Below are 55948 nucleotides of genomic sequence, written 5' to 3' on the forward strand. Positions count from 1 at the left end.
GGAAACTTTTAGGATGACTTCAAGTACACGAAATGCGTACATCCTGTTGCCTCCGGGCATGCGGGGTGCGTCATCCGGGGCGGCAACCAGGGATGGGCGACCCTCGCACACAAGTGGGCACCACACGCGGCACCCAATGCGATTCTGGGTCTTTAAAACATATAAAATAAGCAGTCATCGTTCGGTTTTGACCGAATTCAACATAAAGCTTCTTATTGTAAGATGATCTTCCGATTCACAGGGCCTTGCCACCCAGTACTCTGCCGCCCCCGGCGACCTCACCTTCACCCATGCCGTTGCGCGGGGAACCAAAGACTTCAGACCCGTTTCGCTAGAACCGAGCGAAGAACGCGATTTTTACAGGAACAAGATTCGTCTTCTGTCCGATCCTTTGCATGCCCGCTTGATGTTCCCGAAAGATAAGGGGGCTGATCTCCCTACAAGGGATGAAAGGTCGGCTTCCGGCTACCGGGGCTCTCTCGGGTAGTTGTGTCTGTTCATCAAGAAAGCATATCCGCCGTCGGTGGTCTGGATGACCGAGACTGCGTCGCCTAACAGTTCAAACGTGGCGTTCAGTTCGGTATCCCACTCCGGAAGTCCATCGGCATTGAGTTTCATGACATGAGGGACACCTACCCGGTCGGGGAGGATCAGGAACCGGGATGCGGACCGGTACGTGACAGTGCCGGATACGTATCCTTCATCGATCGTTTTGATGATCGGAGTTGATGCATTGAGCGTCCTCTCCTCCAGCACATTCCCTTCCGGATCAAAGATGACCTCCTCCAGCGTTACGTTGTTGTAGATGACGGTGCACTCGCCCCCCAGCGCTTCGCTCATGAAGTGCACGTCGTTGTACAGCAGCGGCGTGCCGAGCGTCGCATTCCAGAGCAGATCGCCTGTGGCGTTCAACCGGAGTATCCACACGTCAGAGCCGGTCCTGTCCGGAAGATAGATCGGACCGCCCACCAGATACCCGCCGTCGGATGTCTGGATGATGATCTTCGCGTAGGCCGCCCCGGTCGTCGATCCGTAGGTCTTCCGCCACTCCTCCGTCAGGTTTCGATCCCGTTTAAGCACAAGGAAGTCTTTGCCGTCGGTCCCGGCGGCGACAAATCCACCGGCGGCAGTCCCGACAACCGACTGCAGGATGCTGTCGGCCTCGACGTCGCTCTCCAGGATCTCCCCCGCCGGATCGAGGAGCAGGACCCCGGACTCGCCAACCGCTACGATGGCGCCCCGGGTCGTCTCGGCGACGGAAGAGACCGGGGACCCCCTGCCGGTGGCGTTCCAGGCGACCGAGCCGCCGTCGTCAATCTTGAAGATCCCGTAGGATTGGTCCCCGCGCCAGGGCCAGACCTCTCCTCCAATGAGATATCCGCCGTCGGCGGTCTGGACGATGCACGATGCGCGATCGTCACCCCCGGTATCGATGACCGTCTGCCACTGCTCCGTCCCCCCGGCATCGACCTTGAAGACCATGATGTCGCGGCCCACCCCGTACTCCGGCACAAGGCATCCCGCCGCAAAGATCAGCAGAAGGCAGAGCCCGATCAGCAGGATGCCGGGCCCTCTGCAGGCAACGGGTTTCACGCTCTGGTCATCTCCCCCTTCATCCGCTCCGCACCTTCCGCCGCCGGAATGCGGCTACGACCGCGAGCACGGCGCCGAATATGACCGCGGATATGAGCGCAGCCGCCAGATAGGCCATAACCAGGCTCATGATGGGAAGGCCGATCTCGGACAGGGGCAGAGACATCAGGAATTGAGAGACCGGGGAGGGGGCCTCGCTTCCGAACGCCATTGCAAACCCGTAGATCAGAAGCACGGCCACCGTGACCACGGACCCGGAGAAGAGGATCGTGGAGTGGTGCCGGTCGGGGAGGTGGTTCCTGATAAGCATGAACGGTGTCAGGATGCCCATCTGGAGGACCACCAGGTTCAGCACCGGTAAAATCGGCCGGATCGGTGGCACAAAGGAGAGAAACGGCACCAGGACGGCCAGGAGCAGCCCGATCACGATCGGAGCGAGTTTGCTGATAGCCGGTTGCGCCTTCGCGAGAATGTAGTAGAACCCCAGGGAGAGGAGACCGGCGAAGACAGCCGGGAGGAGGACGACAAGTAATGCAAAGACGATGACAGACGATGACATTGGTTCCATGGTTATATCTTACCCCGTATAAGTGAGGAGGAGAGCCCTCCTCAATCTCTCACGTATTTCACCAGACCGAGTGTATACTTCGCCATATCGAGGAGGCAGTTCTCGGTAATCGATCTAACATCTGGGTCAGTTCTGAACGTGTACCGGTGATTATACACCAGATAGTAGAGGTCATCATCGTAGTTTTTCGCATACCCGGCAAGAGATTGCGTCGAGCTGGATGGATCAGTTATGGTGTAATAGTACCCGTTGTTCTGAATAACCGACTTGAAGTTATACCCCTCTCCACTGCCTTGATCCCAGTTCTCTCCAACATAATCCTCATACTCGGCGTGAACCCATGAATTCAGCGCTTGTTCAATTTCCATACCGGTATGGAGTGGATTTCCTACATCAGTCAGGAAATGGCTTGAATACCCAAGGTTCATGTATGCATTGTACATTGACGACTGATCGTAGTAGTTTTTGGCAATGTTTGCATAGTTCTCACATTGTGCCGGAGCATTACCTGTTCCAAGCACAGGATTGTAGTAATGATCGTAGGAGTGACACACGATCTGGATGAAGGTATTCAACCATTCGAACCCGGTAGGGGGCAAGACCGAAGGCCAAGAGTCGGGATCGTCTGCTGCATCATGAGCATACGTAGCATATGCAGATGAAACACCCCACTTCAGGCAGGAGGTCTCTATGATATCCTGATGACAGGGAGCCGCCCACCACTGAATGCTGCTTTTGGTCGCGAACTTATCGTTCAGGTACTCGGCAAGCGCTTCATCGGCCTGAGCAAGGATGGACTCTTCCTCTTGGGTCAAGGCATACTTGCCAGGAGATACGAAAGTCACTTCTGTTCGACCGTCACGTTGGATCGCAGTTACAGGATATTTTGCCCAAATTTCCCTGAGTCCTTCAGATAACATCTGTTTTTTCTCATCGGAGATTTGAGCCATCTTCAAATCATTTAGAGCATTTTTCTTTCCTTGCTCATCGGCGGCAAACAGTGCCCAATGAGGCGTTGCTTTTTTCACATCTTCATCGATCACGAAACGTGAATCGGAGGGTGTCTGCTCATTTGCCGCAACTACAGGAATCGATTGCTCAACCGGAACCTCAGAGGTTCCTGCTACTGCCGGCACAACTCCCACGCTCATCAGCAACAGTGCCAAGAGCAAGGAGAATGCCCGCATTCCAGTTTTTCCGTTCATTTCGTTTTCCTCCAGTTTCTGTCCTCGGAGGCAGGAGAAGCACATGTTTAAGTACGCAGAACGCTTACGTTCCCTTTGCCTCCGGGCTTGCGGGGTGCGTCATCCGGGGCGTCAGACCTGGGGATGGACGACCCCCGCACACAAGCGGGTACCGCACGCGGCACCCGACGCAATTCTGGGTCGTTAGAACATATAAAATCAGCAGTCATCGTTCGGTTTTTTCCGAACCTCGGAAAAATGTTTCTATAGTATGACGCTTCGCAGATCCGCTGCTTGCCCGGAACCGGATCGCAAAGTTTAAGGTTTGTTCGGCCAGAACCGAACCACGACAGCGGGTTTTATAGGATTTCCCCTCAGATGCAGGTCTGGTTCCGGGTGCAGGAACGCCCGGGCGCACCTTGAGGGATACTTATGAAACAATGGTCATTCACGCTGGCAGCACTCCTCCTGCTCGCGGCTCTGCCTGCCGCCGCCAGCGCCGCACCACCCGCACACAACTATGACTGCTCGGATACGACGCCGACGGCCTACGACGCACGGGTCGATCAGGCTGCGATGAGCTACTCCAGCTCGTCGTCCACGAACGCAGTAGCATCGACAGCGTACAATCAGTTCAGGTCGGATGCGATATTCTTCTTCAACGGCCACGGCCTCTACTACGACGACTCGCATAAAGGCGGTGGAATAAAGTTTTCCTCGGAGTCCTGGATACTTGCCGACACCGACGGTCACTACCCGGGAAACTACCAGTATTACATATCTGATTATGGAACCGATATCAGGGATGTCCTGCTCGCGGTCTACCTCGCCTGCTATTCGTCCCACGACAACCCTTACAACGGGGATCTCGTCCGGGAGACCGTCACGAACAAAGGCGCGGACATCTGCGTCGGGTTCGACGGCGAGGTCGAGATCGAAACCGGAAACTACTGGTCCGAGAGTTTCTGGAACCGGGTGCGAAACGGGGAGACCGTTGCAAGCGCCACAAGCAACGCAAAAGACGACTGCTACTGGCAGTGGCCGATCGGTTACCATGGAGTGGATACCTACGAGATCTCCGGGAGTTACAACAGTTATCTTACTCCCGCTCGCCACGGAGTCTCTTAATGGGGTGATTCAGCTATGAAATGGATACCAATTACTGCAATCGTGTGCCTTGTCATCGTGGCTCTGGCCGCGTCGGTGGCCGGCGCTGGCACTCCAATTGGAGTGGATACTGCGAAGGAAAAAGCGCAGGGCTTTCTCACCGAACCCGATGCAACCCTCGAGTATCAGAAGATCGAGTGCCTGAACCTGGGAGAGTACTACGTCTTCGGTACCGGAGGCGGACAGATCTATGTCAACGCCCGGACCGGGGCAGTCGAACGCGCCACGTTCGATTCTGCGCGAAAAGACTCCCATGAGATCCGGTTGGATCGGATCGCAGCCGAAGCGGCGGCAAGGGCCTACGCCGAAGAGAAGTACGACGGCTTTTCAGGGAAGAACATGCGGCTTACCGGGTCGAACCTGGTCTCTCACGGCGATGCGGGCAGCGAGTACTCATCCACCTGGAGAGAGGAGATCAAAGGTGTCCTCACGCCGAACACAGTCGTCGTGAACCTTAACCCGAGCACCGGCGAGATCGTCTCGTATATCGGGATCCAGCGGGAGATCAAATGTCCACTTGAGCCGAAACTCTCCCGGGACGAGGCGCTGAAGGTCGCGGCCGGGCAGTTCCCGGGAATCAAGGTGATCGATGCAACGGCCGACCTCTCCGTCGAGTACACCCGACCGGACGTACAGACGCTGACGTGGGTGATCACGATGAGAGGCGAGCCCGTGGATCACGTCCTCCAGGGAGGGCTCGTCGTCATCGACGCACAGACAGGAGAAGTGCTGATGGTGAGCCCATACCTCTAAATCACCTCTTTTCCTAACGTGATACAATGCGCTCGAAGACGTGGATATGGGTTGGCCTTGCCGCCGTTCTCATCCTTGCCGCGGTGAACCTCGCCATACTCACCGCCTTCCCCGTGGAGCACCAGCACGTGCAGGAACCACTCAAGCGCGTGAACTGGATATTGCCGTTCGGCCCGGGATTCGAGTATCGCGGTCCTTACGGGAGCCCGGTGATCGTCTACGACGGGATGAACGAGACCTGGCAGCTGCAGAATACTACCGCCTGGAGCCGGACCCTCTCCCTCGGTGACCGCTACAGCCTCGACCCGGCCCACCCGGAGGATATCCGGTACACCCCCGATATCGCGATCGAGGGCGACAAGATCAGCCTCGACTTCTTCGTCCGGAACCTCGCAGGCGAAGACTGCGCCCAGGCTGATCTTGCCGTGACGACGGGGATTGAGCGCCTGAACGCCACCACCGGATCTCCGGAGGGGAACATCCTCCCCGGCGCCGCGACCACGCTGCCTATCGGCGATCTTGCCGCCGGCCAGTGGCGCGAAGTGCGGGTGACTGCGGACCTCCCAAGACCCGAACCAGGGGAGGTCCTTTACCTGACGATCGGTCTTGCCGCCCCGTACACCATCACGACCCCGAACGGCACGCCGATCACCTTCGACTTCCGGCGGGTGACCGCCACCATACCGGGTTTCAACACCTCCTGGAAAGAAGAGATCGACCCCGGCTCTACCCCGGACCCCGACTACAACAGGGCCCACCTCCCCGGTGGATCGGCGACGTTCATTGTGACCGGTATCGAAGCACCGGAACTGGTCCCGCCCCCGACTCTCCGGGCGGATTGAGAGAAGCGGCACAATCTTTTTTCCGGCCGTACTGCAGCCCGGGGCCGTTCCGGAACACTTTTCCCTTCCGGCAGAAGAATACCTGATCGGTTAGGGCCAGGCCCGCGAAGGGAGGGGTTCCAAAGCATGGAAGAAGTTACGCTTGACCGGGACGACATCGCCGCTCTTGCCTCCGGCGTCCGGGTCGCAATCCTCAAAACGCTCGATACCCGACCCATGACGACGAGCGAGCTCGCCGACGGGCTCGGTCTTGCCAAGTCGACCGTTCATGAGCACCTCGCCGTCCTGGCCGACGCGGACCTGGTGACGCACGAGAGTGCCCGGAAATGGCGGGACTACACCCTGACGAGGAGAGCCCGGAGGATCCTCCATCCCGGGAAAGACCATCGGATCATCCTCCTCTTCGGCACGTCCCTCGCTACCCTGACGACCGGGGCGCTTCTCGTGGCCTCGTTCCTCCGCGGCTTTGCCGTGCTCGGGGGGAGCGTCGTCCGGGAACCCCTCCTCCTCTACGCGGGCGAGGTGTTCCTCGGCGTGACGCTCGTGCTCTGGTACCTTGCGGTGCGGTGCCGCCGGCAAACCTCCTCCATACCAGCGTAGTCTCTCGCCCCACACGCAAGCCCGTTAAACCGTCTCCCGACTCATCGCCACCTTTCCCACCCCGAGCAGAGCCGTAAAGGGGTACCGGCGCCCACACAGGTGAACCGGACGGAGCGGGGTCCTTATGAACGGTGCGGTCATGGATTTCCGGATAATCGCGGACCAGATATTCATCCAGGTCCTCCTGATCACCGCCGGCTACGTCGGCCGTCGCCACCCTGCGGCGTTGGCCTCCTCTCCGTTGGTCTTCCCTTGTTCAATCGAGCATCGCCCGGATCCGACCCACTACCAAGCTCGCCGATGCCACCACATCGCGGGCATCAGCCTCTGAGTAAACACAGCCGTAATCCGCGCCTTCCCGCGTGCGCATGGCGAAATTGAAGTCTTCGAGTACCGATGCCGGAAGAAGGCCTTTGTCGACATAAAGAGCCTCAACGGCATAACGAAGGCAGGAATGGCTCTTTTCGCGATAGCCCCCGGAGAAGACAAGGGCACGTAGGGTGTGAAACTGTGCATAGTAACCCTGGATGATTGCCCACTTCATATTCCCCTCCGCGAGAGAATGTTCTGCAGCAGCCAGATCCTGCTCCGCTTCCCGCAGTTCCTTTGTGACCAGTCCAGAGTCGACCGGAACGCGGACAATCTTTCCCCGCTGCAGGCACTGTTCAAACCGATACTTCATCGCTCCTCCTCAATCAGGACTTTTCCCGCTAAAATCCGCTCGTAAAGAGCCGGATCGGCGGTCTTCAGGGACCGAAATTCCCTGGGCGTGAGAATGAGCGGCGAGAGCTCGCGGTCGAGCCCGGCCCGAGCCACGGCGATGCTCTCTGCCGCAGCCCTTGCATCACCCGTCTCGATGGCGAGATCGATATCGCTCTCGTGGGTATCGTCGCCGGTCGCCGTGCTCCCGAAGAGGATCACCCTCGCCACGTCGCCCCGCAGGCGAAGGATCAGTGGGTTGAGTTCGATGAGTGTGGCGCAGATCTTCACTTCACGGAGGAGCGGGCTCTCCATCGCTGCGCGATAGACCACAAGGCGCCCACGCTCTTCGCGATGCACCAGACCCGCCTCCGCCAGACGGGCAAGCGTCTCGCTGGCCGAACCCACCCCTATCCCGAGCAGCCGGGCGAGCTCGCGGACATAATAATCGTCGTGATAATGCCTGCCCAAGAACCGGAGAAGCGTGAACGAGGCCCCGGAGAATATGTTCATATCACTGAACATATGTTCACATTTTTGAACGATTCTTATGTGAATCTTTCGGTGCGACCCCCTGGTCCACGGGAGTGCACGCAGGCGAATGTTCCCGGCTCTGGTAATCCCGATCGAGAAGTTCCGTCCCCGCCATCACCGCTCCACGCAGCCCTGCCCCTCAAACTTCCCGGGGTAACCACGGTTCGCCCGGAAATAACTGGACTATGCCCTGACGGAGAGAGGTGAGCGAGGCGCTCCTCCGTGTGACGAACGCGCTGCGGTCCCGGCGGAGAACCACCCCGACACACGGGTAGGCTCTCTCGCCCACCACGCTCCCACGCCCTCAACCCCAAGCAGAACCGTAAAGGGGTAGCAGCACCCACGCTGGTAAACCGGACGGAGCCTACATGAGCGGCATGATCGCGGATTTCCTGGTAGTCGCGGACCAGATCTTCATTCTGGTCCTCCTGATCGCCGCCGGTTACGTCGCGGTCGCGACAAAGATCGTGGACCCCCGGCCCACCCGGGGGCTCTCCGGGCTCCTCATCAACATCACCCTGCCGGCGCTGATCGTCGCCTCGATGCAGGTGCCGTTCACCCCCGAGCGCCTCGCGGGCGCCGAGACCCTGGTTCTCGCGACGGGAGCCCTCTACATCATATCGTTCGCCATCGCCTGGGCCGTTTCGAAAGCCATGCGGGTCCCGGCCACAGAGGAGGGAGTCTTCCAGTTCGCCATCGTCTTCGGGAACGTGGGGTTCATGGGGTTCCCGGTCGCCCTGACACTCTTCGGCCCGGACTCGCTCTTCTACGTCGCGATCTTCAACCTCATCTTCAACATCCTGGTCTTCTCGGTCGGGATCATGATGCTGACCGGGGGGAAGGGGAAGGAGTTTGACCTCCGCCTGCTCGTAAACCCCGGGATCGCGGCCTCCATCGTCGGGCTCGCCCTCTTCCTCGGCTCGGTGGAGATCCCGAGCCCCGTCATCGACTCGATCGACCTCCTCGGGGGGGTGACAACGCCGCTTGCGATGATCATCGTCGGGGCGATGCTCGCGACGTTCCCGGCCCGGGAGATGATCGGGAACTGGCGGATCTGGGTCGCGAGCGCTGTCCTCCTCCTCGCCGTCCCGGCGGCCTACTGCTACCTCATCGCCCCGTTCTTTCCCGATCCCTACATCAGCGGGATCATGATCACGATGGCCGCGATGCCCGCCGCCGCAAACACCGTCATCTTCGCGGAGCAGTACGGTGCGGACTCAAAACTCGCGTCGCAGATCGTCTTCGTATCGACGATCGGGTCGCTCGTCACGATCCCGCTCGTCACGACGGTGTTGCTGTAGTGCGCCGGGCATCTCATCCTGCGGGTTCCAAAAGAGGGGAAGTCGCAGCCATGGAGGTTTTCGCAAACTGGATATACTTTCAAGGCGCTTGCGCAAACGTTATGGTAAACCACTCCAATTGACCATATAAGCGGGTACAAGCGTGCAATCGTCGCTGGCAAAGGGAGTTTATCGGGAGCAGCAGGATTATGAGACCAAAGCTGAAACGGATCGAGGAGGAGCGAAAGACATTCATCGGAACGTTTGTGCGATTCGGGAAGAAAGATCGCTACCGACCAAAGAGGGTCGGGGATGAGTGGGTTACCTATGACGTGACGGTGCTGCTCACCGATATCCGGGACAGCGCCGGCAACCCGATCACCGATCATCTCTGGTTCAACTACACGAAGGGATTCGAGAGTCTCGGTGATCTGCAGGAAGGGGATGCGATCAGGTTCGATGCCAGGGTCAGGCCCTATATCAAGGGCTATGTCAACCAGAGAGCATATATCGACGAGCGGGAGGTCGACTACAAACTTGCCTACCCGACAAAGGTTGCCCGGGTCGGGTAAGGCGCCGGCGGGAGAGGTTGTCCCGGTTCTCCCTCTCCCTGCGCAGGCTGTACCTGCAAGATCAACTCTCAACCGGAGCTGGTCGTTGCGAACACGGGAGTAGTATCGCCGGATCTCCCCAGGTGATGGAATCAACCCCTACAGGAACGCAAGACCCCCTGCAATAACCTGATAATCAGCTTGAATCGGAATAAAACCGGATTTTGTACCCATAACGACCGTATTCACCGTTGTCGCCCAGGTATTCTCTCTCATCAAGCGTTCCGTGCCCCCCACTCCCCGGTACTCGAGGCTGAACGTGACGACCCCGGCTGCGTCCTCAGGCGATGGGACGAAACCGCTGAGGAATACGGCCGTGATGTAGGCGCCGCCTGAGACTTGGATGAACTCGGTGACACTCACATTATCGGGTGTCGCAAGCACAGGTGCGAGCAACCGCGGCTCTCTCTTCATCCCCGGTCTGCACCACCTCAAACGACACAGATATGTCGGGCGCGTACTCTCCCGCCGCCGTGAACGCAAGCATCCTCCCGTAGGGTGTCTCCCGGATCTCTGCCTGCCACCCGGAGACCTGGTTACCGGTGAGCACTTCATCGGGGATAACCAGAGTACCCGTTGTGTTCGCCGGAACCGGGACCATGACCGTGGCGGTGCCGTTCACGGCAGGAACGGGTAGATCGGTGATCTCGATCGCGTAGAAGTTGCCCGGCGGAACGGTCTCGGTGAACGCGAAAAGGAGGGACAGGACGATGATCACGCTGAAAATGGCAGCGAACGCCTTGAAAATAAAGTCAACCTTCATGCAGACCTCGCTTTGGGCATCGAACTCGGGGATGAACCGTGCATTCCCGGGTATCGGTACCTACGGGTGAGAAATCAACGTTCAACGGTGAACTTTTCTGCGGCGCGCATCTACACATCAGGCATCCCTTACCGGTTCTGAGCAACGCCCGCAAGCCGAAGGCGGGAGCCGTGCGAAAGGGTATCCCTACCACGCCGCCGGCTATACCCCGCTGTTCCGCCCTGCGACGTCGGTAGCGACCAGGATCAGCGCCACCACTGCGACGATGATGATCGCCAGGATCCACTGGTAGGCGATGACTGCATACAGGCCGGCCGCGATGCCGAGAAGTGTCAACACGATGAGGTATTTGCGCTCCATGTATGACGATCTGGATGTTCGGGCATATACCTTTTCTGTCACGTTTCTTTATGCATCCGGGGGATGTAACTGAAAATGGGTGATAGAAAGATCCGTTTGGTGGTGCATGTCGTGCGGCACCCTGACGGTCACACCCGTGCGGATCTCCCCGATTTTCCGTAGCAGAGGATTTTTGTGGCCAAATCAACCCGAAAACAGTTACGTAAGTCCTATCATCAGTGACGACGATACCATCAACCATATTGGTACTGCATATCCCGGCTCGGAGGTTCAAGAATGAAAAAGATCCCGCTCATCGTCTGGGTAATCCTCATCTCCCTCGTCTTCATCCACTACTTCTACACGCCCGAAATGCCCGAGATTGCCACGGGAGCGATGGTGATCGACCTCGACCCCGAGGAGCGTCAACCCGATCTCGTGCACCTCTGGGACGTCCTGGTACGTGAGCAGGGTTTCGCGAACGAGTCGGCCGTACTCATTCAACTGAATCAGTTCGTCGATAAGGACGGGGTGGTGCAGTGCACCCAGGCGCGTTATTCCGGGGGCGTAGACGGAGAGCAGCACTTTTACGAGACATACGCCTACCCAAGCGGCAACGTGTTCTACAAAGACCAGATACTCGAGTTCCCCCTAGAGGGAGCGCACCCCCTCGCCGTCTTCCGTGAAGCGACCCTGATCGATTTTGCCGACCTCACCCGGGGAGAGTGCAATGTAACGCTTAGAACATTCAAACACGAGATTGAGAAAGAGTATAACGAAACCCACGGCGACCTTTACATCCTCTCACAAGGCTCGCTCCGCCCCCTGAAGGAGGCGGCGTTCCCGGGCGGCACCTGCTGGTACACGATCGAGATCGTCCCGGAGGTTCCGCGGCCGGAAGGGAGTTCGACCGCGGGGGGTGTACCGGATCGTCTCATCTTCTTCACAGAACGGGATATTGCCCTTGCTGATACGGTTGTCTATGCGTGATGCGGAGAAATTGTCTGATCGCAGATGTTATATAGAGTTCGCAGGACGAACCGAAAAAAAGGCAGGAGGATGAAATCAGGGTCTCAGGCCGGCATCAGGTCCCGGTACCCGAAGCTCCTTTTCTGGTATTCACGAGATGCCATGACTTGTGTACTGCTATATACTCCTTCACATCCGGGCAGAGATAGTATCGCACATTCCGCCCATCCCTCTCGCTCCTGACAATGCCCTCCCGGATCAACGACTTCATATGCCAGGTGATGTTCGGGCCCGACATGATGAGCCGGGACGCGATATCCTTCCTCGTAATTCCCGGGTGCTGCAGAACAAGGTTTATTATTCGGATCTTTGGATGCTCGTTGAGGCATCCGGCCAATACCTTCTCCAGATCGGAGCAGGTGCCCACATCGACGTAGTGCCTCATTCCTCCGTTGTTCTGCTCGGCAACGACCTTTCCCATCCGGCATAGTACCCCCACATGATACCGGAGAGTCCCGATATTCATCCCCAATGTTTGGGAAATAAACCGCATGGATGCCCCCGGATTCTCTAGAATGCACGTATACACCGCGTTTCGATTTTCGTTGCCCAGAACATTCCGACATGAAACCCTCTTATGACCAAGATACAGCCACACAAACAGCGAGAACAGTAACTGTATTGGAATGAAGAGCGCCGGGGCGGATACGCACACGAATTCAAGGATGAGGATACTCAGGGGTTCGTTCCAGGGATACAGCGGAGTTAGACCTGAAGGTAACTGCTCCGGGTATGCGCCATAAACAGGCTGAATAGGGGTGGCGCACACGGTAGACGACAGTAGTAGGATGTAGAAGGCGACCAGGGCGATTCTGGAAATTCGTGACTCTGGAGCCATGGGAATGCATAAGGCCAGTGGCAATAAAAAGATTTGGTTTTAGAAATAACTAAATGCATACAGTTGAGTTCCGGTCACACGCTCTCCATAGACCTTAAATTTCCAGAGCCCGGATGCAGGGTTGGATATCTTGAGATAAATCCGCCCATCAGGTTCGCGACCATCATCGTCATCATGATAAGAACCGTACAGGCTCCCGTCGGGCCTGTAGATATTCAGTCTCAAAGAGTAATCGGGAGTAAACCAGTCCAGATCGAACTGCAGTGTAGATGTACCAACCGGTACGTTGCAACTATAGGAATCGGTCTCCCCCTGTGTGATGGTATAATATTCACGGGTTATGAACCCATTTGCTTGTGGGAGGTCTAACGTGGTTACATTGTTTCCACTTTCGACACTGCCTGCTGAAACCATCGGAATGATGAGAGCAAAGATGGCCAGGAGCCCAATAAGGCGGTTGAATTTCATCAAAATCCACTGATAGAGACTTCGGAGACACTCTGCATAAATATTCTGTCCCATTTCTTTACACGTTTTATATACAGACGAAGTGTCAGCTTCTGGCAAGAGAAGGAGGACATCCGTTTGCCCAATAGGGATCCGGGGAAATTTGCTAAATCCCGGAGAATGAGGCCGGATGCAATCAGATGAATATCAAATGTCCAGCTGCGAGGCATTCTTACACCCCCTTCCACACAAAGAAACTCTGGATGGATACCACGTTCGATCTTATCCCTTCGAGGCGAATACCTGCGTCAGCGAGGGAGTGTCCGGACCAACCAGGATCACATGTATCCCCGTTTGACCTACATCTTCTCTACAGCCAAAGAACAACCAGGCACCGAATGAATAGCCGCCTAACGGCGATAGAAGCGGCGATGCAAACGCCGGATGACCAGCAAAACCAGGCCAGCAAAACAGAATATAATGAGTATCATGAGAACAAGACCGACAACCTGGCCAAAGATCATGAGGAAGGGATCGATCTCCGGATAAAACTCCCTAATGGTGTGATAGAAAAGTAGGAGGAAGAGCATCACGGCAAACAATCCTGTTAAAACCAAGTCTGAAACTCTTTGCCGCATGCCTCATCCACCTGTTATGAAACCGTTACCGTAACCCAGGCATTGTCCCAAACCAGAACTCCGGAAACTATCTCTCGCTCATCGTCCAGAGAAGTAAAAAGCGCGAATTCCGCCGCATTACGGTGCATTCCTCCTGCGATATATTCGGATGAGATAGTACCCCACCGAGAGCATGATCACGGCTCCCAGAGCAATCCCCAGAAGCACAGGATTATAGAATGCACTGAATGCACTTTTAGACCCGTTATACGCGGCGGTATCTCCGATCTCAGGTTTTTCAAGCGCCGTTTGCCGGGCGTTTTCCGTACCTGCCACCGAGAGCTCATCATTCGTCGGATCGATCTGCACGTCTTCACCCGGCTGAGCGGATGCATGCGCTATGCCGCTGCCAGCAAGGATGAAGAGCAGCAGGGCAATGCAGATTTTCCGTCCATATATCTCTCTCATTTCAGCGATCGGATAGAGCAGAGGGGTTCAGTCTCCTTTCGAGTATGGTCGACGTGAGTTCAAATCGTCCCTCTCCGGGCTCGGGTGAAAAGAGCGATACGCTCATCGTTCCAGAACCGCTCCGCCCGGATTTAAGAGAGGTGCTATGTGGTACCCCGGCAGAATCCCAGACCGTCAGGGTAAAGACGGCTGTCTTCCCGCCGCTGGATCCATCTCTCCGGATGTCGTTCCATGAAGTAGTGAAGGTGTTAATTCCTATCCCAGTCTCGATGGAAGGGGATATCGGGTTAGAATACGATATGTCGATGTCGCTCTCGAGGCTGGCATGAACAGAACCGAGATGGTGAGTGCCATGGGAGATATTGTCCAGAAAGACAACACTGCCGCTCGAACTGGCAGTGCTCACCGCAACCTCTTCCCAGGCATACAACGTTACATACACCAGAGCACCATACGCCAGGACACCTGCAAGACCCACCATCAGGACGATGGTGTATACTATTTTCCTATTCAAAAGATCACCGTTCCGCTTTAAAATGGTGCATCCAAGAGGATGCACTTTCTTCAGACATAGTCAAGGTCTTCGGTGTATCTACTAGAATCCATCTCTGTCTCCAACCAGTCGTGTGTCCGACACCACAGTTCATACTGGGCGTCGCCGCTGCCTCGTGAATCGAAGCTCACGCTGATCGTACCACTTCCCGCAGCGTCAACTTTTAGATCATCGCTAGGGTGCGCCACGCCCCGGGCATCCCATACCGTCAGACGATAAACTGCTCCCTGACCGTCAAGAGGTCGGTCATTCTTGTTGCTGTACGACGCTGTGAAAGTGTTATACCCGGCCGAAACGGTGACGGGCCCCACACCGACCGCGTATGCAGTATCGCCGTCGCCATCCGTAGACATGCTTCCCAGATCTATTGTTTCCAGAATTCCCATGTCGTCTGTAATCTTCTCTACCGGCGTTTCCACATCGATTTGAGCCGCAAAAACTGCCCCGACAGATACTGATACAAAGAGCATCAGCACTGCCAGCACCGATAGAACTCCTTTTCCTTTCTTCATCCTTGTTACCTCCTGTTACTGTTCCCGGAGGCAGACGCACACATTTAAGTACGCAAAGTGCGTAAACTTTCTTTGCCTCCGGGCTTGCGGGGCTCTATCATCCGGGCGTCAACCGTGGATGGAGGGACCCCACGAACTCTTGCAGACGCATCCTCGCGCCCACACAATGACATGGGCACGAGTTTACTTATAAATTCTGTCCGATTTCTTTACACGTCCGGGAGATGTTTATGAAAATGCGAAGGTACATCACTCCTCGGGCGCGGAGCGCATAGGAAAGAGCCTCTTCTGGTAGAGATACCTGTTTTCGATCGGCAAGTGTGTTCAGAGATGCGATGGAGATGGGCATCTGGCACAGCACACCCACATGATACCGGAGGGATCCGATACTCACCCCCAGCATTTGAGAAAGAGATCGCATGCGAATCCCCGGATTCTCCCGGATACATGTATACACCACATTCTGTATCTCGTTTTCAAGGATATTCTGGCAGGCGAGTCTTTTCTGGCCAAGCCGCAGCCATAAGGACAGAGAGAAGAGGAGTTGCACCGAGACGAAGAGCACCGGGGCGGATACGCACACGAACTCGAGGATGAGGATGCTCGGGGGTTCGTTCCAGAGATACAACGCGGTCAGATCCGAAGGCAATCTTTCCGGGTATGCGCCATAAACAGGTTGAATAGAGGTGGCGCACACGGTAGACGAGAGCAGCCAGGAGGCAGAAGGCAACCAGAGCGATCCTGATAGTCAAGGGCCATCGCACCATGACGTTTTGTAAGCCCGGTGACGATAAAAGTGTTGCTTTTTTTTATCCGTATCTAACTGCCTATGCCCGGGTTCCGGGCGCGTTCTCCACATATATGGATTCCCGGCATGTATGTTCAAGGCAATCGATCCCAGGTTAATCTATCAGATAACCACCGTCATTCGCCACGGCATACGCTATAGAGGCGCCGGATAACAAGGAACACCAGACCGATGATGCAAAATACAGTGAGCACCAGGAAAACGAGACCGACAGTCTGGACAAAGAGCATGAAGAAGGGGTCGAGCGCCGGATGGAACCCCCTGATAGGGTCGTAGAAGAGCAAGAGAAGGAGCAACACGAAAAACAGTCCCGTTAAGAATCGTGTCCAGCGATATCTTCTGCCGCATGCTTCACTCGCTTTGTTATAGGTACTAATGATCCGACGTTTCATGCCCCCATCACTCACCCATCTTTCGCAGTTTCAGGCCGAAATAGACAAATGACAGGGTCAGCGCCGCGGCATAACCAACCCCGATTAAAGCTCGTGGATCCGGCACGATCACGATCGGTACCAGAAAAACGATCACCAACAGGGGAAAAAAGGCCAGGACAGTGACCGGCACCGACAGGGCTCTCAAGAGTTGGTAGCATACGGATTGATAGGACCTGCCCTCTTCCATAAATGACTCCTCCGGAGATGTAAACCGGTTTATACCGGAATCCACAGTGGAGACATCAACGTTCTCCTATAAACGATCTCTCTCACAATCATCTACACATCAGGCCCGGCAGGTGGAAATTCACCCTGAAAACGACCACAACGGGCTGGAAACGTGAGCTGCGCCGGATGGCAGAGGCAGGAACGATCCCGGCGGCCGCTCGCCGACCGAAACCCTGATGCCATGGACCGTCCAAAATTCTGGACATATGTCTAAAAAATTGGACATTCGGGAGGACCACCTCAGGGTCCTCTTCCTCTTCACCCGGGGCTACGACCGGGAGGTCTACATCCAGGGAGTACCTCACCCCTGAAACCCCCGCACAAACCGCTCCCGGATCTCCGCCGGAGCAAGCGGGATATTCTGGACCGCCGCGTTCCCGGGTCTTAACACCACATGAATAAAGTTCGGGCCCCGCCCCCGGCTCTCCCATGCCTCCACGAGTTCTTCTTCGTCCTGCACCTTGCGGGTCTGCCGGATCCCGGCGGCGAGGGCGAGGAGTTCCATGTCCACCAGTAGCAGAAAAGTGCGGCCCTGAAACCCGCTTCCCATACCGGATCTCCTCGTCTTGATCGAAGATCCACTCATCATCCCACTGATTACGACGGTGCCACTCTAGACCCGGGGCGGAGCGTCACGCATCCTGCCGCCGTTTTCGGGCGCTTCCGATCTGCCGGGGCGGGCCGAGAACCCCGAGGACCGGAAGCAGGACGTCGAACCCCCGGTGATCAGGGAAAAAGATCCATGCAGCTGAAACAGAACGAAAGAAACAGTGCCGAACCAGGAGAGGAACAGCAACGACAGGCAAAAGGCGATCACGACAGGCCAGGCATACTCCCGCATCGGGATGCTCCCCCCGGCGAGGGTCGGTCGAAAGAACCAGAGGAGGAGAGCGGCGGTGAAAAGGACCGCATGGATAAAGATCCCCCACAGGGAGAGGCTGAGCCAGCGAAGCAGGACCGGCATGGAGAGGACGACGATGCCGAAGGCGACCAGGGCATACTCCTTTGCCGTGATCCGCCCTGGATCCCGGCTACAAACATCTCAAAAATATGAGAGGGGGAGCAGACTTCACCGTTTTCCCTCATCGGCAAAGATATATATTCGACATACGGCTCCTCTACGCTATCCCGGAGCGCGCGTGAGGGCGGACAGTCCCCGGTCTTCTCCAGGAGTGCAAGAGCAATCTTTTCCGCCTCCGCGTCCGAGGGAAGGTCAGGCTGCTCGGTCACTTCGGTCGGGAGCGCTTTGTCAAGGATGTGGTAGGCCACCCCGCGGGAATGCGCATACACCGATACCTGCTCTTCCGGCTCCTTCGGGGCGTCGACAAGGAGGAACTCCCCGGTCACCTCGCTGACCGCTTTCGGTTCTCCCGAGAGCCCGAACCGTTCCGCAATCTCCCGGACCCGCTCCTCCGTGACAGTGACCAGGACCACCTGGTAGAGCGTATACGAGCCCTGCACTTCCGGGAACTCTGCGGCGAGAGAGCACGTACCTTCACCTGCGCCCGCCACGGTGGGAAGAAGACTCACCGGAGCCTGACCAAGACCAAGAACCCACATGCACCCGACTGCGAACGCCAGAGCGAGACAGACAAGTGTACCAACCATTTTTAGTTCCATAACGAAGACCTCAATTTAACCCACGGGAGGACGGGGCATAATTCAAGTAGGAAGAATGCATATACCTCATTGCCTCCGGGCATGTGGGGTGCGCCATCCGGCCGTCAAGCAGGGATGAGGGGCCCCCGTATACCGCGGGAGGGTCATTCCAGTATCCATGTGTAAAGTGCCAATGTCCTCAAAGTTCCTTTTCGGCGACGCATAGTTACCATAACCCCAAAGGCCGCTCAAGCGACCACAGATATCACCATAGATGAGGGCGTTGACAGAACAGATTTCTAAAAAAGGATGTAAAATAGTCCTCGATTACTGGCTTTACCTTAGACCGTAAGGGGCGTTACACCCAAATCAGCTGTCACCCCTGAAATTGGAGAGAATACAGAGTAATCATCGCTATGCCCCCAGTGGATACCCACAAGTATCCGATCATGATTGGGCTCGACATGAAAAACAGGTGCTCCGCTATCACCACCTGAAGAAGCATAGGTCGTATACCGCTGATTCTGGAGCATTCGTTTATAATGAGAGTTGAACTCCTCACCCGTTCTAAGAACTTGCCCGAATGAGAGTTCCGATGTTTTTTCCCGACATAACAACACTTAGCCCAGAGCCCGGATCACTATAATAGCCCTTTATTGCACTAGTTACTGAGGGCGTAGTGTAAATGCGAGCTACAACGTTATTGAAAGGGACCCAAGCTGCGTCAGAGTAGGTACCACCGTCCGTAGACACTGTACCCGCATCAAAACCAATAGTCGGCTGATAGACTTTTGTGCCAGCACCCTCAGTACAGTGTCCTGAAATAACATAGCCCTGACTTCCTGAACTGGTTTGTGCTGCAAATCCTGTTGTCGCTTCTCCGGTCCCTCCAGGAAGGCTTGTTTGTAGCATCAGTCCTCCGATGATCGGTCTACAGTAACTAGAACGGCTCTCGGGGGGATAACTGTCGAGTTCAACGAGCGGGGATGAGATGAACTTGACCGGAATGTTGCTGATACCCATAGTCCTTCCCCGGCTCTCAAGCGTCCCGTAAAGGTTATCCATCGCTTCGGAATCCATCGTCCGATTGTCAACGATGGAGACGAACACGTAGCCTTCAATATCATATCCAAAACCGTGAATCGGACCCTCAGGGTAGAACAAGGGCTCGATATCGCATCTGGCATCAGCCACGAACTTATCAAGGCTGTCTTCCCAGGTGCACCGCATCCTTGTGTCTTTGAGGGCAGGCAGTGTCCCATACCTGTGAAGAACATGATCGTGCGCATTCAGGTATTCAATACCAGCCTGAATGTCAGCCTCGGAGATCTCCTCTACAGGCATTTTTTCAACCATGGACGTACTCAGATCGCTCGGTGTTGCAGAAACCGCACCAGCAGATATTAGCACACATAGTATCAATACTGCCAGAAACGGGAAAAATCCACTTCCTACTTTCATTTTTCTATTGTCTCCATTGCTTACTATACAGAGAAAGAGAGGGTTGCATCACAAGTGCGTACTAACCCTCTTTTTCCCGACGCACGGGTGCACCATCCGGCCGTCAAGCAGGGATGGGAGGACCCCACGAACTTTTGCGGACGCATCCTCGCACTCACACAATGACGTGGGCGTAAGTCTATTTATAAATTCTGTCCATTTTCTTTACATGTCCGGGGGATGTTCCCGAAACCAATGGGACAGAACCGCCGCCGGGAAAAACATCGGCCTATATCCGAAAAAGAGGTGCGGCCGTCCGGGGAGTGCCTGAAGGGTCGCGCGATACAGGAGAAGAGAAGCGTTCCGGAGGGTCACCCCAAAAGCGCCCGCATAAACCGCTCCCGGATCTCCCCCGGGGCGAGCGGGATGTTCGGGACCGCCGCGTTCCCCGGTTTCAACACGACATGGATGAAGTTCGGCCCCCGTCCCCGGTCCTCCCAGGCATCTTTTAACTCCTCTGCGTCCTGCACCTTGCACGTCTTTTTGAGTCCGGCGGCGAGGGCGAGGAGCTCCATGTCCACCTGGCAGCAGGCGTTCGTCGGCTGGTTCCCGGTGCTCCCGAAGGCCCCGTTGTCCAGGCAGACGATCGTGAGGTTCTCCGGCGCCTGTGCCACCACCACCGGGAGGACGGCGGTCCCGAGGAGGCTCCCGTCGCCGTCGAGGACGACGACATCCTTATCCGCCGCAATCGAGAGCCCGAGCCCGATCGGCGTCGCCTGGGTGTAGCTCCCGAGCATGTAGAAGTTCAGGTCCCGGTCGTTTGCCGCGTAGAGTTCCTTTGAGGGGACGCCGATGTTCGCAACGACCGCCTCATCGCCGAGGGCGGCCGCGATGACCCGGATCGCATCGTTCCGGGTCATCACCGGTTCGCGGAACGCCCGCCGATAGTCGAGCGCCGACTCCCGGGCCCGGGGCGGGAACGCCTGCTCCGCCGGGCAGGCTTCATCCGTTCCCTCCCAGAACGAGGGAAGGATCAACCCCACGTGCGGCCGCATCGATTCGTAGGCGTCCCGGACGACCGTATCGATCAACCCCTCGTCCGAAGGATCGCGGATGATCGTATACGGAATCCCGAGCGCCGCGAGAACCTCCGGGACCGCCCGGTTGAACGGCACCTGGGCCGGGATCGCCTCCCGGTAGACCCCTCGCCAGCTCGCGAGGATCGGGAGGGGGAGGCCGAAGGTCACCGTGAGCGACATGATCGCGTTTAAGGAGTTCCCGAGCCCCGAACTCTGCATATGCAGCACCGATCGTGCCCCCGCCATCGCGAGCCCGGCCGAGATCCCGACGCCGTCCTCCTCCCTGGTCAGGTTCACCGTATGGAACCGCTCCGGGAGAAGGGCACAGAGGTCCTGCGTCCGGTCGCAGGGGAGGGCCGCCACGGTATCGACCCCGAGAGACGAGAGGCGGTCGAGGACACGACCCTCACGCACGGACCGTCACCCCCTGCTCCGCGAGCCAGGCCGAAACAGCATCCCGAAGGTCTCCCTCGAAAGCTGCCCCGGCAGCCGCCCGGATGAAGGGCTCGATCGGGTAGCGGTCGAGGTCTTCCGCCGCACGCTCGTAGCCCCCGCCGGTCACGTTCAGGAGCACCCGTTCCTTCGGGCCGATGAACCCGCCCTCCACCGCCCGGGAAAGCGACGCGACGGCGACCGCGGCCGCCGGGTCGAGGTCGATCTCCTCGGTATCGGCAAAGAGCCGCCCGGCGCTCCGTGCGTCGTCGTTCGAGACTGCATACATCCTCCCACCGGAGGCCGCGAGGGCGTCGTAGACCCCGCCGCGGACCCCCCAGGGCGGGTGGCGGTTCGTGAGAACGCCGGCAGAGACCCGGGCGATCGCGGCCTCGACGTCGGGCATATCCACTTCAGGAACAATTTCCTGCCTCCCCACCTCCCAGGCCCGGACCATCGGGGCGAAGGGGAGGTTCTGGGAGAGGTGGAGGGCCGGGAGGCGCGAGCCGAACCGCCCGTCGGCGACGAGACGCTCCGCCGCCTCCCATGCGGCGATCCCTCCGGTCCCGCTCCCGACCGCCTGGAAGTAGCAGTCGGGGAGCCGGCCGAGAGCAAGCGTCGCATCAAGCATCACCGTCCCCATCCCGTCGCGGCGGGCGACGTTCTTCGCCCCGCCCTCCGGGACGATGCCGGGGAGGGAACAGACCTCCCTCCCGAACGCGATGGAGTCGAAGTAATCGCCGTCAACCGTGATGAGACAGACGTTTTCCGCCGGAACGGTCGTCCAGAGCCGATCGGCGGCGGCCGTCGGGACCACCACCACGATCGGGGCCCCGGTCAGTCCCGATACCTCGCAGAACGCCCGGCCGCTGTTCCCCGCCGACGAAACCTGGAGAACCCCCGCCCCCTTCTCCCGGAGGCGAAGAACCGTCGGCTGCGCCTCAAGTTCCTTGAACGAACAGGTCTTCATCCCTCCGCCCCGCTCGGGCCAGTAGCCGGAGAAAGAGATAGTGAGGTTTGAAAGCCCGAACTCCCGGGCGAGACCGACGCTCTCGTAGGAGACCGGACCGGCATCGATGTCGAGGTAACCCTCGACCGGGAGCCAATCACTGTAGCGGAAGATCCCCGGGAGGTTTTTAGGGGTGAGACGGCGCTCCGCGTAGACGGTTCGGAGAAGGGCGTTGCACCCCGACGGGCAGTCGAGGGTGTAACGGTCGGGAAAAGACCGGCCGCACGCCGGACACCGGAGGAGGTAGTTCTCTCTCACCGCACCTCACCCCCGATGAAGGTGAACCGGCGGTCGAGGACCATCTCTTTTAAGTCCCGGCAGAGGTCTTCGGCAAGCGTCCGGCCCGACTGACGGAGGGTGATCGGGACCCCCCGCCCCCGGACACGGAGCGAGCCCTCGCCGGCCTCGAGGGCGTTGTTCGGGCAGGCGGTAAGACAGGCGGTGCAGGCGAGGCAACGGTCGCGGTCGATCCCGGTCTCGCGGGAGAACGCGTCCGTGGGGCAGACCGCGGCCACGATGCAGGCCGAGCACTCCTCGCACCACTCGGAGTGATAGGTCACCTCCCGGTCGGGCCGCTGCCAGACGTCGGCGTAGGTCGCTTCGCCGAGGACGGCCCGGGTGTTGATGTCGGTCACCGGGAGAGGGACGGCCTCGTCGAGCACGCGGAGCCCTGCGACCTGCCGGTCGTCGAGGACCGGGATCGCGACGCCGAGGCTCGTGATGCACTCAGGTCCCGCGGAGGTCTTAAAGCCGCCCATGTAGCGGGGCTGCATCCCGGCCATGTCGGCGATGACCGTGAGGTTCGGCCTCTCAGGAGTGCTCCGGGTCCCTTCCCCGGTCACGATCCCGATCGAGCCGTTCAGGAGGACCGGCGTCCCGTCCCGTATCGCGAGTCTTGCGGGGTCGTTTTCGAGCGGGTTGATCTCCCCGCACCCGCTGACCGAGACCTCCCGACAGGGCCCCGCAAGCCCCACGACCGAGAAGATCGTCTTCACCCGGGTCGGCTGCGTATTCACGTAGGCGGTGTAGTTTCGGTAAGCGCTCCGGGTGGTGAAGATCCGGGCGTAGGCGAAGTCGTCGAGGGTCACCTTCGCCTCGATCGACCGGTCGGCGGCCTCTACCACCACCTCGATCTCGCGCCCCTCGACGATATCGCGGAAGAGATGGCCGCCCCCATAGCCGGCCCCGGCGTGGGCGGTCCCGGAGACGATCAGGTCGAGAAGCCCGAGACGCTCGTTCGGGCAGGGGCCGGGCATGCAGGAGACCCCGTTCAACCAGGCACGCTCCGCCCGCTCGAACGTCCCCGGCTCCGCCACCGGCACCGAGAGGATCGCCGCGGTCCCCGACATCACGCCGGCGGTCCCGGTGGTGACCACGTCGACGTCCGCGGCCGAGACCTCCGCACCCTCGCGGATGAGCCGCTTGAACTCCGCGGCGGTGTAGACGACCGCCGAGCCGTTCCGGATCTTCTCGTCGATCTCTGCCAGCGTCTTCATAACAACCTGATATCCTCCACCCGCACATGAAGACCGCATGATTTGGCGAGCACCATGTTCACGACGCCCGTATGCGTAAGGTTCATCATACAAAACCCGGGCAGGAACCGCTGCCGCATTCCGACGACCGGATCGCGGCGCACCGTCGTGCAAATCCCCTCGAAACCGATCATGTGATACGACTCAACGTCCTTAAACTCTCCGCCGTCCCGGGCAACCTCGGGACCGACGACCGAACAGGTGAGAAGACCGGTCGTCGGGTTCGCGTGGAGGACCGAGAGGACGTGCTGGACCGGACACCCCGCACCGGTCGGTCTCCCGACGACGATGTCGCCCCTCGTAATGTTCCACTTCTCCACGAGGTCCGGGCGGAAGGGGAGGACGATCTTCCGGGCCGAGACCTCGCCGGGCAGGGGCCCGATGATGAAGTCGTACTCTGTGCCGAGGACGTCCCGGCCGGAATGACGGGTCCTCCCCTCGAACCGGGAGGAACCCGCCCCGGCGTGGTAGAAGACGCAGTCGGGGTACGCCCTCTCCCCCTGCCGGACCCGGGCAAGGAACGCCTCGCAGGTCGGGGCGCCGCAGGCCCCGCAGTCCTTCCCGGGGGGACTCCATGCCACGGGTCACTCCCCCCGGTAGAGGTAGTCGGCGCCTTCGAGCTTCCGAACGACGCCGAAATGGTTTCGCCACCCGATCTCCGTCTTCCCGACACAGATGGTGCAGACCCCGAGCGGCGGCGCACCCCGGAGCACGATGGCGTCCGGGTCGGTTATGTCGGAAGAGTCCTCGATCACCCGGAGGAGGTAACGCATCCCGGTCCCCTGAACGGCGTTCGTCTCCACGATATCGAGGGCCGGGTTCACCTCCCGGACCCGCTCCCGGAAGACCTCCTTCTCGGCCTGAGAGACGAGGTCGACCCGGGTCACGACCGCAATGTCGGCGAGCGCGAGCATCGGGGCCATCTTCAGGGGCGTGTTCGTGCCGGAAACGGCGGAGAGGACGACGATCCCGAGCCCCTGCGTCGTGTAGGGAGAACAGCGGAGACAGAGCCCGGCGCTCTCGACCAGGAGGAGGTCGGCGCCCTCCTCCTCGCCCCAGGCGATGGCGTCCCGCATCACCATCACCCCGGCGTGGTCCGGACAGAGGTCGCCGGAACAGACCTTTCGCGCCGGAATCCCGAACTCGGCCGCGAGTTCCTCGTCCTCGAACGCCCGAACGACGTCGATTTTCAGGTAGGCGATCCGGTACCGGTCCGAAAGAGAGCGAATGACCTGCCTCACGACGGCGGTCTTCCCGGCGGACGGCGGTCCCGCGACGATGGCGAGTTTCATACCCCGACCCGACCCGTAACCAGGTCGCCCGCCCGGATTCTCTCCCGCATACAATGAAGGATGCCGTCAAGACGACGGGCCTCCCGGAGGGCGTCGTTCTCACGTCCGTCCGGTTCGATGACCTTCTCGACGGCTCCGTCCCGCATGACGATCCTCCGGGCGGAGAGGAGGGAGATCAGGGGGTCGTGCGTGACGAAGATAACCGCCTTTCCCCCGGCTCGGAGGACCTCGATCACCCGTTCCTTGAAGATACCGGCGTTCTCCACCTCGTCGAGGAGGAGGACCGGCGCTGCCGCGACAAGGACGGCGTCCGCCACCAGGAGCGACCGCGTCTGACCGCCGGAGAGCGCGGTCATCCGGGCACAGGACCGGATCTCTTCGCCCGTGAACTCGTTCGCGAGATTGATCGTCCGATCGACGATACCGTCTTCTTCGATCCGCCGGGACCGGACGTGCATCGCAAGGAACTCCTCGACCGTGAGGTCGGCGAAGCAGCGGGTGTTCTGGGTGATCAGGGCGACTGGCTTGTGCGCCGGGTCGCGGACGAACTCTTCAGGAGGATATGCACCGTTGACGAGGACCGTCCGCCCCGTCGCGGTGTCGTTCTGGGCGAAGACCTCGATATCGTTGATGAAAGCGCTCTTTCCGGAGCCGGTCGGACCGACGATGGATACCGTGTCGCCCGGGCGGATGGTGATCGCGTCGAACCCTTCCGGTTCGCCGTGCCGGCCCCGGCCGGGGAGGATCGTGATCTCCCGGATGGGTGTTCTGTCCATGGGGAACAATTGCCACACCGGATGATAAGAGTTTTTCTTTATGGCCGAATGATTAACCCTAATAGGAAAAATTTATCCCATATATTCTACAATAGTAGAGCAATGCTCTCAAGAAGGATCTTCGAGACCAATTTTTCCGGAGCGCTCCAGGAAGAACTCGCCCGGCAGAACATGAGTGTCCGGGACCTCGCGGACCGGGCGGGGGTCCCGCCCGCCACCCTCTACAAGCTCACGTCGGGAAAGGCGGACCCGCGCCTCTCCACCATCCGACGGATCGTCAACGTCCTCGAACCCCGGGAGAAGAATTTCATCGCGGTAATCGCGGCGCGGTTCCTGCTCAACGACCTGGACAACCGCGACCTTCTCATCGACGGCCGGAGTTACCGCATCCGGGGCTACTCGGCAGACTCCCTCGAGGAGTGCATCATCGCCGCGGCGCGGGCAGACAAGGAGGGGGCGCTCGGAATCATCTGCGCCCCGATCCTTGCGCCGATAGTAGAAAAGATCGTCGACTGCCCGGTGGCGATCATCAAGCCGCAGCAGCAGACGCTGATCGAGGCGATCGAGACGGTAGCAAAGAGGATATAAGGTCAAAAGACCGGCGAACGCCTGACCGGTGAACGCCCATTCTTGCGGACGGCATAGGGTGTGCCACCTGGATTCCATCATTTGCGAAGAGGACCACACTTCCACCGGCGTTGAAAGAACCGGTGCCGAGCTTCGTTCATCATTACAGGCAGCCGGAGATTTGCAAAACGGCGGGTGAAAGCGGCAACCGATATATTTACGATACGTTTTTCATAACAAGAGAAGAAGACTTATATTATGGATTTAATCCCACTCGTGATGGCGATCAGTCTCATCGCCCTCATTGTTGCTGCGTATTTTGCACGGCAGATCATCCGTGAAGATAGAGGTACCGTTCAGATGCAGGCAGTCGCTGCAGCCATCCGCGAAGGAGCGGAAGCCTTCATACGGCGGCAGTACTCCACCATCGCGATCATCGCCGTAGTCATCGCCGTGGTCATCTTCGTCGCCCTGACAGGGATCGGAGATTTCTCCAGGGCGTGGCACACGTCGGTGGCCTTCCTCCTCGGTGCGTTCCTGAGCGCTCTATCCGGGGTCATCGGGATGAGCGTCGCGGTCAGGTCGAACCTGGTCTCCGCAGCGGCGGCCGAAAAGAGTCCGGCGAAATCCCTCATTCTCGCGCTCCGCGGCGGAGCCGTTTCAGGGCTGACCATTATCGCCCTCTCGCTCATCGGAATCTCGGTCATCTTTACCGCGTTCGGCTCCAACCCCCTTGAGGCTCCGTTCCTCATTGTTGGTTTCGGGCTGGGTGCCTCGCTCATCGCCCTCTTCGCCCAGCTCGGCGGGGGTATCTACACCAAGGCCGCCGACGTGGGAGCGGATCTCGTTGGAAAGTTCGAGGCGGGCATACCCGAAGACGACCCCCGCAACCCGGCTGTCATCGCCGACCTCGTCGGCGATAACGTCGGGGACTGTGCAGGGCGTGGTGCCGATCTCTTCGAGTCCACCTCGGCCGAGAACATCGGCGCGATGATCCTTGCTGTCGCCCTCTACCCGGTCTTCGGGCTTGCCGGGGTGCTCTTCCCGCTGGTGATCGGCGCCTTCGGCCTGATCGCGACGATCATCGGCATCTTCTCGGTGCGTATGAAAGATGCCGAACACAAAAACCCGATGCGTGCCCTGAACAAGGGATACTACGTCACGGCATTCATCTCAGCGATATTCTTCTATATCGCTACGATGGTCCTCCTCAAGAACATCTGGTTCTTCTACTGCGGACTCATCGGGCTCGCCCTCTCGATCGTCATCCTGTACGTAACGTTGTATTACACGGACGAGCGGTTCAGGCCGGTTCAGAAGATCGCCAAGGCCTCGACATCCGGGTCGGCGATGAACATCATCACCGGCTTCAACATCGCCCTCGAGACAACCGCAATCAACGCAATCTCCATCAGCGTGGCTCTCCTCCTTGCCTTCAAGTTCGGTGAACTCTCCGGAGTGGCCAACGGCGGACTCTACGGGACTGCCGTTGCGACCATGGGGATGCTCGCACCCTGCGCCTACATCCTCGCGATGGACACCTTCGGCCCGATCGTGGATAACGCCGGGGGCATCGTGGAGATGAGCAAGTCTTCGGAGGTGGCATGCCAGAACGTCGCGAAACTCGATTCCGCCGGGAACACCACCAAGGCGCTCACCAAGGGCTACGCCGTCGGCAGCGCCGCCCTGTCGGCGTTCCTGCTCTTCTCCGCCTACATGACCGAGGTCTCCTCGTACACCGGCCAGGCCTTCGAGATTGTCAACCTCGCCCGGGTCGACATCTTCGCCGGGGCTCTGCTCGGCGCGATGCTGGTCTACCTCTTCGCCGCGTATGCCATCCGCGGCGTCGGCGAGACAGCCCAGTACGTGATCGCAGAGGTCCGGCGGCAGTTCCGGGAGCGTAAGATCCTCGCAGGCATCGACAAGCCCGACTACGCCCAGTGCGTCGACATCACCACCCGGGGCGCCCTCAAGAACATGGTTCTGCCCGGAGCACTCGCGATCGTCTTCCCGATCGCCGTCGGCCTCACCCTTAAGTACGAGGCGATGGCCGCCTTCCTGATCGTCGGTACGATCACCGGGCTCCTGATGGCGCTCGTCCTGAACAACGGCGGCGGTGCCTGGGATAACACCAAGAAATGCATCGAAAGCGGGCTGTACGGCGGAAAGGGATCGGACGCTCACAAGGCAGCCATCGTGGGGGATACGGTAGGCGACCCGTTCAAGGATACGGCCGGACCGTCCCTGCACGTGCTGGTGAAGCTCCTGGCGACCCTGACGCTGGTGCTTGCTCCCTTCTACATCTAATCTTTTTTCCGGAGACCGGGACCCGGAAGCGATTGCACCCCGGGTTCGTCAATTTTTTAACCCCGTTCTCCGGATGGGGCCGTTTTACCGCATAACGATATATACCATGGGATGAAAAACAGGACTGTGTTTACCACCACAAAAACCATTGTCCGCAACAGTTTCGTCCCCATCCCGACCTCCGTACCGGATGGTGCCGCCCTCTCTCTGCCGGGGGCGGGGAGGCGGGCGACGCCCGTGCGAAGAGAGTCCAAAACCCCGTCAGGTGCTGACGGGTCCGATACGTTGATGTCGCCATGATCCTCTCGTCGCTCCCGGGTCTCGTCGAACTCGTCCTCCACACCGATCAGTACCTCTTTCCGCTTATCGATAACTACGGGACCTGGATCTATCTCATCATCTTCCTCATTATCTTCTGCGAGACCGGGTTCGTCGTGACTCCGTTTCTCCCGGGCGATTCGCTCCTCTTCATCCTCGGGGTGATCTCCGCAACCGGGGTGCTCAACCCCCTTCTCCTGATTGCCGTTCTCATCCTGGCCGCGGTCCTCGGCGACGCAACGAACTACCATATCGGCGCCACCCTCGGGAGATCGCTCCTTGGGGCGAGGTGGTGCCCCATCCGGGAGACGCACGTTGCCGCCACCGAATCGTTCTACCACCGGTACGGCGGCCTGACCATCGTCATCGCCAGGTTCGTCCCCTACATCCGGACGCTCGCACCGTTCATCGCCGGGGTCGTCCGCATGGGCTACCCGAAGTTCTTCGGTTACAATGCCCTCGGCGGATTCCTCTGGGTCACCGGGATTGTAGCCGCCGGGTATTTCCTCGGTACGGTCCCCGTCGTCCAGGAGTACCGGGGCCTCATCTCTCTTGCGGTACTCGTCATCACCGTCGTCTCCGTCGTGATCATCATTATCGGGGTTATCAGGCTCCTCCGGTGCCGCCGGGCCGGGAATCCGTGAGAGGTCACGGATCAAAGATGTGCCGATCCGACACGGAGATCACCCAGACGCCCGGACGGAACGCCCGGAATGTGAAAATGAAGGGGGAGAGCACTCCCCGGAGGATGAGGGCAGAGGAGAGAACCGATTTCATAGCAGAGATACCAACTATTGTTCGGTAAGGATGATACACTACCCGCTACCGGAATCGGACCCATTGCCGCCGTCGGTCGCCCGGAGAGCATTATAGGGCTACGTGATAGTCGGGGCAATCTCGACTTCTTGATCGGAGAGGATCGTGATTATGGCACCGGCGGTAGGATCGAGTCCTCTTACTGCGGTGTGCGGGGAATTTCCGTCGACCGAGACGGAGTAGAGGTATTCCCCGACCTGGTTGATCGTCACTGAGTAGATACGTTCTTCACCACCGACGAACGTGAAGTTCTCCGAGGAGAGCAGAGCGTTATCCAGGGTGCCGTTCACGCCGGAGACCGACACATGGACCTGATGAGAGACGTTGTCCCGGTTAACCACTAAAATACCCACAGAAAAGGGGGAGGGGGGAGCAAAAGGCTCCTCCTGCGGGAACGCTGAGAGGACCAGAATACAGATTGCCGCTATCCCGACAGCGGCGAGAACCAGAACAATCGAAGTTTTTTTCATCACAACGCTCCCGGGTTCACCGATATCCTGCAGCGGTACCCTTCAGTTTAAGTAAGTACGTGGAATGCGTACATCCTGTTGCCTCCGGGCATGCGGGACGTTCACCCATCCGGGTTCGCCCCTGGTCGGGTGGGCCTCCCGCCGTTTTCAGGATACCGATTTCGGTACCCACGCGTAGTAATTCTCCGTTCCTCTATAAACGATTTCTCTCAAACCCCTCTACACGTCGGGGCGCCCTGATTATTTTACGCCCGGAAGCGTGCCGCGATCACGCGGAGCCTTTGTTATACAGGTGCTCCGGTTCGGTGACTGCTGGTGACAAAACAGCGTATCCCTGAAATTTTGCAGATTCTGGTCTCCCCATACCAGGCACAACAGTTTCGCCGTCTGAAGCCGGCACGGTATTCGCCCGGCCCTCCGACATCAGGCCTCTTCCGTCGCTTGGCGGATGAAGACGAGGTGACCCCAGGGGGAGGAGGACGGCGGTTGCCCCCCGGGCCGCGACCAGCCGGGTTCCGCATCGATGCCGACGCCCGCCAGAACGTGCCATGCGGTGTCGTTCGCGGCGGGCTGTATTCCCACGACCTGTGAAACCGGCGTCAGGTTGAGCGGACCGGCGGCACTTGAGGTCAAGTATCCGCACCCGGTAGTCCAGGTGACGCCTCTCATACCATGAGCGTGAAGCCCGTCCGCGACGCCGGGAAGGACGACAGGATCGCCGGTGACGCCCGTCGTGTCGTGGACGTGAAACTCGACCGTGTGGCCGAACAACCCGGAGAATATGCCGAAGATATCGAAGGCGTTCAGGAGCTTACCGACAACGTCTCCCGGGGACGTCGGGTATCGCGGGGAGGTCTGGGGGCCGGATTGGCTGAAAAACCCGTCGAAAGGTTTCAGGGAGTAATACGGCGCGTTCAGGTCGTAACTCGCGCGAAATCCCGAGTTTCTCCAGCCGTCCTCCGGTGTCATGGCGATGTAAGATCCGAGGCAGAAATACTCGTGGCCCGGATCGCCGTCGGTAGAACTCTGGTACAGGGCCGTTGTTGCGGTTATCTGTCCTACTTCCGGGTATCTCCGGGCGGTTGTATGGTATGCAACCTCGACATACTCATCGGACAGCCCGGCCGCATCCCGGATATATTCACGCACCGCCAGGGCTTCCCCGCCGGATATCCAGTCCTCCGCCCGGGCCGAAAAACCGTCCGGCGCCGGGGCCGCCACGTCGGTCACCTCGGCATAGGATGCCGCGACACCGTCGGGAAGGACCTGTGCGCGGCATCCAACAACCTCCGCGTCAGGGGGGATATCCGGGAAGAAGACCGCCTCATACCGGAAAGACTCCCCCGGGTTCGGAGGGAGATCGTGAACCGTGGGTATGCGGTCCCGCCAATCCGTCACTTCACGCGGCGAGAGATTTTCATGGGAGAGATAGAGCGAACCGGTGTCCGAGCCGTTGAAATTTTCATAAGACGGGTTTTCCGGGAGCACATAGGCCGCACCGGCCGATGTGAGGAAGACGCCAACAATGACTGCCAGGATCAGGGAGAACGCCTGCATTCCAGTTTTTCGTTTCATGGGTTTCAACTCCGTTTTGTTTCCGGAGGACGGAAAGGCACTTAAGTACATGGAATGCGTAGATCTCATTAGCCTCCGGGCATGCGGGACGTTCACCCATCCGATTCGCTCCAGGTCGGGTGGACCCTCCGCCGTTTTCTGGAACCGGTTCCAGTACCAATGCGTAATAATTCCCCGTGCCTCTATAAGATATTTCTGTCACTTTTCTATACACATCAGACCTATGGGATCGCTTTCCCACCACGCGGACGCAACCGTCACGGATAACGTGCGGTCGGTAGTGTTCTCCCGGGGACCCGGCCGCTCTGCCGTAAAGCCAGAAAAAAGAGAGACCAACGTATTCCGAGCGCAGGCACGTTTGTCATCCTCAGAACCTCTCCGGCGCCGGGAGAGAGTTCCAAGATACCGTTCTGGACCGGATACGTTCTCGCTTCTCCGAAGATCAATTCAATTCCCCTCTCCGTGATAAGATAGTTTCGTCCAACGACAATTGAGTATCGTCCCGGGAGGGCGACGCACACGGGACCGCCCGTCAAAGATAGATCCCCCCGGGAGTGACATGATATCCGGCCGGAACCGGGATAAACCCGGGCTCTGTTCCCGGAACGGTCGTATTCACCGTCGCCGTCCAGGTATCTTCCTTTATCAGGTGTTTCATGTCCCCGCCTCCCCGGTACCTGAGGTTGAACGAGATCGGGATGGCGTTCTCCGGCGGCGGGACGAAACCGTCGAGGAAGACGACCGTGGTATAGGTCCCGCTCGACGTTCGGGTGAACTCAGTGGCGCTCACGTTCCCGGGAGTCGCAAGCACGGGCACGAGCAGCCGTGGCTCTTCTTTCGTCTCGAATTCACCTGACGATATGGAGAGATCAGGCGCGTATCTTTCCGCCGTCGTGAACGCAAGCATCTTTCCGTAGGGTGTCTTCCGGATCGATGTCCGCCACCCGAAGGCCTGATAACGACCGGTAAGCACCTCCTCCGACATCGCCGGAACACCAGCCGCGTTCGCCGGGATCGGGATCATGATCGTGGCGGTTTCGTTCACGGCAAGACCGGATAGGCCGGTGATCTTGATCGCATAGGAGTTGCTCGGCATAGTCGTCTCGACGAACGCGGGAGCAATGAGGAGCAGGAGGGCTGCCGCGATGACGAAGCAGACCGCGATGAACACGACCAGGAGGAACTTTCCAATCGTCTCGTATATCTCGTTCATCAACTTGGTTCCCCCTGATTCCTTCCCGGATGCAGAGGAGACATACCTTCAAGTAGCGGAAGAGCACAAATTCCCTTTGCCTTCGGGCATGCGGGACGTTCACCCCTCCGGTTCGCTCTTGGCCGGTGAACTCCCGCCGCGTTCGGGATACCGGTTTCGGTACCCACGCATGATAATTTCCCGTACCTCTATAAACGATTTCTCTCAAACCTCTCTACACGTCGGGGCGCCCTGATCTATTTTGCTCCCGAAAGCATGCCGCAGCCATCCGGAAATTTCTCCTGCGCCGGCCGATAGAAAATGCGCGCGACGGAACGAGGACCGGCACCGGGGGTCACGCCCGCCATAGCAGCCGCTCCATTTTTGCAGGAGAATGCGGCATCGGCGCCCGTTTCGCGTAGCAGGCTCTCTCCACCATCCTCCCGCCCCCGACTCCCGGATAACATGCACCGGGCAGTCGATCCGCCTCCGACCGGAGAACGTGTAGAGAGGCGTGAGAGAAGACTTAAATGGAGGTACGGAAGAACTCCTCCTGTGAATACAATGACGTACAACCGCATCTTTGCACTGATGGTTGCACTGGTCCTGCTGGTGCCGCCGGCTTTTGCCGGGAGCAGCGAATGCGATACGAACGCCGCCCCGGACGGTGATGCCGGGATCTGCGCCTTCTACCTCATAGAGCAGGGAGAGACGGACTATTACAGCACGTATGTCCCGTCCGGGAGTTCAACGCTGTTCGTGAACCTGAACTGGTTCATTCCGCAGCAGTCGTTGACATTGACGATCATCTCGCCGAGCGGAAGCACCTACGCCTCCTATCACGACAGCGACCTCGACGGTTACGATAACGCTATAATCCGCGCGTGGATCTCCTCTCCGGAAGCCGGAACGTGGCAGTTCCAGGTTTACGGAGAGAAAGTGCGCGAAACGCAGGATTATACCTTCGGCACAACGGTGAGTTAAAACCGCACCCCATTTATATCTCCGCCACCCTGATCTTTTTGATGGCGAAACGACCTCTCTTCACAAAGGTAGCGCTGCTTTCCATCGCCCTGCTGCTCTCCATCGCCCCGGGGAGCGCAGCCGACACCATACTGAATGAGGGAGAGTTTCCGGAGTGGGGAATCGACGATCCGATCCCGTTATCCGTCTGGAATGTGCCCCTGAAGTTGATCCTGCTCGACTTCGTCTTCATGAACGCTCCCCTGCTCTTCCTCCCGGTGCAGATCCTCATAGTGGCATCCGCCTGGGCCTTCCTCGGACACAGAAAGATCTCCGGTAAGAACGCCCTCAACCACGAGACCCGCCGCGCGGCGTATCTCTACATCCGGGCCAACCCCGGGACCACGCTATCCGTCCTCTCCCCCAGGCTGGGAGTCAACGCCGGAACCCTCCGATACCACCTTGAGGTCCTCTGCGAGACGGGGAAGATACTGATGGAGCACGATCGCGGGTTCCTCCGGTATTACGCGGGCCGCAGGGCGGCTCTCGAAAGGGAGACGGCCGAACATCCCCATTACGGGACACGGAAACGGATACTCGACCTTCTCGTAGAGGAACCTGGGATGACGCGAAAGGAGATCGCATCCACGCTCGGGATCGCCGGTTCATCGGTGACCTGGCATATGGCGCGGCTCATCCGGGACGGTGCCGTAAGGAGCGAGAGGGATGGGAGGGCGGTACGCTACTTTCTCGCCGCCCGGACGTGCTGAGAGGTCGGGGAGGAGGTCAGCGGTCGAAGACCGCCGGGAGGTTCAGCCGTCTCTCGCGGATGGTCGATGTGATCTCGAACCGCCCCTCTCCGGGTTTTGACGGGGAGCAATCTACGCTCAGCGTTTCAGAGCAAATTCCCCCAAATTCCCGGGTGGTGCTGTGGGACACCCCTGCAGGGTCCCAGACGGTCAGGGTGAAGGCAGCCGTCCTGGTCCCGCCGGGTTCATTTCTCCGGTCGTTTTCACATGCGACAAGGAAGACGCTTCTTCCCGTCCCCGTCTCGAGCGAAGGGGTCGCGTTTGAGAGCGTTGCGTTGCTCCCGAAGTCGGCCCAGGCTCTGCCGAGGAGATAGACGCCATGGGAGGCGTCATCCTGGAAGACGATCCTGCCGCCGGAGGTGGTGGCGTTCACAATGACGTCCTCCGCGGCATACGATACGAGCCCGTACCCAAGGAGGATAACAAGGCCCAGCACCAGGCCGATGCTGCATAATACTTTTTCGCTCAATTGGATCACCGTTTTAGATGTAATCGAGGTCGCCGGTGCCTATGTCCGATGCCTTTTCTGTATCGAACAGGTCGTGCGTCTCGCACCAGAGCTCGTACTGGGCGTCGCCGCTGCCATGCGAATCGAAGGCCACGCTGATGGTGCCGTCGGTCGCCCGGTCCACGTCTATTTGCTTCGTATGTGCGATACTCCGGGCGTCGTATACCGTCAGGCGGTAGATCGCTCCCTGTCCGTCGCCGTCTTCGTCGTTGACATGCGTGTAATTCGCCGTGAAGACGTTGTAACCGGCAGAGACGGTCGTATATCCGTTTGGCGCCGCGCTTGCCGTATCGCCGTCGCCGTCCGTATACATTCTACCCAGGTTTTTTGCGGCCGGGATCTCGATCCCGCCCGCACCCTCTGCGACAGGCGCTTCTTCGACCCCGGGATTCCGTTGATCGATCCGGATTGCAGAGATCGCACCGGCGGCCGCCAGTACAACCAGCGCCAGCACTGCCACGACCGCGATAGCGTTTCTTCGTTTCATCTTCTGTTTCTCTGTTGTTGCGGTGGCACCCGCACTACTTTCTCGGCATCGCCGTTACATCCTTTTTTCTCTTCCCGAAACCGCCCGTTTTCGGGCTTCTTGCCCGGTCATCGTATATCCATCCGCATGAACTTCACGTATGCGGCGGCGAAGAAGACGGCCGGAAAGACGATCAGCGCCGCGAGATTCCGCCAAATCCGGTCTGCCGCCTCCTCCGGCGGCAGTTCCGAAGGATGGACGGTCGTCGAGGTCACGGCACTATAGGTTCTCACCGGCGAGAAGAGGTAGACCATATCGGTGACGAATTGCCGTTTATTCTGGTAAACCTCCAGCTCTGCGGCGTACCGGTCGCACTCTTCCTCATACGCCTCATCGTACGGTACGTGGTTCACTCCTTCAGAATCCGTCCATGCAGGCATCTCCGGTTTCTGCGGCATATCCCCGACAACCGCGCCCGCAAGAACCATCCCGAACATCTGCAGCGGATAGGTGAGGGCGAAGAAGAGCGTGAGACCGTAGACCACGGCATGCCCGCTCTCTTTCACGCCGACCGAGAGCGCGAGGGCGAGGGCGAAGAACGCAAGCATGAAGAGGAACGAGGCGAGCCCGAAGATCAGGACGGCGCTGACCTCGTCCGCCGTCGGCACGATCGAGAAGACGAGGAGGACGGCGAAGGTGAGCGCGAACGCGACGACAAGAGCGACCCCGAGAGCGGCCATCCCCCCGAGCGCCTTGCCGTTGATGATCTCGTCACGGTAGACCGGATGGGAGAGAAGGCTTTTGAGCGACCGGGACTCCTTCTCCTTCGAGACCAGGTCGACCCCCATCGCAATCGCGAGGACGCCGCCGAAGACTATCAGCGAACTCTCCAGGTACAGGAAGACGAAGAGGGTCGACGGCCGTTCGGGCATCATCCCCGCCGGACCCGCGGCGTCTTCCGCCGCCTGCAGCTGCTGGTTATATACTTCGAGGTCCCGGTTGTACTGGTCGATCCCCTGGTGCATGCCGAGCAGGACAAACATCAGGAGCAGCGCAAGGATCACCAGGAACTTCCGGCTGGTGAGGTGGTCGGTGAACTCCTTCCCGGCCACGATGAAGACTCGTTCCGCTGCCTGAATCCCCGTCATCCTGCCCCCGTCAATGGTCGCGGCACACGGCCCGGCGATCTTTTTTTCGTTTTCTCATGATCTTTTCACCTCGTTCATGCGTGCCCGGGATGATCCCGGGACCGCAACAATTATCCCTGATGAAAGTTAACACCCGTATTGTCCTCCGGGCACGCTGTTGGGAGCCGGGGTGCGACACCAATCGAACTCCCCGGCCCCCGCGGGATACCACGCGCGATATTGACCGATTGAGACGTCGGTGTTCCTATCCTTAACATTTCTGTCCATTTCATAGAACTGTCGCCGCGCTACCCAGGCCGCCGCATTCTCCTGGTATGTTGTTTATTGATTCATCCGGCGGCGATCCGGTCGGTTTCCAGTGGGAATATACCTTGACCTCCGGATCGCAGGTATGAGAGATTACCCGGCAAAAACCGTGCATACTCGCCCCGGATGCTGAAATCCGGGGATATCGTCGGCACGCCCTTCCGCACGGTGGGAAGTGCGCGCCTGCCGGTCACCGTATATCCATCCGCAGGAACCGCGTGTACGCGACGGCGAAGAAGGCGACGGGATAGAGGATCAGCGCCACCACGCTCGACCAGATCCTGCCGAGCGTATCGTCAAGGGTCGTCCCCGGGGAGCTGGATATCCCGTTGATGAGCGTGTTGACGGCCATCTGCGGCGAGAAGAGGTTGATGGCACTCTCGACCATCTTCATCTGCCCGGTGTATGCCGCGATCTCCGCCTGGAAGCCTTCCGATGAGGTGTCCCCTCCGTATGCGGCGGGGTCTGGCTTCTCCATCATGAAGGCCATGCCTACCTGCGCGGTGGCGTAGGGGGCCAGGAACACGAGGAGGACGAAGACGACCATCGCGAGGAGCAGGGCGCTGCCGCTCTTTTGGCAGAGGGTGGAGAGCGCAAGCGCGATGGAGAAGAAGGTCACGAGGAAGAGGAGGGTGACGCCGGCATAGGTCAGGATCATCCAGAGGTCGCCGGGGGTGGGTACGATCGAGAGGACGAGGAGCAGCGCGGTGGTGAGGAGGAGCACCCCCCCGACGACGATGGCGAGCAGCGCGACGCCCCCGAGCGCCTTGCCGTTGATGATCTCGTCCCGGTAGACCGGGTGGGAGAGAAGGCTTTTGAGCGACCGGGACTCCTTCTCCTTCGAGACCAGGTCGAACCCGACGGCGATGGCAAGGAGGCCCCCGTAGGAGATCAGCATGAGGAACATCGAGGAGTAAATGTCCGCGACCGGCGGTTTCGAGGGCATCATCCGCTCCGGTCCGTCGACCCGGTCGTCCACCGCCGCCAGTTCCTCGGTATACCGGTCCAGATCCCTCTCGTAACTCCCGACCCCGCCGTACGTCCCTATCAGGGCGATGGCGAGGAACAGGGCGAGGATCACCGGGAACCGCCAGCCCGTGATCTGGTCGGTGAATTCTTTCCGCGCCACGATGAAGACCCGTTCCGCCTTCATCCCCCGGCGCTCTCGCGCCTCCCCTGTTGCCATCGGTTCCGTTGCCATCCCTTCATCCTCGCAAAGACCCCCGCCCGGAGGCTATTATCCAGAGACTGGGTTGTAACGTTATTTACGTCTTCTCTCAAACCCCTCTACACGTCCGGCCGCCGTCTCCCCGAAAGCGGGAGGTTGTATCCGTCCTGTGCGGCAGGGGAGTCCCGGGGACCCGTCGTCCGGTCACCGGATGTCCATCCGCATGAACGTAACATACGCGGCGGCGAAGAAGACCGACGGGAAGGCGATCAGAGCCGCGAGATTTCTCCAGATCGCGCTTGCCGCCTCCTCCGGTGGCATTTCCGAGGGATAGGCAACCGTCGAGGCCACGGCATTATAGGTCATCATCGGGGAGAAGAGGTAGACCGTATCGGTAACGAATTGCTGTTTGCTCTGGTAAACCTCCATCTCCTCGATGTACTGCCCGGACTCTTCCTGGTACGCCTTCCATGCCACTTCATCAACCGGACGCCCGTCCACGGTCATCGGCATTTCCGGTCTCTCCGGTATGTCTCCAGCAACCGCGCCTGCAAGAACCATCCCGAACATCTGTAACAGATAGGTGAAGGCGAAGAAGAGCGTGAGACCGTAGACCACCGCATGCCCGCTCTCTTTCACGACGACCGAGAGCGCGAGGGCGAGGGCGAAGAACGCCAGCAGGAACAGGAACGAGGCGAGCCCGAAGATCAGGACGGCGCTGACCTCGTCCGCCGTCGGCACGATCGAGAAGACGAGGAGGACGGCGAAGGTGAGCGCGAACGCGACGACAAGAGCGACCCCGAGAGCGGCCATCCCCCCGAGCGCCTTGCCGTTGATGATCTCGTCACGGTAGACCGGATGGGAGAGAAGGCTTTTGAGCGACCGGGACTCCTTCTCCTTCGAGACCAGGTCGGCCCCCATCGCAATCGCGAGGACGCCGCCGAAGACTATCAGCGAACTCTCCAGTTGCTGGAAGATGATCAGGATCGACGGCCGCTCGGGCATCATCCCCGCCGGACCGGCGGCGTCTCCCGCCGCCTGCAGCTGCTGGTTATACGTTTCAAGGTTCTGGTTGTACTGGTCGATCCCCTGATGCATGCCGAGCAGGGTTAACATCAGGAACAACGCAAGGATCACCAGGAACTTCCGGCTGGTGAGGTGGTCGGTGAACTCCTTCCCGGCCACAATGAAGACTCGTTCTGCTGTCATAGATTACCTCTGTTATACCATACGGTCGATATCATCGCCTCCGCGAGACGATGCTCCGCGAGAAGAGATACCCGACGGCGAGGAGCGAGGCGGCGACGACACACGCGACCGGAACCAGAGGGAGCGGGTCCTTGCGGATTGGCTCTTCCTGCACAGAGTTGTCCCGGATGTAGTAAGCCCCGGGACTGTCATACATGCGTTTGACGAGAAACGTATCCTCGTCGTACCCGACCACGGTTCCGGCGGCGGCCGCAACCACCTCGTATCGGTGGCTGCCCGGGGCGTAGACGACGACATGCCCCTCCTCAAGCCCGGTGATCCGGATACCGTCCACGTAGCCGTCGACGCGAGTCCCGGCCTCCGCCTCTCCCGGATAATCGTAGGAGAGGGGGACAAACAGCGTGCCGTACTCTCGCATGCCGTACTTCTCGCGTTCTTCTTCAGTCCGCTTCCAGGGGATGCTGATGCCCCCGGGCTGATGGCCGGACCCCGGAGCGTCGCGCCCGGTATCCGGGACATCGGCTTCCAGGTCCAGGATTCCTCGGTTCCCGGCCGCATCGTAGGCGACGACCCGGACGGCATGGGGGCCTGCGGGGAGGGTGACCTGCCCTGATGCGAGGACCCCGAAGTCCGTCCCGTCGACGATGAGGTGCGTGATCGACGGCCCGGAGACGGCATATCGGATCGTCCCGTCTTCGTCGACCGAGCCCTCCACCGCCGGGGGTGTCGTGTCGTCCGCGGCGGCAAGGGTCCGGACCATGCCGGTCACCGCCTCGGTGCAGGACGCCGCCAGGGAGAGGTTCAGGGTCTCGGGCGTATCGTTCCGGGTCTGCCGCAGGGTATAGCCGCTGGTGTCGGTTATCAGGGCGGCGGGGATGTGACGCTCCCAGAAGCGCTGGTGGTCGCCCCCAAGGCCCGGTCCGGTCTTGATCGCCGGGGACTCCGGAACTGCGTCCAGCATCCAGCGGTACTGGGGCAGGGTATCTATGTGGAGTTCGTCGCCGCGCGCCACGCAGTCGAGGTTGACGGCCGCGACGATCTCCTCGCGGAGGTTTGCATGGCGTTCCAGCCAGTCGGCGCTCCCGAGAAGCCCCACCTCCTCACCGGAGAAGGCGATGAAGCAGACCGACCGATTCAGGGGTTCCGTCCGGAGCGCCCGGGCAACCTCGAGCATCACGGCGACCCCGGCGGCGTTGTCGTCCGCTCCGGGGCAGTCGGGACCGTCGACGTCGTAATGGGCGCAGACGACGACGATCCCCGGCCCGGAGCCCTCCTTGATACCGACGACGTTCCGGGTCGTGGCCGGTCCCGCATCCGTCTCGACGGCAAAGGTCTCCTGCTGTACGTCGTAGCCGTACTCCTCCAGTCTCCCGGCGATATAGTCGGCAGCCGGTCCGTCGTCGAGGCCGGGGACCCGCCGGTGGTCGGTGAGCACCCCGATGGCTCCGGCTAGTGAATCCGCGTCATCGGCATATACCGGGGTAGGTATCGCCGTGACAATGAGGAGCAGGGCGGCGACAATCGGGGCCCCGGCATTGAAGAGGCCAAAAAATTGGGAAGAGGAGGAATCGGCCGCCATCGTGGGTTATCCTTATGATAGGATGAGATCTCCGCGGGCCGAAGCGCTCTCGGAACCTTCACTGCACGCGATCTCCCAGTGGTACGAACCGGGACTGGCGGGCGTAAAGGGAATCGACAACGTTCCCTGCCAGTTGTTATTGATAAGCGGGACATCGAAAATGGACTTCGTGGTTACGGACCCATCCGGCCCTTCCAAGCGGAATTGGGCCGTTTGTCCAACTACCACATTATAATCCCTGTATTCACAATCCACCTCGATCTGGTAGGTTACCCCGGGTATATAGGAGCCGACGTACGTATCAGCTGTGGCAGTGCAGTCAATGCCTCCGTCCTCATTGATCAGGAGCGAGCCCCCGTCAATGGCCACGGCATGCAGCCCGTTCTCCGCGCTGACCGGCGCCACTGCCATGCAGACGAGAAGCAGGCCGATGACGGCAACAGCATACGGTCCGAACATCTTTTTCTGTTTCATGATGTTTTTTTCACCTCTGTTCATGCGTACCCGGGGAGGCCGTGGAACCATAACGGCTATCCCTGATGACAGCCAACAGTTCTAGTGGCCCTCCGGGCATGTGGGGCCACACATCCGCAGTTCACGGCAGGATGATGCGCCCCACAACTTGTACGAATGCCCGATTCCGGCACCCGCACTACTTCCTCGACCTCACGATATTTATCTCTTCTCTCACATCTCTCTACACATCCGCCCTCTCTTTCTGAAAGTGAGCGACGGGACCCCTCCTGTGCGACAGAGGAAGCCCGGGACCCTTCATTCGGTCACCGGATATCCATCCGCATGAACCGCGCGTATGCGATGGCGAAGAAGACGACGGGGTAGAAGATCAGTGCAACCACGCTCGACCATATCTCGCCGAGCATGTTTTCAAAGGTCGTTCCCGGAGAGTTGTGGGAGTTGTGCACCGTCTGGATCAAGTTGTTGACGGCCATCTCCGGGGAGAGGAGGTTTCTGGCGCTCGTGATGACATCCTGCCGCTCGTAGTATGCCATAATCTCTGCCTGGAAGCCTTCCGACGAGGTGTCCCCTCCGTATGCGGCGGGGTCGGGCTCTTCCATCATAAGCGCCGGGCCGATCTGCGCGAAGGCGTAGGGGATCACGAATGAGAGGAGGATGAAGGCGATCACCGCAAGAAGCAGGGCGCTGCCGCTCTCCCGGCAGAGGGTGGAGAAGGCAAGCGCGATGGAGAAGAACGTCACGAGGAGAAGGAGGGTGACGCCGGCATAGGTCAGGATCACCCAGAGGTCGTCGGGGGAGGGCACGATCGAGAGGACGAGGAGCAGCGCGGTTGCGATGAGGAGCACCCCTCCGATGACGAGTACCAGCAGCGCGACGCCCCCGAGCGCCTTGCCGTTGATGATCTCGTCACGGTAGACCGGGTGGGAGAGAAGGCTTTTGAGCGATCGGGACTCCTTCTCCCCGGAGACCAGGTTGAACCCGACGGCGATGGCGAGGAGGCTCCCGTAGGAGATCAGCACGAGGAACATCGAGGAGTAAACGTTCTCGACCGGCGGTTTGGAGGGCATTATTATCCACCCCGATTCATCGAACCGGTCGTCCATCGCCTCCAGTTCCTGGGCATACCGGTCCAGTTCCCTCTCGTAGCTCACGACCCCGCTGTACGTCCCCGCCAGGGCGATGGCGAGGAACAGGGCGAGGATCACCAGGAACCGCCAGCCCGTAACCTGGTCGGTGAATTCTTTCCGGGCCACGATGAAGACTCGTTCCGCCTTCATCCCCCGGCTAACCCGGCGCTCCCGCACCTTCCCCGTTATCGTCGATTCCGTTGCCATCCCTTCATCCTCATAAAGACCCCCGCCTGGATCTTATTATCCTGAGACTGGGCTGTAACGTTATTTACGTCTTCTCTCAAACCCCTCTACACGTCGGCGCCCGGAGAGGTGCCGGTACCCGGGTCGTCTCCTGTCGTTCGGCGCCGAGCCCTGTTTTCGACCTGCGGCGGCTATTTTCGGTTGAAAATTCTCTCCGGAAAACCTGGTGAGGAGGCGCGTCACATAAGGGTATATAGAAGAACGTCGAACTCTCCGGTATGGATACCGGTCGCCGGGTCGCGGATCGACCGGGCGAAACCCTTTGACGGTCATGCTCTGCAACTACCTCTCGTATCTCTGGAAATTGATGCTCGCCCTTGCTGCGGTTCTCCTCGGGGTCAATATCTACCGGGATTATATCCTCGACATCCGCGCCGATTCCCTTCTTCGGTGGTTGTTTTTCGTCCTGCTTTTCGGCAGCATCATCGTGCGGTTCGTGGATGAGCGTACTGCAAGAAAAGAACCGGTCTGATCTTCGTGCCGCAATGAAACTTTACAGTCGACCCGGAGCGACCTGAATCATGAGAAAGATCCTTATCGTTATCGTGGGGATGGCGTTCATCTATGTTTGCATCCACTTCTTCGTCCTGCCGGAGAGCCCGGACGTTGCGCGTATCGAGAACATCACCCGTCTCAGGTCCCCGGCGTACAACCCGGCCGTCCTCCACCTCTGGGAGATCGCCGTTGAGGAAACGGGCGTCGAGAACGAGTCGGCAGTGCTACTGCAACTGGAGACCGACATCGCCGGGGACGGCGCGATCCGGGTGATATGGCTCTTCTTTTACGGGGAGGAAAACGGCGAGCGGCACGTCTACGAGGCGTACGTAGGGCCGGACGGAACCGTGGCCGTCAAATCGCAGAAAATTGACCACCCTATGCAGGGGGTACATCCCCTCGCCCTCTTACGGGAGGTCGACGCCATCACTCTGGAAGATATCCCCTTCCGGGAGCGGGGCATGACACTGCTCGCGGGTATAAATATGTACGGAGCGGAGTACAACGAGACCCATGGAAGGCTCTATGAAGTCTCGGGAGGGAGATTCCGCCCGATGAAAGAGGTCGTGTTCGGCCCGGAAGCATCCTGGTACACCATCACGATCACCCCGCATCAGAGGACGGAGGGGACTCCGTCCCCGGGAGAAAATCCCGATTGCATCATTGCGTTCACACGACAGGACCTTGGGGCGGCCGATTCCATAGTCTGTACATAATGTATAGAGATCTTTTCTGCGGACAGTGCCGGGTCACCGATGCACCGGCGATCCCGGGTGCAGATGCACCTCTTTCCGCGCCATTCCCGGTATTATAAGATACCGGAAATTTGCTCCCGTATCCCACCGATCTCCTGCCCGCAGGTCGCCTTACTGCTTGCGTAATAAGGAACCCGTGATCGTGCTCTGAGTGGACCTTCCCCGTCCGGCGGAGGACCTCAAGACGGTACCGGAGCGTTCCGGCGTTGACCCCGGCCTGCGGGAGAGGGAAGCGTGGTTGATCCCGGGAGTGGCCCGGATGCGAGGTACGCCGCACGATCCCGGTCGAAAACCCGGGGCTGACCGACATGTAGAGGTTTGTGACAGAAATCGTTTATAGAAGAACGTTGACCTTCACACAGGATATAGAGCCCCGTTCCCGGATCAAACCCCTTGTGAGTGCAGAAATGTTGTATAGAGCCACCTCAACCCATCATAGAAGAACTATAGCCCGGAACCGGCGGCGAGCGGCGATCCCGCCCCTTGTTGCGGTCGGTGCGTGCGCAGTCTGGGCGCTCTTCGTCGACATCGCCGGGACATCGGAACCGCAGTCCCTCCTCCCCGTCTTCGCCCTCGTGATCGTCACCCTTGCAGTCGCGGGAGCCGCGACGCCGCTCCCCCTGATCGAGGGCGCCGTCCCGGTCCGCAGACAGCGGCAGGCGATGCTCGTCGCCGTTGCGGCCTCGGTCCCCTTCGTCGTCGCCCTGCTGGTGAACCCTGACAGGTTGGCGGGCGGGCCCGCCCCGTTGCTCGCAGATAGAGTTCCCATATTTGGGTGGCTCTTCGACGGCGTCATGAGCGCCCTCCCGCTCGCCGTGGATACGCCCGCATACAACCTGGTCTTCTCCGCGTTCACGCTTTTCGGGTTTTACCTCGAATGCGTTCTCGTCGCAGTGGTCCTCTATGCCGCCCTCCGGCTGATTCCCTCACTGGACCCCGATTCCCGGGAAGAGGGGCGCCCCAACAGGAAAAGATAGGAATGACCCCGGAGAACAGAACAACACCTTCCGAGGGCCATCACAGGAACGCAAGGTACAGGAAATAGACCCCGATCGCGATGATCGCGACGCCGACAACCCGGTCGAAGACCTCGCCGCTCACCCTCGCCCTCTCCTTGACCTTCTTCCCGAGAGCGCCCCCGAGCGAGCTGATCGCTATCAGGGGGAGCGAGAGCCCCACCGCATACACAAGGATCGTAAAGAACCCCTCGACCGCCGTCTGGTAGAGCGCGATGTAGGTCAGGACGACGAGCAGCATCGGCGCCCCGCGCCCCACGGTGATCGCCCCGAACGAGAGCCCGAGCAGAAACGCCCCCGTGACGGAGTAAGAGATGGGCGCCCGGAAGAGATTGAAGATGCTTCGTATCGGCGGTTTGTAGACGTGCAGGAGCTGCAGCCCCATAAGGATCAACAGCACCCCGCCGATCGCCCACGCGACGGTCTCGTTCAGGAAGAGGAGGTACTCCCCGACGTAGCCCGCGACCGCCCCGAGCGGCAGGAGGACGAGGACGGTCCCGAACGAGAACGCCACAGTCAGTTTAAGGATGCCGGCAAGCGTGAGATCGGTCTTCCCGCTCGTCAGATACCCGATAAGGCCGAGGCAGAGGACGCTGTTGCAGGGGCAGATGCCGGCGAAGAGGCCGAAGACGAAGATCCCGAGGACCGAGGGGTCGAAGGATGTCACCAAGAGAGGTTAGACGCCGACCGGGGATAAACCCTGGGTTTTCGGGTCACATGGGATGGACGACCCGCTTCCGCTGCGCCATCCGGTAGCCGGAGACAACCAGGAAAGAGTCCCCGACCTCCCGGTCGAGCGCCGCATCGCCGGAGTCGACGTACAGGAGGGGAGTCGCGGCGAGCTTTCCCGGCGTGGCAACCACGATCAGGTTCCGTAGTCCGGCCTTCCGGATGACGGCCGGGCTGATCTGCTGGTTTCCCCGCCCGAGAACGAACCCCTGGGCGCCGATGGGGCTCGCGACGATCTTCGCCCGCGGGTATCTGTCGAGGAGGGAGAGAAGCGTCTTCTCGTCGGCATTGCGGGCGACGACCTCCCCGCCCCGGACGGCGTCGACCCCGAGGAGGGTCGGGGCAAGACCGAGCCGCTCCATGATCCGGGCCGTCGTGCTCCCGGCGCCGATGATATAAAGCGTATCCGGCAGCATGACCTCGTTGATGAACGCGGCGATATCGTCCTTCGCCCGCTCCTCGTCCTGCTGCTCGAAGACCTGCTTTCCGCTCTGTATCCGCTCCGGAAGATACGGAACGCGTGCATACCCGTAGAGCCGGGCGGCAAGACGGCCCGACCGGTAGGCCCCCTCATCGATATCCATCACCTCGGAGTCTCGGCAGGGGGCTCGCCCCGTCTCGCGGATGAGGGTGACCGCCGCCGGAGGGTCGACCGCAAAGACCGCCGAGTACATCTTCACCCCGGCAGGGATGCCGAGGACCGGCACCTCCCGGCCGACGGCGTCGAAGACGTCCCGTGCCGTCCCGTCCCCGCCGCAGAAGGCGACGAGATCGACCCCGGCCTCAAGAAACGCCCGGCAGGCGGCCTTCGTATCGGCGGCGCCGGTCGAGACGGCGGGGCGGTAGAGGACCGTGGAGCGGTCGATCCCTGCGTCAATAAGGGCGTCCTCGCCCATCGGCGCCGAACAGGTGCACCATGTGATATCGTCGTCTTTGAGGAGAGAGAGGACCTGCACGGCCCGACCGGCCGAGCGTGGGGCCGCTCCGCGCCGGAGGGCTTCCGCGACCACGCCGTCCGTCCCCGCGAGCCCCACCGTGCCGCCCATCCCGGCGATAGGGTTGAGCAGGAACCCGATGGCCCGTCTCATCCCTCCACCCCCGAGTCGGGGGCGAGCCCGCCCTTGAGCGCCCTGATCGCGGTGCGGAGGGCTTCGTGCATCCCGGCCTCGTCGCCCATGTGCTCCTCGACGATCCGGACGAGGGCGCTTCCCACGATGACGCCGTCCGCGCCGGCATCGACGACGCTCCGGACGTGTTCCGGGCGCGAGACCCCGAACCCGACGGCGAGCGGAAGGTCCGTCTCCCTCCGCACCGCATCGACCAGCCCGGCGATGGGAGGCAACCGGTCGCGCTCGCCGGTCACCCCTTCAAGCGAGATCAGGTAGACGAACCCGGAGGCGTCCCGGAGGGTCCTCCGCCGGCGCTCCGGCGACGTCGTCGGGGCGATGAGCGCGATCCGGTCGATCCCGTACCGGAGAGAGGATGGCCCGACCTCTTCCGACTCCTCGGCGGGAAGGTCCACGATGAGGACGCCGTCCGCACCGGCGGCCGCGGCCTCCGAAAAGAACCGGTCGGGTCCCCGGCGGTAGACGATGTTGTAGTAGGTGAAGAGGACGACGGGAAGGCCCGGCGCGTACTCCCTGACCCGTCGGACGAGCGTGAAGACGTCGTCCGGCGTGGTGCCCGCACGGAGGGCGCGAACGTGCGCCCGTTCGATCACGGGGCCGTCCGCCACCGGGTCGGAGTAGGGGACGGCGATCTCGAGGAGGTCGACGCCCGCATCGACCATCGCCGCCGCCACCCCGAACGATCTCTCTCTATCAGGGTCTCCGGCGACGGTAAACCCGATGAAGACCGGGCTTTTCCGGGCAAAGAGGCGCTCGATCCTGCTCATGCCGCACCCCCGTGAAGGCTCGCGATGTCGGCGACGTCCTTGTCGCCCCTCCCCGAGAGGTTGATGACGAGAATGCCGTCCTTATCGAGGTCGTCGGCCGCCCGGAGGGCGTAGGCGACCGCATGGGCCGACTCGAGCGCCGGGATGATCCCTTCGGTACGGGAGAGGTAGCGGAAGGCGTGGAGGGCCTCGGCGTCGGTGACCGCCTCGTAGCGGACCCTTCCCGAGTCCTTCAGCATGGCGTGTTCCGGCCCGACGGAGGGGTGGTCGAGGCCCGCGGCGACGGAGTGCGTCTCGAGCGCCTGGCCGTCATCGTCCTGGAGGAGGTAGGAGAGCGCCCCCTGGAAGACCCCGACCGAGCCCCGCGAGAGCGAGGCCCCGTGATGGCCGGACTCAAGCCCCTCGCCGCCCGCCTCAACGCCGACCAGCGCCACGTCGTCGTTTGTGAACGGGTAGAAGATCCCGATCGCGTTCGAACCCCCGCCGACACAGGCGACGACGGTATCGGGGAGCCGCCCTTCCCGTTCGAGCACCTGCCGCCGCGCCTCCTCGCCGATGACCGACTGGAAGTCGCGGACGATTCGGGGGAAGGGGTGCGGGCCGACGCAGGAGCCGAGCAGGTAGTGGGTCTCCCGGAGGTTCGCCACCCAGTCGCGCATCGCCGCGTTGATGGCGTCCTTCAAGGTCCGCGTCCCGGAGACGACCGGGATGACCCGGGCACCGAGGAGTTCCATCCGAAAGACGTTGAGCGCCTGGCGCCGGGTGTCCACCTCGCCCATGTAGACCTCGACGGGGAGACCGAGGGCCGCGCCCGCGATCGCCGTCGCGACGCCGTGCTGCCCGGCGCCGGTCTCGGCGATGAGCCGCCGCTTGCCCATGAACTTCGCCATGAGCGCCTGGCCGAGGGTGTTGTTCAGCTTGTGCGCACCGCCGTGGAGGAGGTCCTCCCGCTTCAGGTAAACCCGGCAGCCGAGGTCGCGGGAGAGGTTCTCGCAGAAGGTGAGCGGGGTCTCCCGCCCGGCATACTCGTGCAGGTACCAGGAGAGCCGGCGGGAGAACTCCGGGTCCTCACGGACCCGCCCGTAGGTCTCCTCAAGCTCGATCAACGCGCTCATCAGGGTTTCGGGCACGTACTGCCCGCCGTATACTCCGTATCGTCCTGCTTTCATGAATCGATCGTCCTGCATATCTTCACGAACTCCCGCATGAGGCGCTCGTCCTTGACCCCCGGCGCTGCCTCGACGCCTGAAGCGACGTCGACGGCGTAGGGCCTTACCTTCCGGATTGCCGCGGCGACGTTGCCGGGGGAAAGCCCACCCGCGAGGATGACCGGCACCGGGGAGGAAGCCACGCATCTTCTCGCGTATCCGGGATCGAACGCCCGCCCGGTGCCGTGGCTGCCGTCGACGATCACCGCGTCGCAGTCGCCCCGCGGGGGGTCGCCGGGCGCAAGCATCCGGATGACCGCGACCCCGGTATCCCGGGGCAGATAAAGGCTGCCCGAGACCTGCACCGCATCCGGCCGCAAGAGGAGGATCTCCGCGAGGTCCTCCGCCCGGGCGGTCGAGGTGACGGCGACCCTCGTCACGAACGGCGGGACCGCCGCGAATATCTCCCGGGCCGCATCAGGGCTCACCGACCGCGGCGAGGGGCTCGCGAGCACCACGCCGATCGCGTCGGCTCCCGCCGCGGCTGCCGCTCTGGCGTCTTCCGGGCTCGTCATCCCGCAGATCTTCACGCGAATATAAATCCCTCCAGTCTTTTCCGCCGGTCCCTGGCCGACATCAGGGCGGACCCGATCAGGAACGCATCGCAGTGCCGGGAGAGGCGCCGGACGTCGTAGGGCCAGGCGATGCCGCTCTCGGAGACCACGGTCCTCCCCTCGCCGCGTGCCGCCTCTGCAAGGCGGACCGTCGTCGTAAGATCGACCCTCATCGTCTCGAGGTTGCGGTTGTTGATCCCGATGAGGCCCGCCCCGGTGGCGATGGCCTGCTCCATCTCGTCCCTGTCGTGGACCTCGACGAGCGGCTCGAGACCGAGCGCGTGCGCCTCGTCAACGAACGCGGAGAGACGGCTCCCGAGCACCCGGGCGATCAGGAGGACGGCATCGGCGCCGAGCGCCCGGGTTTCGCTGAGCTGACGCTCGTCGATGATGAAGTCCTTCCTGAGGATCGGGACCGGGACCGCACGCCGCACCCGGACGAGGTTCTCCGTACTGCCCCCAAAATAGGTGGGTTCGGTGAGGACCGAGAGCCCGGCGGCTCCGGCGGCGACGAACTCCCGGGCGATCGCCTCCGGAGTGCCGCCTTCGTGGATCCTCCCGCGTGACGGGGAGGCGTACTTCACCTCGGCGATGATCGCGCGTCTCTCCCGGCAACCCCGGAGGGATTGTTCAAGACTCCGGCGAGGCACGGCGTCGGGATCGAACGCAGGAAGGGGGGCGAGGTTCGCGAGGCGCTCGCCGGTCGCCCTGACGATCTCGTCGAGGATCATGCCCCGCCTCCGGTCGCCTCGACCAGCCGGCGGAGCCGATCCAGCGCCGCCCTCGAATCGATCGACGCTTCCGCCCGGGCGATGCCGCCGGCGACGTCATCGGCTTTCCCGCCGAGGTAGATCGCCGCCCCGGCGTTGAGGACGACGATATCCCGGGCGGGGCCGTTCTCCCCCGCGAGGACGGAGAGGAGGAGCCGGGCGTTCTCTTCCACCCCGCCGCCCCGGAGAGCGGCGACGGATGAGCGCGGAATCCCGAACTCCGTGCAGTCGAGCGTATACGTTACGACCTCGCCGTCCCGGAGTTCCGCAACCGTCGTCGGCCCGCTCGTCGCGATCTCGTCGAGACCGTCGCCGTGGACCACCATCGCCCGCTCCGCACCGAGGTCCCCGAGCACCCGGGCGACCGGGACGGTCAGGTGGGGGTCGTAGACGCCGAGGAGGTGCGCTCCGGCACCTGCCGGGTTCGTGAGGGGGCCGAGAAGGTTGAAGACCGTCCGGATGCCGATCTCCTCGCGGGCCGACCGGGCGTGCTGCATCGCCGGGTGGTAGGCCGGGGCGAAGAGGAAGGCGATCCCGGCGGCCGAAAGAACCTCCGCGACCCGGTCGGGCGGGATCGCAACGGAGACGCCGAGCGCCTCGAGGACGTCGGCAGAGCCGCACCGGCTCGAGACGCCCCGGTTCCCGTGCTTCACGACGGAAACCCCCGCACCGGCCGCGACGAAGGCGGCCGCGGTGCTGATGTTGAAGGTTCCCGCACCGTCGCCCCCGGTCCCGCAGGTATCCACCCGCGCTTCCGTGGCGGGGAGAGGGACCGGGACGGCAGCCGCCCGCATGACACGCGCGAATGCCGCGATCTCGGCGACAGTCTCCCTTTTCATCCGGAGCGCCGTGAGGAAACCGCCGATCTGGGCGGGGGTCGCGGCGCCCCGCACGATCTCCTCCATCGCCGCTCCCGCCTCGGCCGGGGTGAGGTCCGTACCCGATGAGACCCGGGCGATCGCCTCCCGGATCATGTCCCGCCTCCCGGACCGAAGAGGAAGTTTTCCATCAGCCGGGTCCCGTCGGGGGTGAGGATGCTCTCCGGGTGGAACTGCACTCCCTCGATCGGGAACTCCCGGTGCCGGACACCCATGACCGCCCCGTCGTCGCTTCTGGCGGTCACCGCGAGGCAGTCCGGGACCGTGGCCGGGTCGATGACGAGCGAGTGGTAGCGGGTCGCGACGAGGGGGCTCGCCACCCCGGCGTAGATCCCCGTGCCGTCGTGCCGGATGAGCGACCGCTTCCCGTGCATCAGCCGGTCGGCCCTGGCGATCCTGGCTCCGAAGACGAGGCCGATCGCCTGGTGACCGAGACAGACCCCGAGGGTCGGAACCGTCCGGCTGATCGTCGAGAGGACCTCCCGATAGAGGGCGCACTCCCGGGGATGCCCCGGGCCGGGCGAGAGGACGACCCGGCCGAAGGATTCGGGAGAGAATTGCTCAAACGGCGTATCGCTCTTCACCACGACCGGCTCCGCACCGAGCGCCCCGATCTGCTGACAGAGGTTGAAGGTGAAACTGTCGTAACTGTCGACGACGAGCACCCGCATCATTCCACCTCCGCCGCGCCGAGCGCCGCAAGCATCGCCCGGCCTTTGTTCCCGGTCTCGGCCCACTCTCTGTCAGGGTCGGAGTCGGCCACGATCCCCGCACCCACCTGGACGGAGGCGACGCCGCCCCGCACGACGACCGTCCGGATGGCTATTGCAAGATCCATCGTGCCGGCAAAGCCGAGGTAGCCGACGGCACCCGCGTAGACCCCGCGCCGGAGCCTCTCCGTCTCGCCGATGATCTGCATCGCCCGGACCTTCGGGGCGCCCGAGACGGTCCCCGCCGGGAAGCAGGACCGCAGCACGTCGAACCGGTCCATCCCCTCCCGGAGCCTGCCCGAGACCGTGGAGACGATATGCTGGACGTGCGAGAACCGCTCGACGGTCATGAACCCCTCCACCGAGACGCTCCCATAGGCGGAGACCGCCCCGATGTCGTTCCTCGCAAGGTCGACGAGCATGACGTGCTCCGCCCGCTCCTTCTCGTCCGCGAGAAGCTCGGCCGCGAGCCTCTCGTCTTCCGCCGGGGTCAGCCCCCGCGGCCGGGTCCCGGCGATCGGGACCGTCGTCACCCGCCCGTTCTCCACCCGGACAAGCATCTCGGGGCTGCTCCCGGCGACCCGGCAGTCGCCGAAGTCCAGGTAGTACATATAGGGGCTCGGGTTTCTCTCCCGGAGCCGGCGGTAGACAGCGAACCCGTCGCCCTCAAGCCGGCAGGTGAGCCGCCGGGAGAGGACCGCCTGGAAGATGTCGCCTGCCGCGATACGCTCCTTGATCTGGAGGACCGCATCCGAGAACTCCTTGCGGGTGCATGAGGACGACGCCGCGACCCCGGAAGGGTCCGGGTCGGCCGGACCTCCCGGGACGAGATTGCGTATCCGGGAGATCTCTCCGGCGATTGCGTCGGCGGCCCGGCGGTACTCCTCCCCGGGGTCGGACCCGTCGGTGACGATCAGGTTCGTTATGACCGCGAGCCGCCGCGTCAGGTGATCGAGGGAGAGGCAGTTTTGTGCCAGCATGAACCGGGCGACGGGCTCTTCCGGGTCCTCCGCCGCGACCGGCCGGACGGTCGGGTGGATCGACGCGACGAGGTCGTAGGCGAAGTAGCCGACAAGCCCCCCCGAAAACCGCGGAAGCGGCGAGGGAGCGACCCGGAGCCGGTCCATGAACGAACGGACGGCGGCGAGGGGGTCGGCCGCCGCGACCTCGTCGGCGATCTCCCGAATGCGGGAGTCGCCGGAGACCGTCAGCGTGCCGTCGGAGGCGACAGTCACGTCGGCGGCCGGAGCGGTGCAGATGAACGAGTAGCGGACGGTCTTCTCGCTCCCCTCGAGCGACTCCAGCAGGAACCCGGGTCCCCTGCGGAGCGATGCGTAGAGGTCCGCCGGCGGAGAGGCGGGGAGGGGGATCTCGGCATATACCGGGACGACGAGAGGGCGGCGGCTGGCCTCTGCGGCGGCGGCAACCTCTTCGCGTCCGATATTCAGATCAGGCTCTCTTCGAGCGCCGTCCATTCCACCGGCATCACCTCGCCACCACCGGCAGCCGGGAGAGCGATTCCAGGATCAACTCCACCGGGTATTCGTAGTCGACAAGCGACCCCGCGAAGTAAGACTCGTAAGAAGAGAAGTCGAAGTTGCCGTGCCCGGAGTTGTTGAAGAGGATCACCTTCGCGTCGCCGGTCTCCCGGCACCGGAGCGCCTCGTCGACCGCGGCTTTCACCGCGTGGGCGGCCTCGGGCGCGACGACGATCCCCTCCGTCCGGGCGAAGGTCACGGCCGCGTCGAAGACCTCGTTCTGACGGTAGGCGACGGGCCGGACGACCCCGTCACGGACGAGCCGGGAGACGAGCGGCGACATTCCGTGGTAGCGGAGCCCTCCGGCATGGATCGCCGGCGGGACGAAATCGTGGCCGAGGGTGAACATCCGCATGATCGGGGTCAGCCCCGCGACGTCCCCGAAGTCGTAGGCGTAGATCCCCTTCGTCAGGGTCGGGCAGGCGGCAGGCTCCACCGCGACGATATCGGTCTCGGGATGCTTTCCGGTCATTTTCTCGCCGGCGAACGGGAAGGAGAGCCCGGCAAAGTTGGTGCCGCCGCCGACGCACCCGATCACGACGTCGGGGTAGACGTCCTCCGTCGCGAGCTGCTGCCGTGCCTCCTGGCCAATGATCGTCTGGTGGAGGCAGACGTGGTTGAGGACGGAGCCGAGCGCGTAGTTGGTGTTCTCATGGCTCGCGGCGTCCTCGACAGCCTCCGATATGGCGATCCCGAGGGAACCCGGCGTTTCCGGGTCGCGGGCGAGCACCGCCCGACCGGACCGGGTCGTATCCGACGGGCTCGGGATGCACTCGGCGCCGTAGACCTGCATCATGCTTTTGCGGTAGGGCTTCTGGTCGTACGAGGACCGGACCATGTAGACGGTGCACTCCATATCGAAGAGGCTCGTTGCAAACGCAAGCGACGAGCCCCACTGCCCCGCCCCGGTCTCGGTCGCCAGCCGCTCGATCCCCGCCTCACGGTTGTAGTAAGCCTGGGGGATGGCGGAGTTGGGCTTATGCGAGCCCGGCGGGCTCACGCCCTCCCACTTGTAGTAGATCTTCGCCGGGGTCTTTAAGGCCGCTTCGAGCCTCTTTGCCCGGTAGAGGGGGCTCGGTCTCCAGAGGGTGAGGATATCGCGGACTTCGCCGGGGATATCGATGTAGCGCTCCGTGCTCATCTCCTGCCGGATCAGTTCCATCGGGAAGATGTGGCGGAGGTCGTCGGGAGCTGCCGGTTTCCCGGTAGCCGGATGGAGGACCGGGTCCATGGGCGTCGGGAGATCCGCCTGGATGTTATACCACCGTTTCGGCATCTCTCCCTCGTCAAGGAGGATCTTCGTCTGCATATATCAGGGTGTACTTGTGCACATATATACATTGTGTGTCATCAGTATACTTTGATGAGCATATTAATGCGGTGGCCCGGGCCCTCCGGCCCGCCCTCCCGGGAAAAAGAGTATATCGATCCTCCGCTACTGGATAGCAAATGTACCTCCTCGCCCACGCCATGGCCGGAATTCTCATCGGGATCGTCTTCGCGGCGATCGCCGGCGACCGGCGGGTTATCGCCTTCGGCGCACTCGGGGGCGTGCTCCCCGACCTGATCGACAAGCCCCTCGGGCACATCGTCCTCGCCGAAACCGTAGGCTACGGCAGGATATATTGCCACGGCCTCACCGTTCTTTCCCTGGTCGCCCTCGCCAGCCTCCTCATCTACCGCTACCGCAAAAGAATCGGCCTCCTCGCGCTGGCCGCCGGCATGGCGAGCCACCAGGTCCTCGATTCGATGTGGCGGCATCCCGTCGAGTGGTTCTGGCCGTTCCTCGGCCCGCTCCAGGAGCACCACTACCCGAAAGACTACCTCTGGAACTCAGTCCTGCGGGAACTTGCCCAGCCGAGCGAATGGCTCCTCTTCTTCGTGATCGCCGGACTCTTCGCCTGCCTCTACCGGCAGGAACTCGAGTCCGCCCTCGCCCGGCTCACGAGCCCCGACGCCCGCCGGGTGCTTGCTGCCGCCCTCGGCCTCGCCGTCATCGTCGCACTGGCCGTGGGCTGGCGCCTTCTACTCTAAGGTCGGCATCGTCCGGCCCCCGGCGGACGCCGGAAACCCCAACCATTATATAAGAGGCAGGAGATTGGAATACGTGTGGTGAACAAC

General features: G+C 61.0%; 61 protein-coding genes. 16 read left to right on the forward strand and 45 right to left on the reverse strand.

Annotation, left to right across the window (positions count from 1 at the left end):
- Nucleotides 1-465 precede the first annotated feature (465 nt).
- The 3 genes from BP737_RS05480 to BP737_RS05490 are packed head-to-tail and all read right to left on the reverse strand — an operon-like array spanning nt 466 to nt 3366.
- A complete protein-coding gene (locus BP737_RS05480) occupies nt 466-1593 on the reverse strand; it encodes a hypothetical protein (protein WP_292409812.1) in 1128 nt (375 codons plus the stop codon).
- Nucleotides 1594-1612: 19 nt separating this feature from the next.
- Complete coding sequence (locus BP737_RS05485) at nt 1613-2152, reverse strand: hypothetical protein (RefSeq protein ID WP_292409814.1); 540 nt, start codon at nt 2150-2152, stop codon at nt 1613-1615.
- A gap of 50 nt (nt 2153-2202) precedes the next feature.
- Entirely contained in the window at nt 2203-3366 is a 1164-nt protein-coding gene (locus BP737_RS05490; protein ID WP_292409816.1) for a hypothetical protein, read from the reverse strand.
- Nucleotides 3367-3777: 411 nt separating this feature from the next.
- Between BP737_RS05490 and BP737_RS05495 the strand changes: the two genes are divergently transcribed.
- The 4 genes from BP737_RS05495 (at nt 3778) to BP737_RS05510 (ending at nt 6707) form a co-directional block, all read left to right on the forward strand.
- The gene (locus tag BP737_RS05495; RefSeq protein ID WP_292409817.1) at nt 3778-4473 is read left to right on the forward strand and encodes a hypothetical protein; all 696 of its coding nucleotides are present in this window, start codon (nt 3778-3780) and stop codon (nt 4471-4473) included.
- Nucleotides 4474-4488: 15 nt separating this feature from the next.
- Nucleotides 4489-5265: a PepSY domain-containing protein gene (locus BP737_RS05500; RefSeq protein ID WP_292409819.1), complete on the forward strand. Its 777-nt coding sequence runs from the start codon at nt 4489-4491 to the stop codon at nt 5263-5265.
- Nucleotides 5266-5291: 26 nt separating this feature from the next.
- On the forward strand, nt 5292-6107 hold the full coding sequence (locus BP737_RS05505) for a hypothetical protein (protein ID WP_292409821.1): 816 nt from the start codon (nt 5292-5294) through the stop codon (nt 6105-6107).
- Between the two features lie 126 nt (nt 6108-6233).
- The gene (locus tag BP737_RS05510; RefSeq protein ID WP_292409823.1) at nt 6234-6707 is read left to right on the forward strand and encodes an ArsR/SmtB family transcription factor; all 474 of its coding nucleotides are present in this window, start codon (nt 6234-6236) and stop codon (nt 6705-6707) included.
- 256 nt (nt 6708-6963) lie between these two features.
- On the opposite strand, the gene BP737_RS05515 is transcribed toward BP737_RS05510, so the two are convergent.
- Together BP737_RS05515 and BP737_RS05520 are read right to left on the reverse strand one after the other, a co-directional pair.
- Nucleotides 6964-7389 (reverse strand): HEPN domain-containing protein, encoded by a 426-nt coding sequence (locus BP737_RS05515; RefSeq protein ID WP_292409825.1) that lies wholly within the window; start codon nt 7387-7389, stop codon nt 6964-6966.
- Complete coding sequence (locus tag BP737_RS05520) at nt 7386-7919, reverse strand: nucleotidyltransferase domain-containing protein (RefSeq protein WP_342685995.1); 534 nt, start codon at nt 7917-7919, stop codon at nt 7386-7388. Before BP737_RS05520 ends, BP737_RS05515 begins: the two co-directional genes overlap by 4 nt.
- A gap of 389 nt (nt 7920-8308) precedes the next feature.
- Between BP737_RS05520 and BP737_RS05525 the strand changes: the two genes are divergently transcribed.
- The gene (locus BP737_RS05525; RefSeq protein ID WP_292409829.1) at nt 8309-9241 is read left to right on the forward strand and encodes an AEC family transporter; all 933 of its coding nucleotides are present in this window, start codon (nt 8309-8311) and stop codon (nt 9239-9241) included.
- A gap of 188 nt (nt 9242-9429) precedes the next feature.
- A complete protein-coding gene (locus BP737_RS05530) occupies nt 9430-9792 on the forward strand; it encodes a hypothetical protein (RefSeq protein ID WP_292409831.1) in 363 nt (120 codons plus the stop codon).
- A 403-nt stretch (nt 9793-10195) separates the two neighbouring features.
- On the opposite strand, the gene BP737_RS05535 is transcribed toward BP737_RS05530, so the two are convergent.
- Together BP737_RS05535 and BP737_RS05540 are read right to left on the reverse strand one after the other, a co-directional pair.
- Nucleotides 10196-10594, reverse strand: a complete 399-nt coding sequence (locus BP737_RS05535; protein WP_292409833.1) for a hypothetical protein — start codon at nt 10592-10594, stop codon at nt 10196-10198.
- 201 nt (nt 10595-10795) lie between these two features.
- Nucleotides 10796-10954 (reverse strand): hypothetical protein, encoded by a 159-nt coding sequence (locus BP737_RS05540; protein ID WP_292409834.1) that lies wholly within the window; start codon nt 10952-10954, stop codon nt 10796-10798.
- Between the two features lie 276 nt (nt 10955-11230).
- On the opposite strand from BP737_RS05540, the gene BP737_RS05545 reads away from it, so the two are divergent.
- The gene (locus tag BP737_RS05545) at nt 11231-11923 is read left to right on the forward strand and encodes a hypothetical protein (protein WP_292409836.1); all 693 of its coding nucleotides are present in this window, start codon (nt 11231-11233) and stop codon (nt 11921-11923) included.
- A 94-nt stretch (nt 11924-12017) separates the two neighbouring features.
- On the opposite strand, the gene BP737_RS05550 is transcribed toward BP737_RS05545, so the two are convergent.
- The 17 genes from BP737_RS05550 to BP737_RS05625 all read right to left on the reverse strand — a co-directional run bounded on the left by BP737_RS05550 (nt 12018) and on the right by BP737_RS05625 (nt 26029).
- Nucleotides 12018-12800, reverse strand: coding sequence for a winged helix-turn-helix transcriptional regulator (locus BP737_RS05550; RefSeq protein ID WP_292409838.1), 783 nt, complete (start codon nt 12798-12800; stop codon nt 12018-12020).
- A gap of 39 nt (nt 12801-12839) precedes the next feature.
- The gene (locus BP737_RS05555; protein ID WP_292409840.1) at nt 12840-13268 is read right to left on the reverse strand and encodes a pre-peptidase C-terminal domain-containing protein; all 429 of its coding nucleotides are present in this window, start codon (nt 13266-13268) and stop codon (nt 12840-12842) included.
- Between the two features lie 734 nt (nt 13269-14002).
- Entirely contained in the window at nt 14003-14233 is a 231-nt protein-coding gene (locus tag BP737_RS05560; RefSeq protein WP_342685996.1) for a hypothetical protein, read from the reverse strand.
- Between the two features lie 100 nt (nt 14234-14333).
- Entirely contained in the window at nt 14334-14846 is a 513-nt protein-coding gene (locus BP737_RS05565; protein WP_292409843.1) for a hypothetical protein, read from the reverse strand.
- Between the two features lie 50 nt (nt 14847-14896).
- A complete protein-coding gene (locus BP737_RS05570) occupies nt 14897-15397 on the reverse strand; it encodes a hypothetical protein (protein ID WP_292409845.1) in 501 nt (166 codons plus the stop codon).
- Nucleotides 15398-15584: 187 nt separating this feature from the next.
- Nucleotides 15585-15818, reverse strand: a complete 234-nt coding sequence (locus BP737_RS14770) for a hypothetical protein (RefSeq protein ID WP_394339237.1) — start codon at nt 15816-15818, stop codon at nt 15585-15587.
- 503 nt (nt 15819-16321) lie between these two features.
- Nucleotides 16322-16501 carry a hypothetical protein gene (locus BP737_RS05575; protein ID WP_342685997.1) on the reverse strand — a complete coding sequence of 60 codons (180 nt, stop codon included), beginning with the start codon at nt 16499-16501 and terminating at the stop codon, nt 16322-16324.
- Nucleotides 16502-16604: 103 nt separating this feature from the next.
- Nucleotides 16605-16826, reverse strand: a complete 222-nt coding sequence (locus BP737_RS05580; RefSeq protein WP_292409848.1) for a hypothetical protein — start codon at nt 16824-16826, stop codon at nt 16605-16607.
- Between the two features lie 342 nt (nt 16827-17168).
- The gene (locus BP737_RS05585) at nt 17169-17417 is read right to left on the reverse strand and encodes a hypothetical protein (RefSeq protein WP_292409849.1); all 249 of its coding nucleotides are present in this window, start codon (nt 17415-17417) and stop codon (nt 17169-17171) included.
- Nucleotides 17418-17680: 263 nt separating this feature from the next.
- Complete coding sequence (locus BP737_RS05590) at nt 17681-18487, reverse strand: hypothetical protein (protein ID WP_292409850.1); 807 nt, start codon at nt 18485-18487, stop codon at nt 17681-17683.
- Nucleotides 18488-19033: 546 nt separating this feature from the next.
- The gene (locus BP737_RS05595; RefSeq protein WP_292409852.1) at nt 19034-19927 is read right to left on the reverse strand and encodes a hypothetical protein; all 894 of its coding nucleotides are present in this window, start codon (nt 19925-19927) and stop codon (nt 19034-19036) included.
- Between the two features lie 350 nt (nt 19928-20277).
- Complete coding sequence (comE, locus tag BP737_RS05600) at nt 20278-21399, reverse strand: sulfopyruvate decarboxylase subunit beta (protein ID WP_292409853.1); 1122 nt, start codon at nt 21397-21399, stop codon at nt 20278-20280.
- Nucleotides 21392-22684: a cysteate synthase gene (locus BP737_RS05605; RefSeq protein ID WP_292409854.1), complete on the reverse strand. Its 1293-nt coding sequence runs from the start codon at nt 22682-22684 to the stop codon at nt 21392-21394. The genes comE and BP737_RS05605 overlap by 8 nt, the downstream gene beginning before the upstream one ends.
- Complete coding sequence (locus tag BP737_RS05610; protein WP_292409856.1) at nt 22681-23922, reverse strand: methanogenesis marker 16 metalloprotein; 1242 nt, start codon at nt 23920-23922, stop codon at nt 22681-22683. The genes BP737_RS05605 and BP737_RS05610 overlap by 4 nt, the downstream gene beginning before the upstream one ends.
- A complete protein-coding gene (locus tag BP737_RS05615) occupies nt 23919-24542 on the reverse strand; it encodes a (Fe-S)-binding protein (protein WP_292409859.1) in 624 nt (207 codons plus the stop codon). The genes BP737_RS05610 and BP737_RS05615 overlap by 4 nt, the downstream gene beginning before the upstream one ends.
- Before the next feature lie 3 nt (nt 24543-24545).
- On the reverse strand, nt 24546-25253 hold the full coding sequence (locus BP737_RS05620) for a GTP-binding protein (protein WP_292409861.1): 708 nt from the start codon (nt 25251-25253) through the stop codon (nt 24546-24548).
- Nucleotides 25250-26029: an ATP-binding cassette domain-containing protein gene (locus BP737_RS05625; RefSeq protein ID WP_292409862.1), complete on the reverse strand. Its 780-nt coding sequence runs from the start codon at nt 26027-26029 to the stop codon at nt 25250-25252. The genes BP737_RS05620 and BP737_RS05625 overlap by 4 nt, the downstream gene beginning before the upstream one ends.
- Nucleotides 26030-26131: 102 nt before the next feature.
- Here BP737_RS05625 and BP737_RS05630 point away from each other — a divergent pair, with 102 nt between their 5' ends.
- From BP737_RS05630 to BP737_RS05640, 3 genes are all read left to right on the forward strand, one after another.
- Nucleotides 26132-26617, forward strand: a complete 486-nt coding sequence (locus BP737_RS05630) for a helix-turn-helix domain-containing protein (protein WP_292409864.1) — start codon at nt 26132-26134, stop codon at nt 26615-26617.
- Between the two features lie 237 nt (nt 26618-26854).
- Nucleotides 26855-28903, forward strand: coding sequence for a sodium-translocating pyrophosphatase (locus tag BP737_RS05635; RefSeq protein ID WP_292409866.1), 2049 nt, complete (start codon nt 26855-26857; stop codon nt 28901-28903).
- A gap of 296 nt (nt 28904-29199) precedes the next feature.
- Nucleotides 29200-29865 (forward strand): VTT domain-containing protein, encoded by a 666-nt coding sequence (locus tag BP737_RS05640; protein WP_292409867.1) that lies wholly within the window; start codon nt 29200-29202, stop codon nt 29863-29865.
- A gap of 231 nt (nt 29866-30096) precedes the next feature.
- Here the strand turns inward: BP737_RS05640 and BP737_RS05645 are convergent, their stop codons facing one another.
- From BP737_RS05645 to BP737_RS05655, 3 genes are all read right to left on the reverse strand, one after another.
- Nucleotides 30097-30507 (reverse strand): hypothetical protein, encoded by a 411-nt coding sequence (locus BP737_RS05645; RefSeq protein WP_292409869.1) that lies wholly within the window; start codon nt 30505-30507, stop codon nt 30097-30099.
- Between the two features lie 423 nt (nt 30508-30930).
- A complete protein-coding gene (locus BP737_RS05650) occupies nt 30931-32082 on the reverse strand; it encodes a hypothetical protein (protein WP_292409871.1) in 1152 nt (383 codons plus the stop codon).
- Between the two features lie 532 nt (nt 32083-32614).
- A complete protein-coding gene (locus tag BP737_RS05655) occupies nt 32615-33295 on the reverse strand; it encodes a hypothetical protein (protein ID WP_292409874.1) in 681 nt (226 codons plus the stop codon).
- A gap of 543 nt (nt 33296-33838) precedes the next feature.
- Here BP737_RS05655 and BP737_RS05660 point away from each other — a divergent pair.
- Nucleotides 33839-34258, forward strand: coding sequence for a PPC domain-containing protein (locus BP737_RS05660; protein ID WP_342686006.1), 420 nt, complete (start codon nt 33839-33841; stop codon nt 34256-34258).
- Nucleotides 34259-34299: 41 nt separating this feature from the next.
- The gene (locus BP737_RS05665; RefSeq protein ID WP_292409878.1) at nt 34300-35007 is read left to right on the forward strand and encodes a winged helix-turn-helix transcriptional regulator; all 708 of its coding nucleotides are present in this window, start codon (nt 34300-34302) and stop codon (nt 35005-35007) included.
- A gap of 16 nt (nt 35008-35023) precedes the next feature.
- Here the strand turns inward: BP737_RS05665 and BP737_RS05670 are convergent, their stop codons facing one another.
- The 8 genes from BP737_RS05670 to BP737_RS05705 form a co-directional block, all read right to left on the reverse strand.
- Nucleotides 35024-35524 (reverse strand): hypothetical protein, encoded by a 501-nt coding sequence (locus tag BP737_RS05670; protein WP_292409880.1) that lies wholly within the window; start codon nt 35522-35524, stop codon nt 35024-35026.
- Nucleotides 35525-35528: 4 nt separating this feature from the next.
- Entirely contained in the window at nt 35529-36041 is a 513-nt protein-coding gene (locus BP737_RS05675; protein ID WP_292409882.1) for a hypothetical protein, read from the reverse strand.
- Between the two features lie 107 nt (nt 36042-36148).
- Entirely contained in the window at nt 36149-37168 is a 1020-nt protein-coding gene (locus BP737_RS05680) for an ABC transporter permease subunit (protein WP_292409884.1), read from the reverse strand.
- A 496-nt stretch (nt 37169-37664) separates the two neighbouring features.
- Nucleotides 37665-38675, reverse strand: coding sequence for an ABC transporter permease subunit (locus tag BP737_RS05685; protein WP_292409886.1), 1011 nt, complete (start codon nt 38673-38675; stop codon nt 37665-37667).
- Nucleotides 38676-38846: 171 nt separating this feature from the next.
- Nucleotides 38847-39851 carry an ABC transporter permease subunit gene (locus BP737_RS05690; protein WP_292409888.1) on the reverse strand — a complete coding sequence of 335 codons (1005 nt, stop codon included), beginning with the start codon at nt 39849-39851 and terminating at the stop codon, nt 38847-38849.
- 31 nt (nt 39852-39882) lie between these two features.
- The gene (locus tag BP737_RS05695; protein ID WP_292409890.1) at nt 39883-41430 is read right to left on the reverse strand and encodes a M28 family metallopeptidase; all 1548 of its coding nucleotides are present in this window, start codon (nt 41428-41430) and stop codon (nt 39883-39885) included.
- A gap of 12 nt (nt 41431-41442) precedes the next feature.
- On the reverse strand, nt 41443-41904 hold the full coding sequence (locus tag BP737_RS05700; RefSeq protein WP_342685998.1) for a hypothetical protein: 462 nt from the start codon (nt 41902-41904) through the stop codon (nt 41443-41445).
- A gap of 305 nt (nt 41905-42209) precedes the next feature.
- Nucleotides 42210-43241 (reverse strand): ABC transporter permease subunit, encoded by a 1032-nt coding sequence (locus tag BP737_RS05705; RefSeq protein WP_292409894.1) that lies wholly within the window; start codon nt 43239-43241, stop codon nt 42210-42212.
- Nucleotides 43242-43542: 301 nt separating this feature from the next.
- Between BP737_RS05705 and BP737_RS05710 the strand changes: the two genes are divergently transcribed.
- The 3 genes from BP737_RS05710 (at nt 43543) to BP737_RS05720 (ending at nt 45507) form a co-directional block, all read left to right on the forward strand.
- Nucleotides 43543-43752 carry a hypothetical protein gene (locus tag BP737_RS05710; protein WP_342685999.1) on the forward strand — a complete coding sequence of 70 codons (210 nt, stop codon included), beginning with the start codon at nt 43543-43545 and terminating at the stop codon, nt 43750-43752.
- A gap of 49 nt (nt 43753-43801) precedes the next feature.
- Complete coding sequence (locus BP737_RS05715) at nt 43802-44491, forward strand: hypothetical protein (protein ID WP_292409897.1); 690 nt, start codon at nt 43802-43804, stop codon at nt 44489-44491.
- A 446-nt stretch (nt 44492-44937) separates the two neighbouring features.
- Complete coding sequence (locus tag BP737_RS05720; protein ID WP_292409899.1) at nt 44938-45507, forward strand: hypothetical protein; 570 nt, start codon at nt 44938-44940, stop codon at nt 45505-45507.
- 40 nt (nt 45508-45547) lie between these two features.
- Here the strand turns inward: BP737_RS05720 and BP737_RS05725 are convergent, their stop codons facing one another.
- Genes BP737_RS05725 through BP737_RS05770 form a run of 10 tightly spaced genes read right to left on the reverse strand, consistent with a single transcriptional unit; the run spans nt 45548 to nt 55136 of the window.
- Nucleotides 45548-46213, reverse strand: a complete 666-nt coding sequence (locus BP737_RS05725) for a cytochrome c biogenesis CcdA family protein (RefSeq protein WP_292409901.1) — start codon at nt 46211-46213, stop codon at nt 45548-45550.
- A gap of 46 nt (nt 46214-46259) precedes the next feature.
- A complete protein-coding gene (locus tag BP737_RS05730) occupies nt 46260-47363 on the reverse strand; it encodes an ATP-NAD kinase family protein (RefSeq protein WP_292409904.1) in 1104 nt (367 codons plus the stop codon).
- Nucleotides 47360-48169 (reverse strand): tryptophan synthase subunit alpha, encoded by an 810-nt coding sequence (gene trpA, locus BP737_RS05735; RefSeq protein ID WP_292409906.1) that lies wholly within the window; start codon nt 48167-48169, stop codon nt 47360-47362. Before trpA ends, BP737_RS05730 begins: the two co-directional genes overlap by 4 nt.
- Entirely contained in the window at nt 48166-49338 is a 1173-nt protein-coding gene (trpB, locus tag BP737_RS05740; protein ID WP_292409937.1) for a tryptophan synthase subunit beta, read from the reverse strand. Before trpB ends, trpA begins: the two co-directional genes overlap by 4 nt.
- Nucleotides 49335-49907 carry a phosphoribosylanthranilate isomerase gene (locus BP737_RS05745; protein ID WP_292409908.1) on the reverse strand — a complete coding sequence of 191 codons (573 nt, stop codon included), beginning with the start codon at nt 49905-49907 and terminating at the stop codon, nt 49335-49337. The genes trpB and BP737_RS05745 overlap by 4 nt, the downstream gene beginning before the upstream one ends.
- On the reverse strand, nt 49904-50662 hold the full coding sequence (locus BP737_RS05750) for an indole-3-glycerol phosphate synthase TrpC (RefSeq protein ID WP_292409910.1): 759 nt from the start codon (nt 50660-50662) through the stop codon (nt 49904-49906). Before BP737_RS05750 ends, BP737_RS05745 begins: the two co-directional genes overlap by 4 nt.
- Nucleotides 50659-51675 carry an anthranilate phosphoribosyltransferase gene (gene trpD, locus BP737_RS05755; RefSeq protein WP_292409912.1) on the reverse strand — a complete coding sequence of 339 codons (1017 nt, stop codon included), beginning with the start codon at nt 51673-51675 and terminating at the stop codon, nt 50659-50661. Before trpD ends, BP737_RS05750 begins: the two co-directional genes overlap by 4 nt.
- A complete protein-coding gene (locus tag BP737_RS05760; RefSeq protein ID WP_292409938.1) occupies nt 51672-52250 on the reverse strand; it encodes an anthranilate synthase component II in 579 nt (192 codons plus the stop codon). Before BP737_RS05760 ends, trpD begins: the two co-directional genes overlap by 4 nt.
- Entirely contained in the window at nt 52250-53764 is a 1515-nt protein-coding gene (locus tag BP737_RS05765) for an anthranilate synthase component I family protein (RefSeq protein ID WP_292409914.1), read from the reverse strand. The genes BP737_RS05760 and BP737_RS05765 overlap by 1 nt, the downstream gene beginning before the upstream one ends.
- Before the next feature lie 10 nt (nt 53765-53774).
- Nucleotides 53775-55136, reverse strand: coding sequence for a TrpB-like pyridoxal phosphate-dependent enzyme (locus BP737_RS05770; protein ID WP_292409916.1), 1362 nt, complete (start codon nt 55134-55136; stop codon nt 53775-53777).
- 140 nt (nt 55137-55276) lie between these two features.
- Between BP737_RS05770 and BP737_RS05775 the strand changes: the two genes are divergently transcribed.
- A complete protein-coding gene (locus BP737_RS05775; RefSeq protein ID WP_292409918.1) occupies nt 55277-55861 on the forward strand; it encodes a metal-dependent hydrolase in 585 nt (194 codons plus the stop codon).
- Nucleotides 55862-55948: the final 87 nt, after the last annotated feature.

The organism is Methanoculleus sp. UBA291, assembly GCF_002499755.1.
GTDB lineage: Archaea > Halobacteriota > Methanomicrobia > Methanomicrobiales > Methanoculleaceae > Methanoculleus > Methanoculleus palmolei.

Excerpts from the sequence above, each read along its gene's own strand:
- BP737_RS05535 (WP_292409833.1), bottom strand. The coding sequence starts at position 10,594 with ATGAAGGTTGACTTTATTTTCAAGGCGTTCGCTGCCATTTTCAGCGTG.
- BP737_RS05765 (WP_292409914.1), bottom strand. The coding sequence starts at position 53,764 with ATGGACGGCGCTCGAAGAGAGCCTGATCTGAATATCGGACGCGAAGAG.
- trpD (WP_292409912.1), bottom strand. The coding sequence starts at position 51,675 with ATGATCCGGGAGGCGATCGCCCGGGTCTCATCGGGTACGGACCTCACC.
- trpA (WP_292409906.1), bottom strand. The coding sequence starts at position 48,169 with ATGAGCAGGATCGAGCGCCTCTTTGCCCGGAAAAGCCCGGTCTTCATC.
- BP737_RS05570 (WP_292409845.1), bottom strand. The coding sequence starts at position 15,397 with ATGAAGAAAGGAAAAGGAGTTCTATCGGTGCTGGCAGTGCTGATGCTC.
- BP737_RS05595 (WP_292409852.1), bottom strand. The coding sequence starts at position 19,927 with ATGAAAGTAGGAAGTGGATTTTTCCCGTTTCTGGCAGTATTGATACTA.
- BP737_RS05695 (WP_292409890.1), bottom strand. The coding sequence starts at position 41,430 with ATGGCGGCCGATTCCTCCTCTTCCCAATTTTTTGGCCTCTTCAATGCC.
- BP737_RS05640 (WP_292409867.1), top strand. The coding sequence starts at position 29,200 with ATGATCCTCTCGTCGCTCCCGGGTCTCGTCGAACTCGTCCTCCACACC.
- BP737_RS05545 (WP_292409836.1), top strand. The coding sequence starts at position 11,231 with ATGAAAAAGATCCCGCTCATCGTCTGGGTAATCCTCATCTCCCTCGTC.
- BP737_RS05580 (WP_292409848.1), bottom strand. The coding sequence starts at position 16,826 with ATGGAAGAGGGCAGGTCCTATCAATCCGTATGCTACCAACTCTTGAGA.
- BP737_RS05510 (WP_292409823.1), top strand. The coding sequence starts at position 6,234 with ATGGAAGAAGTTACGCTTGACCGGGACGACATCGCCGCTCTTGCCTCC.
- BP737_RS05720 (WP_292409899.1), top strand. The coding sequence starts at position 44,938 with ATGTTGTATAGAGCCACCTCAACCCATCATAGAAGAACTATAGCCCGG.
- BP737_RS05515 (WP_292409825.1), bottom strand. The coding sequence starts at position 7,389 with ATGAAGTATCGGTTTGAACAGTGCCTGCAGCGGGGAAAGATTGTCCGC.
- BP737_RS05635 (WP_292409866.1), top strand. The coding sequence starts at position 26,855 with ATGGATTTAATCCCACTCGTGATGGCGATCAGTCTCATCGCCCTCATT.
- BP737_RS05610 (WP_292409856.1), bottom strand. The coding sequence starts at position 23,922 with ATGAAGACGCTGGCAGAGATCGACGAGAAGATCCGGAACGGCTCGGCG.
- BP737_RS05555 (WP_292409840.1), bottom strand. The coding sequence starts at position 13,268 with ATGAAATTCAACCGCCTTATTGGGCTCCTGGCCATCTTTGCTCTCATC.
- BP737_RS05540 (WP_292409834.1), bottom strand. The coding sequence starts at position 10,954 with ATGGAGCGCAAATACCTCATCGTGTTGACACTTCTCGGCATCGCGGCC.
- BP737_RS05660 (WP_342686006.1), top strand. The coding sequence starts at position 33,839 with ATGACGTACAACCGCATCTTTGCACTGATGGTTGCACTGGTCCTGCTG.
- trpB (WP_292409937.1), bottom strand. The coding sequence starts at position 49,338 with ATGAAAGCAGGACGATACGGAGTATACGGCGGGCAGTACGTGCCCGAA.
- BP737_RS05775 (WP_292409918.1), top strand. The coding sequence starts at position 55,277 with ATGTACCTCCTCGCCCACGCCATGGCCGGAATTCTCATCGGGATCGTC.
- BP737_RS05630 (WP_292409864.1), top strand. The coding sequence starts at position 26,132 with ATGCTCTCAAGAAGGATCTTCGAGACCAATTTTTCCGGAGCGCTCCAG.
- BP737_RS05705 (WP_292409894.1), bottom strand. The coding sequence starts at position 43,241 with ATGGCAACGGAATCGACGATAACGGGGAAGGTGCGGGAGCGCCGGGTT.
- BP737_RS05665 (WP_292409878.1), top strand. The coding sequence starts at position 34,300 with ATGGCGAAACGACCTCTCTTCACAAAGGTAGCGCTGCTTTCCATCGCC.
- BP737_RS05505 (WP_292409821.1), top strand. The coding sequence starts at position 5,292 with ATGCGCTCGAAGACGTGGATATGGGTTGGCCTTGCCGCCGTTCTCATC.
- BP737_RS05485 (WP_292409814.1), bottom strand. The coding sequence starts at position 2,152 with ATGTCATCGTCTGTCATCGTCTTTGCATTACTTGTCGTCCTCCTCCCG.
- BP737_RS05645 (WP_292409869.1), bottom strand. The coding sequence starts at position 30,507 with ATGAAAAAAACTTCGATTGTTCTGGTTCTCGCCGCTGTCGGGATAGCG.
- BP737_RS05590 (WP_292409850.1), bottom strand. The coding sequence starts at position 18,487 with ATGGAACTAAAAATGGTTGGTACACTTGTCTGTCTCGCTCTGGCGTTC.
- BP737_RS05650 (WP_292409871.1), bottom strand. The coding sequence starts at position 32,082 with ATGAAACGAAAAACTGGAATGCAGGCGTTCTCCCTGATCCTGGCAGTC.
- BP737_RS05520 (WP_342685995.1), bottom strand. The coding sequence starts at position 7,919 with ATGAACATATTCTCCGGGGCCTCGTTCACGCTTCTCCGGTTCTTGGGC.
- BP737_RS05680 (WP_292409884.1), bottom strand. The coding sequence starts at position 37,168 with ATGACGGGGATTCAGGCAGCGGAACGAGTCTTCATCGTGGCCGGGAAG.
- BP737_RS05625 (WP_292409862.1), bottom strand. The coding sequence starts at position 26,029 with ATGGACAGAACACCCATCCGGGAGATCACGATCCTCCCCGGCCGGGGC.
- BP737_RS05770 (WP_292409916.1), bottom strand. The coding sequence starts at position 55,136 with ATGCAGACGAAGATCCTCCTTGACGAGGGAGAGATGCCGAAACGGTGG.
- BP737_RS05585 (WP_292409849.1), bottom strand. The coding sequence starts at position 17,417 with ATGGGAAGCGGGTTTCAGGGCCGCACTTTTCTGCTACTGGTGGACATG.
- BP737_RS05490 (WP_292409816.1), bottom strand. The coding sequence starts at position 3,366 with ATGAACGGAAAAACTGGAATGCGGGCATTCTCCTTGCTCTTGGCACTG.
- BP737_RS05750 (WP_292409910.1), bottom strand. The coding sequence starts at position 50,662 with ATGATCCTCGACGAGATCGTCAGGGCGACCGGCGAGCGCCTCGCGAAC.
- BP737_RS14770 (WP_394339237.1), bottom strand. The coding sequence starts at position 15,818 with ATGCGATCTCTTTCTCAAATGCTGGGGGTGAGTATCGGATCCCTCCGG.
- BP737_RS05530 (WP_292409831.1), top strand. The coding sequence starts at position 9,430 with ATGAGACCAAAGCTGAAACGGATCGAGGAGGAGCGAAAGACATTCATC.
- BP737_RS05700 (WP_342685998.1), bottom strand. The coding sequence starts at position 41,904 with ATGAAACAGAAAAAGATGTTCGGACCGTATGCTGTTGCCGTCATCGGC.
- BP737_RS05685 (WP_292409886.1), bottom strand. The coding sequence starts at position 38,675 with ATGGCAACGGAACCGATGGCAACAGGGGAGGCGCGAGAGCGCCGGGGG.
- BP737_RS05620 (WP_292409861.1), bottom strand. The coding sequence starts at position 25,253 with ATGAAACTCGCCATCGTCGCGGGACCGCCGTCCGCCGGGAAGACCGCC.
- BP737_RS05525 (WP_292409829.1), top strand. The coding sequence starts at position 8,309 with ATGAGCGGCATGATCGCGGATTTCCTGGTAGTCGCGGACCAGATCTTC.
- BP737_RS05655 (WP_292409874.1), bottom strand. The coding sequence starts at position 33,295 with ATGAACGAGATATACGAGACGATTGGAAAGTTCCTCCTGGTCGTGTTC.
- BP737_RS05675 (WP_292409882.1), bottom strand. The coding sequence starts at position 36,041 with ATGAAACGAAGAAACGCTATCGCGGTCGTGGCAGTGCTGGCGCTGGTT.
- BP737_RS05730 (WP_292409904.1), bottom strand. The coding sequence starts at position 47,363 with ATGAGACGGGCCATCGGGTTCCTGCTCAACCCTATCGCCGGGATGGGC.
- BP737_RS05500 (WP_292409819.1), top strand. The coding sequence starts at position 4,489 with ATGAAATGGATACCAATTACTGCAATCGTGTGCCTTGTCATCGTGGCT.
- BP737_RS05690 (WP_292409888.1), bottom strand. The coding sequence starts at position 39,851 with ATGACAGCAGAACGAGTCTTCATTGTGGCCGGGAAGGAGTTCACCGAC.
- BP737_RS05495 (WP_292409817.1), top strand. The coding sequence starts at position 3,778 with ATGAAACAATGGTCATTCACGCTGGCAGCACTCCTCCTGCTCGCGGCT.
- BP737_RS05715 (WP_292409897.1), top strand. The coding sequence starts at position 43,802 with ATGAGAAAGATCCTTATCGTTATCGTGGGGATGGCGTTCATCTATGTT.
- BP737_RS05760 (WP_292409938.1), bottom strand. The coding sequence starts at position 52,250 with ATGCGGGTGCTCGTCGTCGACAGTTACGACAGTTTCACCTTCAACCTC.
- BP737_RS05550 (WP_292409838.1), bottom strand. The coding sequence starts at position 12,800 with ATGGCTCCAGAGTCACGAATTTCCAGAATCGCCCTGGTCGCCTTCTAC.